The organism is Streptomyces sp. NPDC001832, from assembly GCF_040297265.1.
GTDB lineage: Bacteria > Actinomycetota > Actinomycetes > Streptomycetales > Streptomycetaceae > Streptomyces.
Window position 1 is genome coordinate 1 of the sequence record NZ_JBEOYU010000039.1, and the last position, 55,306, is coordinate 55,306.

At 68.5% G+C, this 55,306-nt stretch carries 57 protein-coding genes, 3 pseudogenes and 1 riboswitch (1 of these 61 cut by a window edge); of the genes and pseudogenes, 31 read left to right on the top strand and 29 right to left on the bottom strand.

Features of this window, described 5'->3' with window-relative positions; all coding sequences use genetic code 11:
- Positions 1-457 precede the first annotated feature (457 nt).
- The gene (locus tag ABT115_RS24530; protein ID WP_351793639.1) at positions 458-634 is read left to right on the top strand and encodes a hypothetical protein; all 177 of its coding nucleotides are present in this window, start codon (positions 458-460) and stop codon (positions 632-634) included.
- Positions 635-778: 144 nt separating this feature from the next.
- Here ABT115_RS24530 and ABT115_RS24535 read toward each other — a convergent pair whose 3' ends face one another.
- The 3 genes from ABT115_RS24535 to ABT115_RS24545 form a co-directional block, all read right to left on the bottom strand.
- A complete protein-coding gene (locus tag ABT115_RS24535; RefSeq protein ID WP_351793642.1) occupies positions 779-1,291 on the bottom strand; it encodes a DUF4232 domain-containing protein in 513 nt (170 codons plus the stop codon).
- Positions 1,292-1,479: 188 nt separating this feature from the next.
- Positions 1,480-2,892 (bottom strand): lipase maturation factor family protein, encoded by a 1,413-nt coding sequence (locus ABT115_RS24540; protein ID WP_351793645.1) that lies wholly within the window; start codon positions 2,890-2,892, stop codon positions 1,480-1,482.
- 220 nt (positions 2,893-3,112) lie between these two features.
- On the bottom strand, positions 3,113-4,480 hold the full coding sequence (locus ABT115_RS24545; RefSeq protein WP_351793648.1) for an FAD-dependent oxidoreductase: 1,368 nt from the start codon (positions 4,478-4,480) through the stop codon (positions 3,113-3,115).
- Between the two features lie 419 nt (positions 4,481-4,899).
- Between ABT115_RS24545 and ABT115_RS24550 the strand changes: the two genes are divergently transcribed.
- The 6 genes from ABT115_RS24550 to ABT115_RS24575 all read left to right on the top strand — a co-directional run bounded on the left by ABT115_RS24550 (position 4,900) and on the right by ABT115_RS24575 (position 12,512).
- Entirely contained in the window at positions 4,900-6,966 is a 2,067-nt protein-coding gene (locus ABT115_RS24550) for a SpoIIE family protein phosphatase (protein WP_351793651.1), read from the top strand.
- A 121-nt stretch (positions 6,967-7,087) separates the two neighbouring features.
- Positions 7,088-8,479 (top strand): wax ester/triacylglycerol synthase family O-acyltransferase, encoded by a 1,392-nt coding sequence (locus ABT115_RS24555; protein WP_351793654.1) that lies wholly within the window; start codon positions 7,088-7,090, stop codon positions 8,477-8,479.
- A 150-nt stretch (positions 8,480-8,629) separates the two neighbouring features.
- Positions 8,630-9,382, top strand: coding sequence for a LytR/AlgR family response regulator transcription factor (locus ABT115_RS24560; protein ID WP_351793657.1), 753 nt, complete (start codon positions 8,630-8,632; stop codon positions 9,380-9,382).
- Between the two features lie 63 nt (positions 9,383-9,445).
- A complete protein-coding gene (locus tag ABT115_RS24565) occupies positions 9,446-9,808 on the top strand; it encodes a hypothetical protein (protein WP_351793660.1) in 363 nt (120 codons plus the stop codon).
- The gene (locus ABT115_RS24570) at positions 9,805-11,286 is read left to right on the top strand and encodes a sodium/solute symporter (RefSeq protein ID WP_351793662.1); all 1,482 of its coding nucleotides are present in this window, start codon (positions 9,805-9,807) and stop codon (positions 11,284-11,286) included. Before ABT115_RS24565 ends, ABT115_RS24570 begins: the two co-directional genes overlap by 4 nt.
- Entirely contained in the window at positions 11,283-12,512 is a 1,230-nt protein-coding gene (locus tag ABT115_RS24575) for a sensor histidine kinase (protein ID WP_351793665.1), read from the top strand. The genes ABT115_RS24570 and ABT115_RS24575 overlap by 4 nt, the downstream gene beginning before the upstream one ends.
- Positions 12,513-12,531: 19 nt before the next feature.
- Here the strand turns inward: ABT115_RS24575 and ABT115_RS24580 are convergent, their stop codons facing one another.
- The 5 genes from ABT115_RS24580 to ABT115_RS24600 all read right to left on the bottom strand — a co-directional run bounded on the left by ABT115_RS24580 (position 12,532) and on the right by ABT115_RS24600 (position 16,195).
- Complete coding sequence (locus ABT115_RS24580) at positions 12,532-13,116, bottom strand: sigma-70 family RNA polymerase sigma factor (RefSeq protein ID WP_351793667.1); 585 nt, start codon at positions 13,114-13,116, stop codon at positions 12,532-12,534.
- A 298-nt stretch (positions 13,117-13,414) separates the two neighbouring features.
- Complete coding sequence (locus tag ABT115_RS24585) at positions 13,415-14,854, bottom strand: amino acid permease (protein WP_351793790.1); 1,440 nt, start codon at positions 14,852-14,854, stop codon at positions 13,415-13,417.
- The gene (locus ABT115_RS24590) at positions 14,854-15,117 is read right to left on the bottom strand and encodes a hypothetical protein (RefSeq protein WP_351793670.1); all 264 of its coding nucleotides are present in this window, start codon (positions 15,115-15,117) and stop codon (positions 14,854-14,856) included. Before ABT115_RS24590 ends, ABT115_RS24585 begins: the two co-directional genes overlap by 1 nt.
- A 163-nt stretch (positions 15,118-15,280) precedes the next feature.
- Positions 15,281-16,048 (bottom strand): bestrophin-like domain, encoded by a 768-nt coding sequence (locus ABT115_RS24595; protein ID WP_351793673.1) that lies wholly within the window; start codon positions 16,046-16,048, stop codon positions 15,281-15,283.
- A gap of 15 nt (positions 16,049-16,063) precedes the next feature.
- A complete protein-coding gene (locus ABT115_RS24600; protein ID WP_351793675.1) occupies positions 16,064-16,195 on the bottom strand; it encodes a hypothetical protein in 132 nt (43 codons plus the stop codon).
- A gap of 845 nt (positions 16,196-17,040) precedes the next feature.
- Between ABT115_RS24600 and ABT115_RS24605 the strand changes: the two genes are divergently transcribed.
- Both ABT115_RS24605 and ABT115_RS24610 read left to right on the top strand, forming a co-directional pair.
- Positions 17,041-17,859 (top strand): SAM-dependent methyltransferase, encoded by an 819-nt coding sequence (locus ABT115_RS24605; RefSeq protein ID WP_351793678.1) that lies wholly within the window; start codon positions 17,041-17,043, stop codon positions 17,857-17,859.
- A complete protein-coding gene (locus tag ABT115_RS24610; protein ID WP_351793681.1) occupies positions 17,856-20,030 on the top strand; it encodes a putative bifunctional diguanylate cyclase/phosphodiesterase in 2,175 nt (724 codons plus the stop codon). Before ABT115_RS24605 ends, ABT115_RS24610 begins: the two co-directional genes overlap by 4 nt.
- Before the next feature lie 48 nt (positions 20,031-20,078).
- Here ABT115_RS24610 and ABT115_RS24615 read toward each other — a convergent pair whose 3' ends face one another.
- Positions 20,079-20,990 (bottom strand): LysR family transcriptional regulator, encoded by a 912-nt coding sequence (locus ABT115_RS24615; RefSeq protein WP_351793684.1) that lies wholly within the window; start codon positions 20,988-20,990, stop codon positions 20,079-20,081.
- A 95-nt stretch (positions 20,991-21,085) separates the two neighbouring features.
- Between ABT115_RS24615 and ABT115_RS24620 the strand changes: the two genes are divergently transcribed.
- From ABT115_RS24620 to ABT115_RS24630, 3 genes are read left to right on the top strand one after another with little or no spacing between them, the layout of a single operon-like run.
- A complete protein-coding gene (locus tag ABT115_RS24620; protein ID WP_351793687.1) occupies positions 21,086-21,793 on the top strand; it encodes a succinate dehydrogenase in 708 nt (235 codons plus the stop codon).
- 1 nt (position 21,794) lies between these two features.
- Positions 21,795-23,744 carry a fumarate reductase/succinate dehydrogenase flavoprotein subunit gene (locus ABT115_RS24625; protein WP_351793690.1) on the top strand — a complete coding sequence of 650 codons (1,950 nt, stop codon included), beginning with the start codon at positions 21,795-21,797 and terminating at the stop codon, positions 23,742-23,744.
- Complete coding sequence (locus ABT115_RS24630; protein WP_351793693.1) at positions 23,741-24,487, top strand: succinate dehydrogenase/fumarate reductase iron-sulfur subunit; 747 nt, start codon at positions 23,741-23,743, stop codon at positions 24,485-24,487. The genes ABT115_RS24625 and ABT115_RS24630 overlap by 4 nt, the downstream gene beginning before the upstream one ends.
- 19 nt (positions 24,488-24,506) lie before the next feature.
- Here the strand turns inward: ABT115_RS24630 and uvrA are convergent, their stop codons facing one another.
- The 7 genes from uvrA to egtA form a co-directional block, all read right to left on the bottom strand.
- A complete protein-coding gene (gene uvrA / locus ABT115_RS24635; RefSeq protein ID WP_351793696.1) occupies positions 24,507-26,930 on the bottom strand; it encodes an excinuclease ABC subunit UvrA in 2,424 nt (807 codons plus the stop codon).
- Between the two features lie 175 nt (positions 26,931-27,105).
- A complete protein-coding gene (locus ABT115_RS24640) occupies positions 27,106-28,497 on the bottom strand; it encodes a polysaccharide pyruvyl transferase family protein (protein WP_351793699.1) in 1,392 nt (463 codons plus the stop codon).
- A 337-nt stretch (positions 28,498-28,834) separates the two neighbouring features.
- Complete coding sequence (locus tag ABT115_RS24645) at positions 28,835-29,050, bottom strand: dodecin (protein WP_351793702.1); 216 nt, start codon at positions 29,048-29,050, stop codon at positions 28,835-28,837.
- A 155-nt stretch (positions 29,051-29,205) separates the two neighbouring features.
- Positions 29,206-30,168 (bottom strand): L-histidine N(alpha)-methyltransferase, encoded by a 963-nt coding sequence (gene egtD / locus ABT115_RS24650; RefSeq protein WP_351793705.1) that lies wholly within the window; start codon positions 30,166-30,168, stop codon positions 29,206-29,208.
- Positions 30,165-30,920, bottom strand: coding sequence for an ergothioneine biosynthesis protein EgtC (gene egtC, locus ABT115_RS24655; RefSeq protein ID WP_351793708.1), 756 nt, complete (start codon positions 30,918-30,920; stop codon positions 30,165-30,167). Before egtC ends, egtD begins: the two co-directional genes overlap by 4 nt.
- Positions 30,920-32,281 (bottom strand): ergothioneine biosynthesis protein EgtB, encoded by a 1,362-nt coding sequence (gene egtB, locus ABT115_RS24660; RefSeq protein ID WP_351793711.1) that lies wholly within the window; start codon positions 32,279-32,281, stop codon positions 30,920-30,922. Before egtB ends, egtC begins: the two co-directional genes overlap by 1 nt.
- Entirely contained in the window at positions 32,278-33,597 is a 1,320-nt protein-coding gene (gene egtA / locus ABT115_RS24665; protein WP_351793714.1) for an ergothioneine biosynthesis glutamate--cysteine ligase EgtA, read from the bottom strand. The genes egtB and egtA overlap by 4 nt, the downstream gene beginning before the upstream one ends.
- A 290-nt stretch (positions 33,598-33,887) precedes the next feature.
- Here egtA and ABT115_RS24670 point away from each other — a divergent pair, with 290 nt between their 5' ends.
- A complete protein-coding gene (locus ABT115_RS24670) occupies positions 33,888-34,181 on the top strand; it encodes a hypothetical protein (RefSeq protein ID WP_351793716.1) in 294 nt (97 codons plus the stop codon).
- Between the two features lie 132 nt (positions 34,182-34,313).
- On the opposite strand, the gene trxA is transcribed toward ABT115_RS24670, so the two are convergent.
- Entirely contained in the window at positions 34,314-34,685 is a 372-nt protein-coding gene (trxA, locus tag ABT115_RS24675) for a thioredoxin (protein ID WP_351793719.1), read from the bottom strand.
- 115 nt (positions 34,686-34,800) lie between these two features.
- On the opposite strand from trxA, the gene ABT115_RS24680 reads away from it, so the two are divergent.
- Positions 34,801-36,243, top strand: coding sequence for a dihydrolipoyl dehydrogenase family protein (locus tag ABT115_RS24680; RefSeq protein ID WP_351793721.1), 1,443 nt, complete (start codon positions 34,801-34,803; stop codon positions 36,241-36,243).
- Between the two features lie 154 nt (positions 36,244-36,397).
- Here the strand turns inward: ABT115_RS24680 and ABT115_RS24685 are convergent, their stop codons facing one another.
- Positions 36,398-37,003, bottom strand: a complete 606-nt coding sequence (locus ABT115_RS24685) for a histidine phosphatase family protein (protein ID WP_351793723.1) — start codon at positions 37,001-37,003, stop codon at positions 36,398-36,400.
- Between the two features lie 109 nt (positions 37,004-37,112).
- A riboswitch (adenosylcobalamin (AdoCbl) riboswitch) is annotated at positions 37,113-37,261 on the top strand.
- A 3-nt stretch (positions 37,262-37,264) separates the two neighbouring features.
- On the opposite strand from ABT115_RS24685, the gene ABT115_RS24690 reads away from it, so the two are divergent.
- Together ABT115_RS24690 and ABT115_RS24695 are read left to right on the top strand one after the other, a co-directional pair.
- Positions 37,265-37,480, top strand: coding sequence for a CbtB domain-containing protein (locus tag ABT115_RS24690; RefSeq protein ID WP_351793726.1), 216 nt, complete (start codon positions 37,265-37,267; stop codon positions 37,478-37,480).
- A 28-nt stretch (positions 37,481-37,508) separates the two neighbouring features.
- Positions 37,509-38,282 carry a CbtA family protein gene (locus ABT115_RS24695; RefSeq protein WP_351793730.1) on the top strand — a complete coding sequence of 258 codons (774 nt, stop codon included), beginning with the start codon at positions 37,509-37,511 and terminating at the stop codon, positions 38,280-38,282.
- A gap of 114 nt (positions 38,283-38,396) precedes the next feature.
- Here the strand turns inward: ABT115_RS24695 and ABT115_RS24700 are convergent, their stop codons facing one another.
- Positions 38,397-38,756 carry a tetratricopeptide repeat protein gene (locus tag ABT115_RS24700; RefSeq protein ID WP_351793733.1) on the bottom strand — a complete coding sequence of 120 codons (360 nt, stop codon included), beginning with the start codon at positions 38,754-38,756 and terminating at the stop codon, positions 38,397-38,399.
- A 179-nt stretch (positions 38,757-38,935) separates the two neighbouring features.
- Between ABT115_RS24700 and ABT115_RS24705 the strand changes: the two genes are divergently transcribed.
- The 7 genes and pseudogenes from ABT115_RS24705 (at position 38,936) to ABT115_RS24735 (ending at position 44,011) form a co-directional block, all read left to right on the top strand.
- Positions 38,936-39,901 (top strand): pirin family protein, encoded by a 966-nt coding sequence (locus ABT115_RS24705; protein ID WP_351793736.1) that lies wholly within the window; start codon positions 38,936-38,938, stop codon positions 39,899-39,901.
- Between the two features lie 449 nt (positions 39,902-40,350).
- Positions 40,351-40,680: an ArsR/SmtB family transcription factor gene (locus ABT115_RS24710; RefSeq protein WP_351793792.1), complete on the top strand. Its 330-nt coding sequence runs from the start codon at positions 40,351-40,353 to the stop codon at positions 40,678-40,680.
- The gene (locus ABT115_RS24715) at positions 40,677-42,368 is read left to right on the top strand and encodes a SulP family inorganic anion transporter (RefSeq protein ID WP_351793739.1); all 1,692 of its coding nucleotides are present in this window, start codon (positions 40,677-40,679) and stop codon (positions 42,366-42,368) included. The genes ABT115_RS24710 and ABT115_RS24715 overlap by 4 nt, the downstream gene beginning before the upstream one ends.
- 130 nt (positions 42,369-42,498) lie before the next feature.
- Positions 42,499-42,603 (top strand): annotated as a pseudogene (locus tag ABT115_RS24720) (ATP-binding protein); the annotation flags it as partial.
- Positions 42,604-42,651: 48 nt separating this feature from the next.
- Complete coding sequence (locus tag ABT115_RS24725; RefSeq protein WP_351793741.1) at positions 42,652-43,035, top strand: STAS domain-containing protein; 384 nt, start codon at positions 42,652-42,654, stop codon at positions 43,033-43,035.
- Positions 43,036-43,092: 57 nt separating this feature from the next.
- Positions 43,093-43,446, top strand: a complete 354-nt coding sequence (locus ABT115_RS24730) for a zinc ribbon domain-containing protein YjdM (RefSeq protein ID WP_351793744.1) — start codon at positions 43,093-43,095, stop codon at positions 43,444-43,446.
- 214 nt (positions 43,447-43,660) lie between these two features.
- The gene (locus ABT115_RS24735; RefSeq protein ID WP_351793747.1) at positions 43,661-44,011 is read left to right on the top strand and encodes an ArsR/SmtB family transcription factor; all 351 of its coding nucleotides are present in this window, start codon (positions 43,661-43,663) and stop codon (positions 44,009-44,011) included.
- 66 nt (positions 44,012-44,077) lie between these two features.
- On the opposite strand, the pseudogene ABT115_RS24740 reads toward ABT115_RS24735, so the two are convergent.
- Positions 44,078-44,419: pseudogene (locus ABT115_RS24740) on the bottom strand (transposase); the annotation flags it as partial.
- A gap of 208 nt (positions 44,420-44,627) precedes the next feature.
- On the opposite strand from ABT115_RS24740, the gene ABT115_RS24745 reads away from it, so the two are divergent.
- The 3 genes from ABT115_RS24745 to ABT115_RS30940 all read left to right on the top strand — a co-directional run bounded on the left by ABT115_RS24745 (position 44,628) and on the right by ABT115_RS30940 (position 46,962).
- Positions 44,628-45,899, top strand: a complete 1,272-nt coding sequence (locus tag ABT115_RS24745) for an MFS transporter (protein WP_351793749.1) — start codon at positions 44,628-44,630, stop codon at positions 45,897-45,899.
- Between the two features lie 221 nt (positions 45,900-46,120).
- A complete protein-coding gene (locus tag ABT115_RS24750; protein ID WP_351793751.1) occupies positions 46,121-46,543 on the top strand; it encodes a hypothetical protein in 423 nt (140 codons plus the stop codon).
- A gap of 257 nt (positions 46,544-46,800) precedes the next feature.
- The gene (locus ABT115_RS30940; RefSeq protein WP_502969158.1) at positions 46,801-46,962 is read left to right on the top strand and encodes a hypothetical protein; all 162 of its coding nucleotides are present in this window, start codon (positions 46,801-46,803) and stop codon (positions 46,960-46,962) included.
- Between the two features lie 64 nt (positions 46,963-47,026).
- On the opposite strand, the gene ABT115_RS24760 is transcribed toward ABT115_RS30940, so the two are convergent.
- From ABT115_RS24760 to ABT115_RS24775, 4 genes are all read right to left on the bottom strand, one after another.
- The gene (locus tag ABT115_RS24760; RefSeq protein WP_351793754.1) at positions 47,027-47,212 is read right to left on the bottom strand and encodes a DUF6126 family protein; all 186 of its coding nucleotides are present in this window, start codon (positions 47,210-47,212) and stop codon (positions 47,027-47,029) included.
- Between the two features lie 519 nt (positions 47,213-47,731).
- Entirely contained in the window at positions 47,732-48,070 is a 339-nt protein-coding gene (locus ABT115_RS24765; protein ID WP_351793758.1) for an ArsR/SmtB family transcription factor, read from the bottom strand.
- A 5-nt stretch (positions 48,071-48,075) separates the two neighbouring features.
- Positions 48,076-48,258: a hypothetical protein gene (locus tag ABT115_RS24770; protein WP_351793761.1), complete on the bottom strand. Its 183-nt coding sequence runs from the start codon at positions 48,256-48,258 to the stop codon at positions 48,076-48,078.
- A gap of 362 nt (positions 48,259-48,620) precedes the next feature.
- Positions 48,621-49,586: a helix-turn-helix transcriptional regulator gene (locus ABT115_RS24775; protein WP_351793764.1), complete on the bottom strand. Its 966-nt coding sequence runs from the start codon at positions 49,584-49,586 to the stop codon at positions 48,621-48,623.
- Between the two features lie 63 nt (positions 49,587-49,649).
- Between ABT115_RS24775 and ABT115_RS24780 the strand changes: the two genes are divergently transcribed.
- The 4 genes and pseudogenes from ABT115_RS24780 (at position 49,650) to ABT115_RS24795 (ending at position 51,586) form a co-directional block, all read left to right on the top strand.
- A complete protein-coding gene (locus tag ABT115_RS24780; protein ID WP_351793767.1) occupies positions 49,650-50,036 on the top strand; it encodes a VOC family protein in 387 nt (128 codons plus the stop codon).
- A 504-nt stretch (positions 50,037-50,540) separates the two neighbouring features.
- Positions 50,541-50,819 (top strand): annotated as a pseudogene (locus tag ABT115_RS24785) (ATP-grasp domain-containing protein); the annotation flags it as partial.
- Positions 50,820-51,030: 211 nt separating this feature from the next.
- Positions 51,031-51,207: a hypothetical protein gene (locus ABT115_RS24790; RefSeq protein WP_351793770.1), complete on the top strand. Its 177-nt coding sequence runs from the start codon at positions 51,031-51,033 to the stop codon at positions 51,205-51,207.
- Positions 51,197-51,586 (top strand): GNAT family N-acetyltransferase, encoded by a 390-nt coding sequence (locus tag ABT115_RS24795; RefSeq protein ID WP_351793773.1) that lies wholly within the window; start codon positions 51,197-51,199, stop codon positions 51,584-51,586. Before ABT115_RS24790 ends, ABT115_RS24795 begins: the two co-directional genes overlap by 11 nt.
- Positions 51,587-51,613: 27 nt before the next feature.
- On the opposite strand, the gene ABT115_RS24800 is transcribed toward ABT115_RS24795, so the two are convergent.
- From ABT115_RS24800 to ABT115_RS24820, 5 genes are all read right to left on the bottom strand, one after another.
- The gene (locus tag ABT115_RS24800; protein ID WP_351793776.1) at positions 51,614-52,183 is read right to left on the bottom strand and encodes a type 1 glutamine amidotransferase domain-containing protein; all 570 of its coding nucleotides are present in this window, start codon (positions 52,181-52,183) and stop codon (positions 51,614-51,616) included.
- Positions 52,165-52,449, bottom strand: a complete 285-nt coding sequence (locus ABT115_RS24805) for a CDGSH iron-sulfur domain-containing protein (protein WP_351793795.1) — start codon at positions 52,447-52,449, stop codon at positions 52,165-52,167. Before ABT115_RS24805 ends, ABT115_RS24800 begins: the two co-directional genes overlap by 19 nt.
- Before the next feature lie 19 nt (positions 52,450-52,468).
- A complete protein-coding gene (locus tag ABT115_RS24810; protein ID WP_351793778.1) occupies positions 52,469-53,152 on the bottom strand; it encodes a HemK2/MTQ2 family protein methyltransferase in 684 nt (227 codons plus the stop codon).
- Between the two features lie 123 nt (positions 53,153-53,275).
- Positions 53,276-54,238, bottom strand: a complete 963-nt coding sequence (locus tag ABT115_RS24815) for an iron-containing redox enzyme family protein (RefSeq protein WP_351793781.1) — start codon at positions 54,236-54,238, stop codon at positions 53,276-53,278.
- Positions 54,239-54,564: 326 nt separating this feature from the next.
- Entirely contained in the window at positions 54,565-54,867 is a 303-nt protein-coding gene (locus ABT115_RS24820; protein WP_351793784.1) for a hypothetical protein, read from the bottom strand.
- A gap of 407 nt (positions 54,868-55,274) precedes the next feature.
- Here ABT115_RS24820 and ABT115_RS24825 point away from each other — a divergent pair, with 407 nt between their 5' ends.
- Positions 55,275-55,306, top strand: partial view of a carbon-nitrogen hydrolase family protein gene (locus tag ABT115_RS24825; protein WP_351793787.1) — the beginning only. The gene runs 1,009 nt beyond the window's last position; only the first 32 of its 1,041 coding nucleotides appear in the window; it begins with the start codon at positions 55,275-55,277; its stop codon lies beyond the right edge, outside the window.

Genomic DNA, 55,306 nt, shown 5'->3' on the forward strand with positions numbered 1-55,306 from the left:
TTGTCGGGACGTCCGCATACATCCAGTATGCGGACGTCCCTCCGCCTTGCGATGCACCGCATCTGACGCCGCGCGCTGATCCACCGGGGATTACGGGACAGCCCTTAGTCAACCAGTGGCGCAGTGTTCGTGCGGCGCCGTGGACCCGGCCCGGGACTCGTTCCTGGCCGGGTCTTTTCCGTACTCGATGGCTGGAAGTGACTCAGTGCACAGCTTCCATCGAGCGCGATCGCGCTCATTTGGTTACTCTGATGCGAACGGACGTCATCGAGGAGTCCACAAAACCTCTTCGACCGTCCTGGGACAGACTTGTCAACCACGTCGCCGTCCCGCCCTGTACCCGGCGCCACCGCGACCGAACTGTTCTTGCCCCTGCCCCTCGCGGGCGGTCGACTCCCGGCAATGAGACCGGGGCGTCGGCGACGCCCCGGGGTTACGCGACACAAAGGAGTGCGCGGTGACGACACCAGAACGGACGAAGAGCGAGAAGCGACCGGCCGAACGGCACGAAGAGCGGACTCGCAAGCCCGAGAAGCTCCAGAACATCGAGGTCTGGGCCAGGTCCGCGCCGATCCGGCTGGCCGGCTACGAGGACGACCTCGCCGAGCCTCACATCCTGCCCAGCATCGACTGACCACTTCACAGCTTCACTCCGGCCCGCACCCCGCGAGGGGTGGGCCGGAGTTCCGCTCTTTCCGGGCACCGCCGATACAAGGCATCCTCGCCGCCGGCACCTCCCGCGTAGCGGGGGAACCCCACACCCGGGTGTGAGAGGAAGTCAGGCGCCGCGTTGGACCGGACCGATGAGGGTACCGGCGGCCACCTTGAGCTTGCCCTGGGCGACGGACGTGCCGGGGATCTCGCCGTCCGGAGCCTGGAGGGTGAACGATGCCTCCGTCGCGGCGGTGTTGCGGCCGCTGCTGGGAACCTGGATGTCGAAGTGCACCGGGTGGCCCGGGCCGAAGGTCACCACGGTTGCCTGGTAGCCGTAGCGGCCAGCGGTGACCCCGGTCTCCGAACCGCGGTTCGAGAACTGCACGTTGGTGGGCGAACCGGCCAGTTTGCACGGCTCGTACCCACGCGGCGCGGTCAGCGTCACGCTGTAGTGGCGGTGCCCTGCGCTGGCGGGCGCTTCGGTGATCTCCGCTGTGTGGTTGGCCGGCCGGCAGGCCGAAGGGGCGACGCTGCCGGCCGTTGCGGGCGAAGCCTGCACAACTCCCGCACCAGCAGCACCCGTCAGCGCAGTGGCGGCGACGGTGACGGTGACGGCGAACTTCCAGTTCGTACGCATCCTGGACACTCCTTGCCTGTGCTCAATGGCCCTGCGGGTGTTCTCCATCAGAACCATGGTCAAGACGATTCCTGCCCCTCAACTCCCGCGGGGAATGTCTCCGGATTGACACGGCCGTGCGGCAGATGTGTGCAATTCATACGTACCGTTGAAGTTCGACCACATGCCTGAAGGACCGCGCAAAGCCCTTAGGAGGGAGCGAGCGAGACGGGGGGCATGAAGTCCCGCACATAGGTGCGGTGCCACCAGCGCCCCGTGGCCCGCAGTTCGCGCCAGGTCGTGTACCGGTAGTGGTACAACCTGGCGCGGACATGGGCGGGCGGGGCCTTTGGGAACGGGTTGTGACGCAGCAGCCGCAGCGTGTCCCGGTCGTTCTCCAGCAGCCGCTCCACGAACGGGCCGAACCAGGGGCCCGCGTACGCGGGGGAGAGCGCCGCGAACCACATCAGCCAGTCGAGCCGCAGATGGTACGGGGCGAACTGGCGGGGCAGCCGGTACGGATCGCCCGGCTTGCCGTGGAATCCGTACTCCTGCCAGACCGTGCCGTCGTGGAGCACCTGCTCGTCGGTGCCCTCTACCACGACCTCCAGCCGGACCCTGCTGATGCTGCCGAACGCACCGTAGGTATTGACCAGATGAAGCGGGTCGAACGAGCGGTTCATCACCTGGCGGCGGGAGATCAGGTTGCGTGCCGGGCGGTAGCTGAGGAACAGGATCAGCACGGTGACCGCGATGACGACGATCTCGTACCAGAGCGGCGGCGCGGACTGTGCGGGCGGCTCGGTGAACAGGGACCAGTCGACGACGGACAGGGCGAGAGTGATCGTCACCCAGTTCAGCCAGGCGAAGTTCCCCGAGACGACCAGCCACAGCTGGGTGACGATCATCAGCCCCGCGGCCGCGCTCGCCACCGGCTGCGGAGTGAAGAGGAGCACCGGCACCAGGAGTTGAGTGATGTGGTTGGCCGCCACCTCGGCCCGGTGGACGGGCTTCGGCAGCCGGTGGAAGAACCAGCTCAGCGGTCCCGGCATCGGCTGGGTCTCATGGTGGAAGTACAGACACGTCAGATTGCGCCAGCACTCATCGCCGCGGATCTTGATCAACCCGGCGCCGAACTCCACCCGGAACAGCACCCAGCGCAGCAGCCACAGCACCAGCACGGGCGGTGCCGTGCCCGCGTTGCCGAGAAAGACGGCGAGGAAGCCGGTCTCCAGCAGCAGGGACTCCCAGCCGAAGCCGTACCAGGTCTGGCCGACCTGGACGATCGACAGATAGAGCGCCCAGGGCAGCGCCCAGAGCACCATCGCCGCCCAGAGCGGAACATACGCGTCCACGCCCGCGATCAGTGCGACGGCGAGTGTGCAGCCGGTCCAGCAGACGAGGGCGAAGAAGCGGTCGGAGTAGTGGAGCCGGAAGAGGCCGGGCGCGCTGCGCCAGTCCGTACGCCGCAGGAAATCGGGTACGGGCAGCATGCCGCGTTCGCCGATCAGCGCCCGGAACTGGAGGGCGGCGGTGAGAAACGCGACCAGATAGATGCCGGCCAGAGCCCGCTGGAAGATCAGCCGGCTGAGCCAGTAGCCGTCTGCTGTGAACCACTCCATCGCTTCCAGTATCGGTCCGGTGACGCGGCTCGGCCTACTCGGCATCGCGTGCGACGTACCGGCACCGCTCGGCGGTGCGTGGGTGGTGGTCAGCCTCGGCTGCTGTCGGCGGACTTGATGGCCTTGTCGATCTGCGGCAGGTAGCGGTCGATCACCCACGGCACGGTGAGCCCTTCCGGTCGGCCGCCGATGGTGGCCGACCGGACATCGGTGCGTACTGTCAGGAGCGGGGCTCGGAAGCGTCCAGCATGGCTTCGCGCTCCACGACCTTGATCCTCTCGCGCCCCTGCTCCGCGCCCAGGGCCTGCTCGTGCGCGTCCAGGCGGTACCAGCCCTCGCGGGTGGTGTAGCGGACGCCGCGCTTCTCCAGGAAGGCGGTGACCGCCTCCGGCTCGGGCTGTTCCGGGCCGGGCAGCCGGCCCGTGACGTGGTCGTCCAGGAGGCAGGCGACCGTCTCATTGGCGTCGCCCTTGGTGTGGCCGATCAGACCGATCGGGCCGCGCTTGATCCACCCTGTGACGTACACCGACGGCATGGGCTCCTCGCCGTCGACGACACGCCCTGCGGCGTGCGGGACCGTGCCGGAGATCACATCGAACGGGAGCTTCGGGAGCTCCTGCGAGTAGTAGCCGACCGCGCGGTAGACGCTCTGTACGTCCCAGTCGGTGAAGCGTCCGGTGCCCTTGACGTTCCCGGTGCCGTCCAGCTCGGTCCGCTCGGTGCGCAGACCGACGACCCGGCCGTCCTCGCCGAGGATCTCGACGGGAGACTCGAAGAAGTGCAGAAACAGCTTGTGCGGCCGGTCGCCCACGTCGCGGATGGCCCAGTTCTCCAGCGTTGAAGCGACCATGTTGGCCTGCTTGTTGCCGCGCCGGGTCTCGATCGAACCCGCGTCGTACTCGATGTCCTCGGGGTTGACGATGACCTCGATGTTCGGAGAGTGGTCCAGCTCCCGCAGTTCCATCGGGCTGAACTTGGCCTGAGCGGGACCGCGACGTCCGAAGACGTGCACTTCCAGGGCCTTGTTGGCCTTGAGGCCCTCGTAAACGTTCGCGGGTATCTCGGTCGGCAGCAGTTCGTCAGCCGTCTTGGCGAGCATGCGCGCCACGTCCAGGGCCACGTTGCCCACCCCGAGCACGGCGACCTTCTCCGCTTCCAGGGGCCAGGTGCGCGCCACATCGGGGTGCCCGTCGTACCAGGAGACGAAGTCGGCCGCGCCGTGGGAGCCGTCCAGGCGGCTGCCGGGGATGTCGAGCGCGCGGTCCGCGTCGGCGCCGGTGGAGAAGATCACCGCGTCGTAGAAGGACCGCAGATCGTCCAGGTCGATGTCGGTGGGGTAGCCGACGTTTCCGAACAGCCGCAACTGCGGCTTGTCGAGCACCTGGTGCAGTGCCTGGACGATGCCCTTGATCCGCGGGTGGTCGGGAGCCACTCCGTAGCGGATCAGGCCGAAGGGGGCGGGCATCCGCTCGAACAGGTCGATCGAAACACCCGGGTCCTGTGCGGCGTCGGATTTCAGCAGCGCGTCCGCTGCGTAGATTCCGGCGGGGCCGGCTCCGACTATGGCGACGCGGACGGGGCGGGTCATGGAGTGCAGGTCCTTAGAACGGGCTGACGCGGGCAGTGTGGCGCAGGGTACAAGTAACGGCCTCACCCACGATTGGCAGCGGCGTCGCAGCGCCTGGGACCTCCGCCTCCCGCGTTGTCGTCAGTCGCGATGGCTCCGCCATCGCTCCCTCCGCCGCCTTGGATTCGAAGGCCCCAGACCCCGCTCCTTCTCCCACTGCCAATCGTGGGTGAGGTCGTAAGGATGGGCTTACCGTGCTCCACGGGACACGGTATCCGTTGCTGACCTGCGATCTCTGGGCGGGCGGCCTTCCGGGCGGTCCGAGAGGCTGTCGGGTGGCCTCTGATCGGGCGGCCACGCCCTGGCATGCGCGACACCGGATTCCCCGCCGGTGCGGGGTTCGCTCGAAATATCGGACAAATAATGGCAGAGTGACCCACATGGATGATCGGGTAGCGGGTGCCCTGTCACTCCCGGACGACTGGCCCGCCCACCCGGATCTCAGCCTCGCCCTGAACCGTATGGGCAGCTTCGACTGGGACCTCGACAGTGGCCTCATGCACATGGACCGGCCCGCACTCGATGTGTTCGACCTGCGGGCCGAGGAATACGACAACCGGCCGGAGTCGCTCGCGCCGCGGGTGCCGCCGGATGAGGGCGCTCGGCTCGATGCCATGGTCGCGCAGGCCCTCAAGAACGGGCAGAGAAATTACGGCGCGTATTTCACGATCCTGAGACGCGACGGCACTCTGCGCTGGACCCACACCCAGGGCTTCATCCAGCGCGACGAGACCGGCCGTCCCCGTCGCATCATCGGCATCGTCCGCGATGCCACCCAGGAGCTGGCCGACTCCACCGCCCGCCACGAACTGGACATGGAGCGGCGGCGCCGTACCAGGGTGGTGGAGAGCACAATGGCCGCACTGGCCCACGCCCGGACGGTCCGGGACGTCATCAACGCGCTGAAGAACTCGCAGGGCCTGGCGCATCTCCGTGCGACCAGCATGGTCGTGGGCCTGGTCGAGGCCGGACGCATCCATCTGGTGGCGGACGGCCCGGAGAGTTCGTACGTGCCCGGCACTCGCTACACCCGGACGGACGACCCGTACCCGATGAGCGACGTGGTAAGTACGCTCTCGCCCCGCTTCATCGAGTCCGCCGCGGAATTCGCCACCGCGTACCCGATTCTGTGGCCTCATATCAGCCACCTCGGCATCACGTCCGCCGCCTATCTTCCGCTGATCGCCCAGGCCCGGCCCATCGGCGCACTCGGACTGCTCTACAGCGACAAGGACGGCTTCACCGGCGACGAACGCGATCTGCTCGTCGCGCTCGGCAGCTCCATAGCCCAGAGTCTGCAGCGGGCCATGCTGTACGAGCAGGAGCACGACCTCGCCGAGGGTCTCCAGCAGGCCATGCTGCCGCGCCGGATCCCGGACGTGCCGGGCGCACAGGTCGCCGTGCGGTACCGGTCGGCCCGGCTGGGCCGGGACATCGGGGGTGACTGGTACGACGTCATCCCGCTGCCCGGCGGCCGGGTCGGGGCCGTCATCGGGGACGTGCAGGGCCATGACACGCATGCCGCGGCCGTCATGGGGCAGCTGCGCATCGTGCTGCGCGCCTACGCGGCGGAGGGGCACAGTCCCGCCACGGTGATGGCCCGGGCCTCCGTGTTCCTCCATGAGCTGGACACCGACCGCTTCGCGACCTGCTCCTACGCCGAGGTCGACCTGACCACCGGCGTGGTGCAGCTGGTCAGGGCAGGCCATATGGATCCGCTGGTGCGAGACACCGACGGCAGCTGCCACAAGCTGCCTGTGGAGGGTGGGCTGCCGCTGGGGCTCTCTGCCGAGTTCGGGCGGCTCGAATACCCGGTCAGCACGGTCGAGCTGGACCCCGGCCAGACGCTGGTGCTGTTCACCGACGGTCTGGTGGAGTTGCCCGGCGCCGATCTCGACGAGGGCATGCGGCGGCTGACGTGCATGCTGCGCAACGGTCCGCAGGACCTCGAGCGACTGGCCGACCTGCTCTGCGAGGAGGTCGACGAGCGCGGCGGCGAGGACGATGTGGCGGTCCTGCTGCTGCGCCGAAAGGCCGCTCACGCACCCCGGCCGGGCGGCAGGCTTCAGCAGCACGTGGCACAGGGCGACCGGGAGGCGCTGAGCTCCGCGCGGCACATGATCCGTGCGGCGGTACGGGCCTGGGGCGCCAAGACGCGGGCCGACGAGGTGGAGCTGGCCGCCGACGAGCTGATCACCAACGCGCTGATGCACACCGACGGTGGGGCGATCGTCACCATCCGGGTGCTCACCGGGCCCGAGCGGCGGCTGCGGGTCGATGTCGAGGACCGTTCCAGCGCGCTGCCCCGGCGCCGAGACGCGGGGGAGGTCGGGGTGTCCGGGCGGGGTCTGATGCTGGTGGACCGGCTGGCGGACCTGTGGGGTGTGGAGTCGCGGGGCAGCGGCAAGTGCGTGTGGTGTGAATTCGCCACTCCGGAACGCGAATGACGGCAATGTTGAGTACTACCCGACAGTAACCGACCGTAACACGTATGTGCTTGACCGTAACCGACCGTGAACGATTGACTACGACTCCGTCAGTCTTTTTCTTCGATGACATGAGGAACCGTTGGGCACTGAGCTACTGGCACCTCTCGATCTGGCCTTCTGGCACCTCGAATCCGATGCCCACCCCATGCACCTCGGCGCGCTCGCCGTCTTCTCCCCTCCTCCCGACCCGGCGCACGGCGTCGACCCGGAGGCCCTGCTGGAACTGCTGGGCACCCGCGCCGCCGCGATTCCCCGGCTGCGGATGCGAGTCAGGGACGTACTGCTGCCGGTCGGCGGCGCGGCGTGGTTCGTGGACAAGGACTTCGATGTGCGCCGGCACATCGAGCGGGTGCAGCTGACCGAGGCGGAGTCGCGGGGCGAGGACGGCGGATTCATGGCAGGCGCCACCCGGCTCGCCGGTGAACTGATGGAGCGGCCGCTCGAACGTGGGCTCCCGCCCTGGCAGATGTATGTGATCGGCGGCGCCGACGGCGGCTCCTTCGCCGTGCTCGTCAAGCTCCACCATGCGCTCGCCGACGGAATGCGCGCGGTCGCCATCGGAGCCGGGATCTTCGACGAGATCGCCTCCGTCGCCGGACGCGCCCGCAGCGGCATGCCCGCCCGCCGGGCGCGCACGGTCCCGCCCCGCTCCTGGATGCCGGGCCCGCGCCAGGTCGCCGGCCTCGCGCTGGGCCGGATCGAGGATCTCGGGCGGGCGTTCGGGGTCGGAGCCTCCATGGTGCGGGCCAGCCGCCTCGATCTGCGCGGCGCACCCGCACTCACCGCGAGCTCCAGCGGCACCCGGCGGCTGGTCACCGCGGATCTGGACCTCGACTCCGTCCAACGGATCCGGCGGGCCGCCGGAGGCACGACCAACGATGTCCTGCTCGCGGTCGTCGCCGGGGCGCTGCGCCGCTGGATGCTGGAGCGCGGCGAACCGCTGCCCGCCGAGGACCCGCGCGCCCTGGTGCCGGTCTCCCGCCGCAGGCCGGGCCAGGCCGCCGCGACCGGGAACAAGCTCTCCGCCTATCTGCTCGGGCTCCCCGTCTCCGAGCCCGATCCCTGGAAGCGGCTCCGCACGGTCCGTACCGCAATGGACCGCAACAAGTCCGCAGGACCCTTCCGCGGCGCAGGCGCGGTAGCCGTGCTCGCCGATCAACTGCCCTCGCTGGCCCACCGCTTCGGCGCCCCGATCGCGGGGAATGCGGCCAGGATGCTCTTCGACGTCCTGGTCACCAGCGTGCCCCTGCCGCGCTCGGCACTCTCGCTCGGCGGCTGCCCGTTGCGCGCCGTCTACCCGATGGCGCCGCTGGCCCGCGGCCAGTCCCTGGCCATCGCCCTGTCCACGTACGGCGGCCGGGTGCAGGTCGGGCTGGTGGCCGACGGCAAGGCGTTGCCCGATCTGGAGCGGCTGGCGGGCTGCGCCCACGACGAGGTGGCGCAACTGCTGGCACTGCTGCCCGCCCGCTGAACGGGCCAGGGGAGACTCCACCCGATTCCTTCCTCCGCCTTGCGGTCGAAGCCGCATGGCGCCGCTCGCTGATCCGCTCCTCATCGTGGGGGAGGTCGTAAGAAGCTGTTGTCCAGCGGGGGTTGGACAACAGCTTCTAAACTCCGGCCCATGCTGCGCGTACTCGCCGTCGACGACGAAGAACCCGCCCTGGAGGAACTCCTCTACTTACTGCGCGCCGATCCCCGCATCCGCAGCGCCGAAGGCGCCACCGGGGCCACCGAGGCGCTGCGCCGCATCGGCAGCACCGTCGAGGCGGGCCCCGACGACCCGTCCGCCATCGACGTCGTCTTCCTCGACATCCACATGGCGGGCCTCACCGGTCTCGACGTCGCCCAGTTGCTGGTCGGATTCGCCGCACCCCCGCTCATCGTCTTCGTCACCGCACACGAGGGCTTCGCCGTCCAGGCCTTCGATCTCAAGGCCGTCGACTACGTCCTCAAGCCGGTCCGCCGTGAACGCCTCGCCGAAGCGGTACGGCGCGTGGCCGAACAGGTCGGCGACCGCTCCGCACCCGTACTCGACACCGCGAACGACCAGATACCGGTGGAGCTCGGCGGAGTGACCCGGTTCATCCCGATCGACGACATCGCCTACGCCGAGGCCCAGGGTGACTACGCCCGGCTGCACACCGACAACGGCAGCCACCTCGTCCGCGTCCCCCTCACCACCCTTGAGGAACGCTGGCGCTCGTGCGGCTTCGTGCGTATCCACCGCCGCCATCTCGTCGCACTGAAGCGGATCGATGAACTCCGCCTCGACGCGGGCAGCATGAGCGTGCGCATCGGCACCGCGGAGCTCGCCGTGAGCCGTCGTCACACCCGCGCGCTGCGCGATCTGCTGATGCGCCGGGCCGGCCGCTGACCAGGCCCTGCCCGGACTCGAACCCTTCCCACGAGGGACCGGTGCTGCGTACACTCCGGGCCCATGTCCGCAGAGCCAGCACCCCGGCGTGAAGTGGTGACGCGGGAGCCCCGGCGGGTGCGCCCGCTGCCGCGCTACCGCACCCAGTCGGAGATCGACGAGCAGACCGCACTCGGCGGCGCCTACGTGCGTTCGCTGATGCGCAGTCAACTGCGCGCCGGACTGACCGCGTTCACCGTTCTTGCCGTGGTCGTCGGCACGCTGCCGCTGGTCTTCGAAGCCCTGCACAGCGCCGCGCTTGTCTGGGCCGTCCTCGGGTTCGCCGCATATCCGCCACTGACCCTGACCGCCTGGTGGTACGTGCGGCGGGCCGAGCGCAACGAACGCGACTTCGCCCGGCTCGTGGAAGGCCGCCCCGCACAGTGAGTCGTTCGTACGCGGTGGCGGCTGTCGCCGTCGTCGTCGTCGCGACCGTCCTCGTCGGCGGTTTCGGACTGCGCATCAGCCGTACCACCTCCGACTTCTACGTCGCCTCACGCACCGTACGACCCCGGCTCAACGCCGCGGCGATCAGCGGCGAGTACCTCTCCGCCGCATCCTTCCTCGGTATCGCCGGCCTGGTGCTCGTGCACGGCCCGGACATGCTCTGGTACCCGGTCGGATACACCGCGGGCTATCTCGTGCTGCTGGTCTTCGTCGCCGCACCGCTGCGCCGCTCGGGCGCGTACACACTGCCCGACTTCGCCGAGGGGCGGCTGGAATCGCGACAGGTGCGCAGGCTGGTGAGCGTCTTCGTCGTCGCGGCGGGCTGGCTCTATCTCGTACCGCAGCTCCAGGGCGCGGGGCTGACACTCAAGATCCTTACCGGGGCGCCCGGCTGGCTCGGCGATGTGCTCGTGGCGTCCGTCGTCGTCATCGCCGTCGCCGCGGGCGGCATGCGGTCCATCACCTTCGTTCAGGTTTTCCAGTACTGGCTGAAACTGACCGCGCTCCTCGTCCCCGCGATCTTCCTGATGCTTGCCTGGCAGGGTGACGGGCAGCCCCGCGTCACCTTCGACGTCCAGCTCTCCGTCTTCCGCGCCGACCATCCGCTGTACGCCACCTACGGGCTGATCGTCGCGACGTTCCTCGGCACCATGGGCCTCCCGCATGTAGTCGTCCGCTTCTACACCAGCCCCAACGGCCGCGACGCCCGCCGCACGACTGTCGCCGTCCTCGCTCTCATCGGCGTCTTCTACCTACTGCCGCCGGTCTACGGTGCACTGGGCAGGCTGTACGCCCCCGAGCTGATCCACGGCGGGGACGCGGACGCCGCCGTGCTGCTGCTGCCCGAGCGGGTCATCGGCGGGCTCGGCGGCGATCTGCTCGGCGCACTCATCGCGGGCGGCGCTTTCGCCGCGTTCCTGTCGACTGCCTCCGGCCTCACGATGGCCGTCGCCGGAGTCATCACCCAGGACGTGATCCCGTCGCGCGGGGTACGGCACTTCCGGCTGGCCACCGCCCTCGCCATGTGCGTACCGCTGACCGGTTCGCTGACGGTCAGTCGGGTGCCGGTGGCCGACTCGGTGGGGATGGCGTTCGCCGTCTCCGCGTCCTCCTTCTGCCCGCTGCTGGTCCTCGGCATCTGGTGGCGGCGGCTCACCCCGCCCGGCGCGGTCGCCGGGCTGCTGCTCGGCGGCGGCTCCGCGTTCCTGTCCGTCGCCATCACCGTCAGCGGCGCGGTACGCCCGCCCGGCTGGCCGCACGCCCTGCTCGCCTGGCCCGCCGTCTGGTCGGTGCCCGTCGGCTTCCTGGCCATGGTCCTGGTGTCCCTCGCCACACCCGGCCGGATACCTGCCGGCACCAACGCCGCCATGACCCGCTTCCACCTGCCGGAAGCGCTGACCTCGGGGAGAAACCGATGACCGGGGCCGGATACGCCGTACTCGTCCTGCTCGTCCTCCTGCTGCTCGGCGCGGGCTTCCTGCTCGGCCGCCGCACCGCCCGCCCGGTCCGTACCAGTGACGTCGGAACCCCCGTCGAGCACGCCACCTTCGAGACCCTGCACACCGCCTCGCTCGCCGCGCCCCCACTGCGCGCCGGACTCACGGAGGAGAGCGCCCGCAAATCCGCCCGTAGGCTTCGCTCCCTGCTCGGCACCGACGCCCTCTGCCTGACCGACCGCGACCGGGTCCTCGTCTGGGACGGCGAGGGCGAACACCACGGCCGGCACGTCATGGACCAGGTGCAGCCCCTTCTCGCCAGCGGCCGCGACACCGCCTTCCACAGCGACTGCGACGACCTCGACTGCCCGCTGGGCTGGGCCGTCGCCGTGCCGCTCACCGTCGACCACCGGGTCCTCGGCACTCTCATCGCCTACGCCCCGCGCGAATCCGCCGTACTGGCCAGAGCGGCCGGTGAAGTGGCCCGCTGGGTTTGCGTGCAACTGGAACTCGCCGAACTCGACCGCTCCCGCACCCAGCTCATCGAGGCCGAGATCCGGGCGCTGCGAGCCCAGATCTCCCCACACTTCATCTTCAACTCACTGGCCGCCATCGCCTCGTTCGTCCGCACCGACCCCGAGCGGGCCCGCGAACTCCTTCTGGAATTCGCCGACTTCACCCGCTACTCGTTCCGCAGTCACGGCGACTTCACCACGCTGGCCGACGAACTCCACTCCATCGACCAGTACTTGGCACTCGTACGGGCACGCTTCGGTGAACGGCTCGCGGTCACTCTCCAGGTCGCCCCCGAAGTACTGCCCGTCGCCCTGCCGTTCCTCTGCCTTCAGCCCCTGGTCGAGAACGCAGTCAAACACGGCCTCGAAGGAGCCGTCACCCTTGCCCGAGCTCTCAACTCCGTTAGAGCAGGGGGGACCCCGACCCGCATCACCATCCGCGCACTCGACGCCGGCTCCGAGGCCGAGGTCGTCATCGAGGACGACGGAACCGGAATGGACCCGGAACGCCTGCGCCACATCCTGCGCGGCGAGGGCGGCCACTCCACCGGAATCGGGCTGCTGAACGTCGACGAACGGCTGCGCCAGGTGTACGGGGACGACTACGGACTCGTCATCGAGACAGGAATCGGCGCCGGGATGAAGATCACGGTACGGCTGCCGAAGTACCGTGCGGGGGTGCACGGTTCCTGACCACCCGGTGGGGCGGCGATCAGTGCAGCGCCGACATTGTGGTGGCCGCGGAAGCCGTGTCACTGCTCGAGCTGCTCAGCGAGGAGGACCTGCTGGAGTAGCCCGGCAGGTTACGGGAGAGCTGACGCAGCGCGTAGTAGGACCGGGACTTGACCGTGCCCGCCGGAATGCCGAGAGCCCGGGCCGTCTCACCCACGCTCAGCCCGCGGAAATATATCTGGACGAGCACCGCGCGGTGCTCCGGGCCGAGGGTGCGTACCGCATCACGTACATCGAGGGCCGAGACCGTGGAATCGGCGGTGTCCTCCTCGCCCGCGGCGGCCTCCAGAACCACGTCACTGACCTCGGTCGGCCGGGCCTGCCTGGAGCGGCGCGCATCGATCGCGAGGCGCCGCGCGACGGTGAAGAGCCAGGGCCGCATCGAGTCGTACGGGGCGTCGAAGGCCTCCGGATGCTGCCAGGCCCGCACCAGCGTCTCCTGGAGCAGATCCTCGGCCCGCTGCCGGTCGCCGAAGGTCAGCCCGAGCAGGAAGTGGAACAGGGCGGGGCCGTGCTCCCGCTGGAGATCCGCCAGGGCCCGCTCATCGGTCGTCGTGGTGGTCATCGTGAACGCCCTTCCCCGCTCAGAGCCTGTCGGGTGACCTCTGATCGGGCGGACGGTCACCCGACAGACTCCAAGGCCCCTGCCGCTTCGCTGCCGACTGGTGTATACGAACGCATCGGGGCACCGAGGAACAGGCGCCGGGCGGCTCCGTGCGACGAGCGGTCGCACAGTGCGGCGAATGGTGCGGTGAACGGTCGGGCGGCGGTCGACGGGGTGTGCGTACGGGCGTTGGGCGGCCGGTGCGCCGCTCCCGGACGATCCCCCTCAGCGGACGGAACCGAGGAGCACCGGGTATGCATCAACCCGTACTCGCCCCCGTACCTGCCTCCGGTGTCTTCGCCATCTCCGACTTCCGATACGAGTAACCGAAATAGATCACCAGACCGATGAGGAACCACACTGCGAACCGCACCCACGTCTGCCACTGCAGGAAGGTAATCAGCCAGAGCGAGAACACCACACCCAGGGCCGGCACGTACGGCATGCCGGGGGTGCGGAACGTACGTGGCAGATCGGGCTGCTTGTAACGCAGCATGATCACCGCGATGCACACCACCACGAACGCCAGGAGAATGCCGATGTTCGTGAGCTCGGCGGCCGCGCCGATGGGCAGGAATCCGGCGATCACGGCCGATGCCGCGCCGACGATCCAGGTCACCCGGGTCGGTACGTGCCGGGTCGGGTGGGTCTTGGCGAACCACTTCGGCAGCAGCCCGTCGCGGCTCATCGAGAACCACACCCGGGTCACTCCGAGCATGAACGTGAACATCACCGTGAGGATGCCGATGATCGCGCCCACCGCGATCACATCGGCGAGTCCGCTGAGCCCCACCGACTTGAAGGCCGTGGAGAATCCGGACTCCGGGTCGATGTCCTGGTAGCTCTGCATTCCCGTCAGCACCAGACAAGCCGCCACATAGAGCACCATGGCGATCCCGAGGGAGTACAGGATCGCCTTCGGCATGTGCTGCTGGGCGTCCTTGGACTCTTCGGCCGCCGTCGACATGGCGTCGTACCCGAACACCGCGAAGAACACCGTGGCCGCACCGGTGAAGACGCCGCTCACCCCGAAGGGGAAGAAGGGGGTGTAGTTGGCGGTGTTGATGTGGAACGCACCGACGCTGATGACCAGCAGGACAACCAGGACCTTCAGGGCGACCACGAGCGTTTCGAAGCGGGCCGCGTTCTTGATGCCGAGGGTCAGGAGGTACGCCATGAGCAGGCAGAGCAGTGCGGCGAACAGGTCCACCCGATGGCCCGACCCGGTGCCGGGCGCGCCCAGCATCCACTTCGGCAGTTCGAACCCCATCTCGCCGAGCAGAAAGCTGAAGTATCCGGAGATGCCGATCGCGACCACGGCCACGATCGCCGTGTACTCCAGCAGCAGGTCCCAGCCGATGAACCAGCCCACCAGCTCGCCGAGTACCGCGTATCCATAGGTGTAGGCGGAGCCGGCCTTCGGGATCAGGCCGGCGAACTCCGCGTAACTGAACGCGGCCGCCGCGCTCGCCACACCCGCGATCAGGAAGGAGAGCAGGACCGCGGGCCCTGCGGTGCCGTTCGCCACAGTGCCGGCGAGGGTGAAGATACCGGCGCCGATGATGCCGCCCACGCCGATTGCGGTCAGCTGCCACAGCCCGAGCGTTCGGGTGAGCTGAGTGGTGACGTCGCCCGCCGGTCCCTTCTCGTCGATCTGCTCGATCGGCTTGCGGCGCAGTACACCCTCGCCCACTCGGATCACGGTGCTGCGGCCCCGTTGAGCGCGCGGCTGCCACGGACGAGCTGCGGCCCCGTCAGGTGCGGCTTCACGGCGACAACCGCCACAGGTACTTTGGGGGCTGCCCGACGGAGGTCGACCGAGGTGGCGGCGACCAGCCGGGGAGGACCCAGGGAGAAGTCCGCGCCGTTCTGCATCCATGCCAGGCCGGTGAGCAGCACCAGGGCGAGGGCTCCCCACGGCGAGTGCCCGGTCCGTTCGACGCGCCAGTTGTCCCGGCCCATGATTTCTCCCTTCGTCGCGACGCTTGGAACGCTAGGCGCGGGAGAGGCGGGCGGCGATCAGAGAAGGGCGAACGGGTGGCGCCCGCCAGTGCCGCGACCGGAGTGCGCCGCCCAGGGCACCGGCTTCCCCCGAGCGGCGCACCGCCGCCATTTCGGCGGCCTGCTATCCGCCCGCCGCGCCGGGGATCAGATCGAGGAACGGTGCCGCGGTGGCTGAGATGCCCCGACCGAAGGGGGAGTCGAAGTCCCAGATCAGGAAGAGCAGAAAGGCGATCAGGACGCTGAAGAGGCCGGCCAGCAGCAGTTCGCGGAAGGTTCTGCGGATCTGCAGCGTGAAGATCAGTCCGACGGTCACCAGCGCCCCGGTGATCAGGCCGAACCAGACCACGCCGGGCATGGTCGCACCGGCACTCTGCCCGCGTGCGCTGCGCGCGTCGTCGGCTGCGGCGACCTGATCGACCAATGGCTGATATGCCTGCCCCTCGTGATCGTTCCTCGGCCGGTAGCCGGTGACATCGGTGCGCACTTTACCGAGAAGCCGGGCCCCCTCGACGGTGAGAGAGCCGTGCTCGGTCATCGTCCGCCACTCGTCGTGGACGACGTGGCGGACGTAGGCGTCCACATCGGCCCGGATGCGCGTACGCACCTCGGCGGGGTAGACGGCAGAGCGGACGTTCACCTCGTGCAGCGCCTGGGCTTCCTGGCGTACGTACTCCTGGGCGGCGCTGCGGCCCTCCCAGACGCCCGCGATGGCCAGGCCCAGCACGATCGCGTAGACCACACCGATCATCATCGTCATGTACTCGATGACGTCAGGGGTCTCGGACGGGTCGTCATCGTCTTTGATCCGGCGGTTGTTGAGTACGGCGATGGTCAGGACGACGGCGCTCGCCGCGACCATGGCGAGGGTGAGAACAAGCCATTCCGACATGGTTTCCTCCGGAGGTCATCGGGAGCGGGGACGCAGCACGGCGACAGCGAACACCGCGGGGGCTGTGATCAGCAGGGTGAGGGTGACCAGGGAGGTGCCTTGCCGCGGGACCTTGCGCGGCGGCTTGCGGTAGGCGGGGAGTGCCACGGGTCGGGGCGCGGGAGGTGTGGGGCGTACCGAGGGCGAGGGTGGAGGGGGCGGTGGCACGGGCTCCGGTTCCGGTCGCGGTGGTGCGGGGGGCGGCGGTGGGGGAGGGAGCGGAGGCGGAGGCGGAGGGGGTGGTGATGGTGGTGGTGCGGGCAGCGGAGTCTGCTTGGGCACCGGGCCCGCGTGACAGCGACCGTTGCCCGACACGGCGACTGCCGAACTCCCGCCGCCCTCCCCGATGGAGGCGTACGCGCAGTTGTCCGCCGCCGCGGGTGCCGGGGCGGTCAGCAGCCAGAGAAGTGCGACGGCTGCCGTGAGCCGCCCTATGAGTGATCCGTACACGACGGGGAGCATGTTCCGGCCGGTCGCAGGGCACGCCGGAGGCGGACCGGATTCCCCTGATGGTGGGGACATGGGGCACCGGGCGTTTGCGGCTCGGGAAGTTCTGTGAGCGCATTGGACAAAGAAGGGTTTTCGACGCCCGTACCCAGGGCCACATGAGCGCCTGACGGAACCGCCTCGCTCGCAGTGACAGCTGCGACCTGATGACGCCGACGACGGCGTGCCGTCAGGAAAAGGGAGGCGAGATCCCCGACGGGCAGAACGTGGGCAACACCAACCCGGGCCGGACAGGATGCGGTAAGCGTTACGGCTACGGCTCCGAAATCGAGGACCGGGGATGTCACACGCAGCGACGGGCCGCTTGCACATGCCACTGGTGTGTGACCAATAACGGACGGCCAATTTCCGTTTCTGCTCGCTCTCCTGGCGGTCGATCAGTAGCCTCTGGTCATCACTGACCATGAACATGGCCGGATCGCCGTGGCGACTTGTTGGAGACATCGATGGAGCGTCCCGCCTGGGCACCGCAAGGCATAGACATTTCGGTGCCGAGCGTGCCTCGCATGTACGACTTCTATCTGGGCGGATCGCACAATTTCGAGGTGGACCGGGAAGCGGCTCGCAAGGCCATGGAGTTCATGCCGGGACTCCCCAAGATCATGCAGGCGAATCGCGCCTTTATGCGCAGGGCCGTGCGTTATGCGGTGAGCGAGGGAATCACCCAGTTTCTGGACATCGGTTCCGGAATACCGACTTTCGGCAATGTGCACGAAGTCGCACAGACGGCCGACCCCGAGGCCCGGGTGGCGTATGTCGATCACGACCCCGTTGCGGTCGCGCACAGTCGGGCCGTACTCGAGGGGAACGATCGGGCGGTGATCGCCGCCGCGGATCTGCGCCGCCCGCAGGAGATCGTGAAAAACCCGGCGATCATTGAACTGCTCGACCTGGACCGACCGGTGGCCCTGCTGCTCGTCGCCGTTCTCCACTTCCTCGAGGACTCAGACGACCCGCACGCCACGGTCGCCGAGTTGCGCGAGGCACTCGCCCCCGGCAGCCTCATCGTCGTCACCCACGCCTCGTACGAGGGGATTCCGCTCACCCAGGAGGAGGCGGGCGGCGCAGTCGGCGTCTACAAGAAAATCCGCAACCCCCTGGTCATGCGGACGCGCGAAGAGGTCGCCCGCTTCTTCGAGGGGTACGAGATGATCGAGCCCGGACTCGTGTCGATGCCGAACTGGCGCCCCGACACGCCCCATGCGGTGGAGGACGAGGACCCATTTGCCTTCTCGGGCTTCGCGGGAGTGGGACGTAAGGCGTGAGCATTCCCGCCCAGTCGTCCGGAGCGCCCGACACGGAGCCCGACGGCCCCGAGGACCGGCTCCGGAGATTCGCCACGATCTGGAGCCGGGCCATCTTCCCCTCGACGGCCACCTCCATGACGCGCACGGAGTTCGAACAGCATCTGCTGCCACTGGCCCGCGCTCTCAGCGACATCCTGCACGCGCGGCCGTTCGACGCGGCGCCCGCGAGCGAGGTGGGCGTCGCCCTCGTCGCCGCGCACTGCACCGACCCGGACGCGCTCAGCAGCACGCTCGGCGTCATCGACTCGTACCTCGTGCTCTACTGCGGCAGCAACGGTGCGACGGCGCTGTCGACAGAGGACAGCAGGGCCCGCTGCGCTCGGATACAACACGCCCTCGCGGGCGGCTTCACCCAGGCGCTGCGTGAGCGGACACTCGCCGAGCAGGAGGCCATCGCCCGCTCGGCGCTCACCGCCCGCTCGGACGCCGAGCAGGCGCTGCACGCCACCGAGGCGCGCTTCCGTGCCGTCTTCAAGGGCGCGGCCATCGGCATCGGGATCGCCGACCTGGACGGCAATGTGCTGGAGGTCAACGACACGCTCACCCAGATGTTCGGTGGACTCGAACACCATGTGCGCAGCCACAAGATCAACGAGTGGGTCCACCCCGAGGACTCGCCGCAGGTCTGGAAGTACTACAACGAGCTGGTACGCGGTGAACGCGAGCACTACCGGGTGGAGAAGCCGTACTACCGCAACGACGGCACCGTGCTGTGGACCAATCTGACGGTGTCACTGCTGCGTGACTCCGAGGGCACACCGGAGTATCAGCTGGCACTGATGGAGGACACCACGGAGCGTCGGCTGCTCAACCTGCGGCTTCGGTACGAGGCAACCCATGACGCGCTCACCGGCCTGCCCAACCGGACGCTGTTCTTCGAACGGCTGGAGAAGGCGCTCTCCGCCGACGACGGCAGCCGCTTCGGCCTGTGCTACCTGGACCTCGACGGCTTCAAGGCGATCAACGACAGCCTCGGCCACGCGTCGGGGGACCGGCTGCTGGTCGAAGTGGCCGACCGGCTGCAAAGCTGTGCGACCGCGCCCGGCGAGATGGTGGCGCGCCTCGGCGGCGACGAGTTCGTGGCCCTGACCACCGGCCCCGACACCCGGACGGAGGTCGACGAGCTGGCCTGCCGCATCCTCGGCGTGCTCGGAACCCCGGTCCGCCTGGAGGGCCGTGAGCTGACCGTACGTGGATCCATCGGGATCGTCGAAGGTCCGGCCGGCGAACGCAGCGCCGCCGAGGTGCTGCGTAGCGCCGACATCACGATGTACCGGGCCAAGTCGGCGGGCGGCAACCGCTTCGAGCTAGCCGATGCCGAGGCGGATGCGCGTGCCATCACCCGGCACGGGCTGACCACCGCGCTGCCCGCCGCCCTGGAGCGCGGTGAGTTCTTCATCGAGTATCAGCCCCTCGTGCATCTCGGCGACGGCACGGTGCACGGTGCGGAGGCGCTGGTGCGCTGGTGTCACCCGCAGCACGGGGTGCTCGGTCCCGACAGGTTCATTCCGCTCGCCGAGCACACCGGGCTGATCGTGCCGCTCGGACGCTGGGTGCTGGAGGAGTCCGTGCGCCAGGCCAACTTCTGGCAGGAGCGGCACAGCGACGGCGGTCCGCTGCGGATCAACGTCAACCTCTCGCCGACCCAGTTGCACCATCCGCGGCTGGTCGCCGATACGGTCGACGTGCTGGAGCGGTCGGGGCTCGAACCCGGGGCCCTGTGCCTGGAGGTCACCGAGTCCGCGCTCATCGGCGCGGACGACGATCTGCTCAAGCCGCTGCGGCAACTGGCGGAAATGGGCGTCGACATAGCGCTCGACGACTTCGGCACCGGGTACTCGAATCTGGCGAACCTGCGCCGGCTTCCGGTGAGCGTGCTCAAGCTGGACCGTTCCTTCACCCAGGGCATGCAGCAGCATCCGGCGGACCCGGTCGATCTGAGGATCGTCGAGGGAATCGTCTCGCTGGCGCACAGCCTGGACCTCGTGGTCACGGTGGAGGGCGTGGAGACCGGGGCCCAGGCGGAGCAGTTGCGGGAGCTGGGATGCGACACGGCCCAGGGGTGGTACTACGCCCGGCCCGGTGCGCCCGACCGGATCCATTCACTGCTGCTGGCCGACGCGGTGTGAGGGGGGCGGGGCGGCAGCCTCTCAGGCCCGCACCCGTGCCGGTCGCTCTCAGTCGCCGGACGGGCTCGACAGGCCCGTCCGGCTGGCGAGCAGCACCTTCTGCAGCTCGCGGGCCGCGCGCGGTGGTGCCACATCGCTGCGGTGCGCGAGTGCGATGGTGCGTCGCAGGCCCGGGCGGGTCAGCGGCGTGGTGCGCAGGTCGCGGCCGCTCCGGACGGCGACCATGCTCGGCACCACCGCGATCCCGAGCCCCGCCCGGACGAAGCCGAGCACCGCGTCCATCTCCCCGCCCTCCACCGTGAACGACGGCTCGAAGCCCTCCGCCCGGCAGGCGGCGACTGTCAGTTCGCGCAGGTCGTAGCCGTGCCGGAACATCACCAGGGATTCCCCCTGCAGGTCGGCGATCCTCACGCTCCCGCCCCGGCCGGGCCGCGGCGCCTGTGCCGACGACACCACGACCAGATCCTCCTGGAGCAGCTCGACCGTGGTGAGCGCGGGGGACGCCGCGTGCAGCGGCAGCACCACCAGGGCCAGATCGAGCGCGCCGCGCGCCAGCTCCCGTACGAGGTCGAGCGAGCCGCCCTCCTCCAGCAGCAGCTGGATCCCCGGGTGCCGGTCGTGGAAGGCGCGCAGTACGTCCGGGAGCAGGCCCGTGCAGAGGCTGGGCGTGGCGCCGAGCCGGACCCGGCCCCTGCGCAGCTGAGCCAGCTCCTGCACCTCGTGGCGTGCGGTGTCGGCGTCCGCGAGGATGCGCCGGGCCAGCGGCAGCAGGGCCTCGCCCGCGTCGGTGAGGGTGATGTTGCCGCGGGCCCGGCTGAACAGCTCCGCCCCCAGCTCGTTCTCCAGCGCCCTGATCTGCTGGGAGAGCGAGGGCTGCGAGACGTGGACCTCCTCGGCGGCACGGGTGAAGTGACGGGTCTCGGCCACGGCCACGAAATAGGTCAGCTGCTGGAATTGCATACACTCACCCTAGCGGCCTCGATAGTCCACGCCTATGAAGATGAGCCGATCGATGTCTTGGACTGATGGGGCCTTTCGGCCCTAGCGTCGTGTTCATGGCATTGGCAACACGGACGGACCGACGGCCGTCCATGACGCGTACGTTCTGGGACTCGTCCGTCGGCAAGAAGACGATCATGGCTGTGAGTGGCCTGATCATGCTCCTTTACTTGGTTGTCCATATGATCGGCAACCTGAAGATCTTCTTCGGATCCGGCGAGTTCAACCACTACGCGCACTGGCTGCGGACCATGGGGGAGCCTTTCCTGCACTACGAGTGGGCCCTGTGGATCGTCCGTGTCGTGCTCGTCGCCGCTGTGGTGCTGCACGCCGTCTCCGCGTACCAGCTGAGCCGCCGCGACATCAGGGCACGCCCCGCCAAGTACGTGCACAAGAAGCCTCGCGCCAGCTATGCCACCCGGACCATGCGCTGGGGCGGGATCATCCTCGCCCTGTTCATCGTCTGGCACATCCTCGACCTGACGACGGGCACCGTGCACTCCGGCGGATTCCAGTCCGGAAATCCGTACCAGAACGTCATCGACACCTTCTCCACCTGGTACGGCAACACCATCTACATCGTTGCCATGCTCGCCCTCGGACTCCACGTCCAGCACGGCTTCTGGAGCGCCGCCCAGACCCTCGGCGCGGGTAGCGCGACCCGTGACCGTGCCCTCAAGACCATCGCCAACGTCCTCGCACTGGTGCTGACGGTGGGCTTCATCTCCGTACCCGTCGCCGTCATGACCGGAGTCGTGAGCTGACATGACCGACTACTCGCACTACGAGACGGGTACGCCCGTCGCCGACACCAAGGCCCCCGAAGGCCCTGTCGCCGATCGCTGGGACACTCGCCGCTTCCAGGCCAAGCTGGTCAACCCGGCCAACCGCCGCAAGCACACCGTCATCGTCGTCGGCACCGGCCTCGCCGGCGGTTCGGCCGGTGCGACCCTTGCCGAACAGGGCTACCACGTCGTCCAGTTCTGCTTCCAGGACTCGCCGCGTCGCGCCCACTCCGTCGCCGCTCAGGGCGGTATCAACGCCGCGAAGAACTACCGCAACGACGGCGACTCGATCCACCGGCTCTTCTACGACACGGTCAAGGGCGGCGACTTCCGGGCCCGCGAGTCCAACGTCCACAGGCTCGCCCAGATCTCCGTGGAGATCATCGACCAGTGTGTCGCCCAGGGCGTCCCGTTCGCCCGTGAGTACGGCGGCCTCCTCGACAACCGCTCCTTCGGCGGCGTCCAGGTCTCCCGCACCTTCTACGCCCGCGGCCAGACCGGACAGCAGCTCCTCCTCGGCGCCTACCAGGCACTGTCCCGGCAGATCGCCGCCGGCAACGTCGAGCTGCACGCCCGTACCGAGATGCTCGACCTGATCATTGTCGACGGCAAGGCCCGCGGCATCGTCACCCGCGACCTCATCACCGGGAAGATCGACACGTACTTCGCCGACGCGGTCGTCCTGGCCAGCGGCGGCTACGGCAACGTCTTCTATCTGTCGACGAACGCCATGAACTCCAACGCCACCGCCATCTGGCGCGCCCACCGCCGCGGCGCCTACTTCGCCAACCCGTGCTTCACCCAGATCCATCCCACCTGCATCCCGCGCACCGGCGACCACCAGTCCAAACTGACGCTGATGAGCGAGTCGCTGCGCAACGACGGCCGAATCTGGGTCCCGAAGGCCAAGGGGGACGACCGTCCCGCGAACGAGATCCCCGAGGACGAGCGCGACTACTACCTGGAGCGCATCTACCCGGCCTTCGGCAACCTCGTGCCCCGCGACATCGCCTCCCGCGCCGCGAAGAGCGTCTGCGACGAGGGCCGCGGCGTCGGCCCCGGCGGACAAGGCGTCTACCTCGACTTCGCGGAGGCCATCCAGCGCATGGGCAGGGCGAAGGTCGAGGAGAAGTACGGCAACCTCTTCGACATGTACGCGCGGATCACCGCGGAGAATCCGTACGAGACCCCGATGCGGATCTACCCGGCCGTGCACTACACGATGGGCGGACTCTGGGTCGACTACGACCTCCAGACCACGGTTCCCGGCCTGTTCGCGATCGGCGAGGCCAACTTCTCCGACCACGGCGCCAACCGGCTCGGCGCCTCCGCGTTGATGCAGGGCCTCGCCGACGGCTACTTCGTCCTGCCGTCGACCATCAACGACTACCTGGCCCGCAACCCGCACCACGACGAGGTCGACGCCTCGCACCCGGCTGTCGAAGAGGTCGTCGCGGACACCGAGGACCGGCTGAACCTGCTGCTCTCCGTTGACGGCGACCGTACCCCCGACTCCTTCCACCGAGAGATCGGTGAACTCATGTGGGAGTACTGCGGCATGGCCCGCACCGAGGAGGGGCTGCGCAAGGCGCTCGACCGGATCCCGCGGATCCGCGAGGAGTTCTGGCGCCGCATCAAGGTGCCCGGTACCGGCGACGAGTTCAACCAGTCGTTGGAGAAGGCCAACCGCATCGTCGACTACCTGGAGCTCGCCGAACTCATGTGCCTCGACGCCCTGCACCGCGCCGAGTCCTGCGGAGGCCACTTCCGTGAGGAGTCACAGACCCCGGACGGCGAAGCCGCCCGCCGGGACGAGGAGTTCTCCTACGCCGCCGCCTGGGAGTTCTCCGGCACCGGCGAGGCCCCGGTCCTGCACAAGGAAGACCTCGTCTTCGAGTACGTCCACCCCACTCAGCGGAGCTACGCATGAAGCTCACCCTGCGCGTCTGGCGCCAGAAGAACGCCGACGCCCCCGGAGCCATGTCCACCTACGAGGTGGACGGCATCTCGCAGGACATGTCGTTCCTGGAAATGCTCGACACCCTCAACGAGGAACTCATCCTCGCCGGCGACGACCCCGTCGCCTTCGACCACGACTGCCGCGAAGGCATCTGCGGCGCCTGCAGCCTCGTCATCAACGGCGACGCCCACGGCCCCGAGCGCACCACCACCTGCCAGCTCCACATGCGGTCCTTCGCGGACGGCGACACGATCGACATCGAACCGTGGCGTGCTTCCGCCTTCCCGGTCGTCAAGGACCTGGTAGTGGACCGCTCGGCCTTCGACCGGATCATTCAGGCGGGCGGCTACATCTCCGCTCCGACCGGCACCGCCCCCGAGGCGCATGCCACACCGGTGCCCAAGCCGGACGCCGACTTCGCCTTCGAACACGCCGAGTGCATCGGCTGCGGCGCCTGCGTCGCAGCCTGCCCCAACGGCTCGGCGATGCTCTTCACCTCGGCGAAGATCAACCACCTCAACGTCCTGCCGCAGGGCGCCCCCGAGCGCGAGACCCGGGTCCTCGACATGGTCGGACAGATGGACAGCGAGGGCTTCGGCGGCTGCACACTCACCGGGGAGTGCGCCACGGCCTGCCCCAAGGGCATTCCGCTGCCGTCGATCTCGGCCATGAACAAGGAGTGGCTGCGGGCGACCCGGAAGGCGCACCGCTGAGCGGGCACCCGACAGGCTCTCAGGCGATACGGAGGGACGCCCTGAGGTACGCCGCCGTACGGCTGCCCTCCGCGCGTGCGACCTCGGCGGGAGATCCCGCCGCCACGATCCGGCCGCCCCGGTCGCCGCCGCCCGGCCCGAGGTCGATCACCCGGTCGGCGGCCGCCACCACCGCCATGTCGTGCTCCACGACCACCACCGTGTTACCCGCGTCGACCAGACCGTGCAGCTGCCGCATCAGCACCTCGACATCAGCGGGGTGCAGCCCGGTCGTCGGCTCGTCGAGCAGATACACCGTGTGGCCCCGACGGGTGCGTTGGAGCTCGGCGGCGAGCTTGATCCGCTGGGCCTCACCGCCCGACAGCTCCGTGGCGGGCTGACCGAGCCGGAGATATCCGAGCCCGACGTCGAGCAGCGTACGCAGACTGCGCTCGACGGCGGGTGTAGCGGCGAAGAAACTGGCCGCCGACTCCACGGTCAGATCCAGCACCTGCGCGATGTCGAGACCGCGCAGGGTGACCTCCAGGGTCTCCGGGTTGTACCGCGCACCGTGACAGTCGGGGCAGGGCGCGTATGTACTGGGCAGGAAGAGCAGTTCAACGGAGACGAACCCCTCGCCCTGGCAGGTCTCGCACCGACCGCCCGCCACGTTGAAGGAGAACCGCCCGGCCTTGTAGCCGCGCTCGCGCGCCATGTCCGTCTCGGCGAACAGCTTGCGCACACCATCGAAAAGCCCCGTGTACGTAGCGAGATTGGACCGAGGGGTGCGACCGATTGGCTTCTGGTCGACCTGCACGAGACGGTCCACCGCCTCCAGCCCCTCCGCCGACGCACACCAGGGTGTGGGAAGCTCCGTGGGCAGACCGGCGGTGGCGGAGGCCTGCCTGTCGGCGAGGACACCGGCCAGCACCTGACCGACCAGGGTCGACTTGCCCGACCCCGAGACGCCCGTGACGGCCGTGAACACACCGAGCGGGAACTCCGCGTCCACGCCCCGCACATTGTGGCGGTCCACCCCGTTCAGCTTCAGCCACCCCGACGGCGAGCGCACCTCCCGCACGGGAGCGGCCTCATTACCGAAGAGGAAACGCCGCGTCGCCGACTCCGTGACCTCCGCGAGTCCGGCCGGGGGACCGCTGTGCAGCACCCGGCCCCCGTGCTCACCTGCCAGCGGCCCCACATCGACCAGCCAGTCCGCCCGGCGTACCACATCCATCTGATGCTCCACGACGAAGACGGAGTTACCGGCCTCCTTCAGCCGGCCGAGCACCCCCAGCAGCGACTCGGTGTCCGCCGGGTGCAGACCGGCCGACGGCTCGTCCAGCACATAGACGACACCGAACAGACCGGAGCGCAACTGGGTGGCGAGCCGAAGCCGTTGCAACTCACCGGAGGAAAGTGTCGGAGCCGTGCGGTCGAGGCTGAGGTAGCCGAGGCCGAGCTCGGTGACCGTCTCGATCCGGGCGAGCAGATCCGCGGTCAGCACCCGAGCCGTGTCACCGCCGCCCGCCACGCGCAGCACTTCCGCGAGCGAGGTGAGCGGAAGCGCGGCGAGTTCGGCGATCGAACGGCCTGCGAAGGTGACGGCCATCGCCTCCGGACGCAGCCGGCTGCCGCCACAGACCGAACAGGGGGCACTGGTCAGGAAGCGCTCGGCCTTAGCCCGGAGAGTGCGGCTCTTGGAGTCGGCGAAGGTGTGCATCACATAGCGGCGGGCACTCATGTACGTACCCTGGTAAGGGCGTTGGATGCGCCCGGCATCACGCACCGGATGGACCGTCACCACCGGCTGCTCATCGGTGAACAGGATCCACTCCCGGTCCCCGGCGTCGATCTCATGCCACGGACGGTCGACGTCGTAGCCCAGCGCGTCCAGCACATCGCGCAGGTTCTTGCCCTGCCACGCCCCTGGCCAGGCGGCGATCGCACCGTCCCGGATCGACAATGAGGGGTCGGGGACGAGCAGTTCCTCGGTGGTGCGGTGGATGCGGCCGAGACCATGGCACTGTGGGCAAGCCCCGGCGGCGGTGTTCGGCGAGAAGGAGTCGGAGTCCAGCCGTTCGGCATCGGCTGGATACTCCCCGGCGCGCGAGAACAGCATGCGCAGGGAGTTCGACAGCGTGGTGACCGTCCCGACGGACGAACGGGCGCCGGGCGCCGAGCGGCGCTGCTCCAGCGAGACGGCGGGCGGCAGGCCGGTGACCTCGCCGACTGCGGGCGCGCCGACCTGATGGATCAGCCGGCGGGCGTACGGGGCGACGGACTCGAAGTAGCGGCGCTGCGCCTCGGCGTAGATCGTCCCGAACGCGAGGGACGACTTTCCGGAGCCCGAGACGCCGGTGAACACGGTGAGTGTGTCGCGCGGGATATCGACCGAGACGTCCTGGAGATTGTGCTCACGGGCGCCACGCACCCGGACATACGGATCGTGGGGGGTGGACATGTGCGCGGGGACTCCGTACGGATCGGGGCAGGCTGAAAGCCTGGGACAAACAATCCGATTCTAGGGCGTGTTTCGAAAAACGCCCTGGGCGTCAGAGGCAGCAGGTAGGCACGGGCCCGGAACGACCGGAAGCCGGCCCTGCGGGGACCGGCCTCGGATCAGGTTCGGACAGGATTCAGCGCGACGGACGCAGAGCGCGCTTGATGGGTCTTCCCACGGCACTGCGGGCCCGCTGGTACGTGGAGCGCTTGACGGGCAGAGCGGTGTTCTTCGCGATCTTCCGCTTGAGCTGGGTGTTCTGGGCGGTGAGGTCCGCCAGCTGGGACTGGAGCCAGTTGAGTCGCGCACCCATCGTGGAGGCGTCGGCGCCGATCCATGGGCGGATGCCCGGAGGGAAGGCCAGGCCGCTCATTCGCGCCTCGAAGGCCGCACCACCGTCACCGTGGGTGAAGGTGTTCTCGAGGCCGTTCTTGTCGAGGAAGTTCATGAACCGGTCGAACCGCTCGTGGTGACCGCGCATCAGCGGTCCGAAGTCCGCCTCGGCATAGAGATCGGCGGGGTCGAGGTCCGAGGAGACCTTGGCGAGCATCCGGTGCGGGATCTCGAAGTAGCGGCACAGTTCCAGCGTCCGGGAGTCGCTGCAGAGCACGGTGGCGGGCGTGCCGGCCAGTAGTGCCGCGATGTTGCCGTGGATCCTGGAGCCGAAGGAGAAGTCGAAGCCCCGCAGGTCCTGAGTCCAGGTGACCGGGTCGATGTAGACGCGGACCTTGTCCTCCGCGTACATGGGGTGGTCGGGGTGGGTGGGGATGTCGGTGACCGCGGCGTTCTGGTGGGACATGTCACGCCAGTGCAGCTGACGTGCTTCGGAGATGTTCTGGCCGATGAACCGGAGGTGGGGGTAGCGCGCATGGGTACGGTTGATGATCTGCCCGAGCTTGTGCTTCCGCACGGCGTCGTGCGATCCGTTGATGGCGATCCGCGACTCGGGCCCGAGTGTCCGGCTGCTCTTGAGGATGTCGAGCCTGCTGCCGTTGAGGAACATCGAGGGACAGCCGATGACGTCTACGTCCCGGAAGCCCATGTCCCGCAGGTACCGCTCGGTGAACTCGCCGCGCACGCCGATGGAGGCGCTGTGGTCGAGCACGGCCGAGACGAATGCGTAGACCGTTGACTGCATGGGCTTCAGCCGGTCCGCGGAGTAGTTGACGCCGGTCTGGGCACCCACACCCGGGACCACGACCGGGATCTTCAGCTTTGAGATGAGCTGGGTCAGACGCTCCAGTTGGCGCTCGAAGGACGGCCGGAAGGCGTTGGCGAGCGGGATGACGAAGGCGTCGTACTCGCTGTTGATCCGGTCGGCGTCGGCGACCCTGGTGGTGATGCCGTTCGACACCACCTTTGAACGTGGCGTCTCCAGGATCTTGTGAGCGGCGTCGCTGAAGATCAGATTGCCCGAGTTGGTGGCGAACACATCCGTATGGAGAGCTTGCTCGACAGGGACGGCGTCGTAGGGGCTCTTCCCTGAACGCAGGAGTATTCGCTTCACATCGTTAACGTTGGATGCCACAAACCTGAATATAGCTTTACAAAAGCTTTTGGTTCCATGTGCATCCCGTACAACTTTTTACGGTCTGCGTGGAACGTAAGGACATAATCACACATCCCGTGCGCGTGTGGGCGCCCGGGTTGCATCGGGATGTGTGACGGACGCCTTGAGGCGGCCTTCGTGAGGCCTCGTGAGGTCAGGCTGCGTCGTCGTGGACAACCGGGTCACCGGCAGCACTGCCTGGAGGGGTGACGGCGCGTCGGCGTTCTCCGCCGCCGTCGACGACCCACCACTTCCGGAAGGCGTACGGCCGGCGCCGAGCAACCGGCCGGACGTGATCCCGATCTGCTAAGGGCTGTCAACTCGTCTCGTCGAGCCGGAAGCCTACTTTCAGGCCCACCTGATAGTGCTCGATTCGGCCATCCGTGATGTCTCCGCGAACCTGTGTGATCTCGAACCAATCGAGATTGTGCAACGTTTCCGAAGCTCTTGCGATGCCTCTACGGATGGCGTCGTCGACGCCTTCATGGGAGGATCCCACAATTTCCGTGACCCGGTAGACGTAATTCGACATCATATGCCTCCTTTCGTTCCTATCCACGGTGCCCTACTCGGGCCAGGGGCGCGAGAGGTCGGTGTGCGTGATGTGTGATGAACAGGTCTCGACCAAAGCAATGGTCCCTACCAAAATCCAGCACGCCTGTGCGAGCGCTGCCCCCCACGCCGGGCTCACACCGCCGTCGCCAACGACAGCGCGAACCGGTTCCCGGAGTCCGTCCACCACTGATGCATCCTCAGGCCGGTCGCGGCGAGTTCGGCCCGGATACCCTCCTTGCGGAACTTGGCCGACACCTCCGTACGCAACTCCTCGCCGGCTTCGAAGGCCACCATCAGATCGAGGTCCGGGATCTTCACCGTGAGCGCCTCGCGGGCCCGCAGCCGCATCTCGATCCACTCCCGATCCGGGTCCCACAGCGCCACATGATCGAAGTCGGCCGGGTCGAAGTCCGCGCCCAGCTCCCGGTTCACGACTCTCAGTACGTTCTTGTTGAACTCCGCCGTCACACCGGCCGCATCGTCGTAAGCGGCGACCAGCACCTTCTCGTCCTTCACCAGATCCGTGCCGAGCAGCAGCGCGTCGCCTGGGGAGAGCAGCGACCGTACCGACTTCAGGAACACCGACCGCTCATCGGGCATCAGATTGCCGACCGTGCCGCCCAGGAACGCGATCAGCCGTGGCCCCGGCGTGCGCGGCAGTGTGAGACCGCCCGTGAAGTCGGCGATCAGGGCGTGCACGGAGAGATCGGGTCGTTGCGCGAGCAGGGCCTCGGCGGCGCCGCGCAGCGCGCTCTCGCTTACATCGACCGGTACGTAACTATGCAGCGCGGGCAGTGCGTCCAGCAGGTGCCGGGTCTTCTCGGACGACCCCGATCCGAGCTCGATCAGGGTCTGCGCGCCGGACGCCGCAGCGATCTCCTCGGCGCGGTCGATCAAAATCTCGCGCTCGGCGCGCGTCGGGTAGTACTCGGGAAGCCGGGTGATCTCCTCGAACAGTTCACTGCCGCGCGCGTCGTAGAACCACTTGGGCGGCAGCGTCTTCGGGTGCCGTGTCAGGCCGTACAGCACATCGGCGCGCAGCGCCGCGTCCGTCGCGTCCGCCGGCAGGGTGCGGGTCAGCAGAAAGGGACTCACTCCGTGTGCTCCTTGAGCGGGGTCAGCAGAACTTCGGCGCGGGTCGCCGTCAGCAGCGTCCGGTCGGGGACCGGGCACCAGCGCGGATCGTCGTCGTACGGCTCCGAGGCCACGACCGTGCGCAGGCCGGGCTCGGCGAGATACCACAGTGTGTCGCCCCAGGTCGTCGCCACGATCGACGTGCCATCGGTGAGCAGCAGATTCAGCCGCGATTCCGGCGCCGCGGCCGCCACGTCGAGCACGGTGTCGGCGACGGCCTGCGGCAGTTCGTCGCCGTCGGCCAGTCGGTGTCTTACGAGGGCCCAGACCAGGGCCGAGTCGCAGCGAGCGGTGAGAGTGAGCAGTTCGGCCGGGGACAGCGCGGCGGCGAGCGGTGCCAGTGACTCCGGCCAGCCCTTCACCGCGCCGTTGTGGCTGAACAGTAGCCGCCCGGCGGCGAACGGCGCGGCCGCCGCCTCGCCGTCGGCGCCTGCCTCGGTGGCGTCACGTACCGCCGCGAGCAGTGCCGGACTGCGCACCACTCTGGCCAGATCGGTGAACGTCTGGTCGCCCCAGATGGGGCCCTGACGCCGGTAGCGTCCGGGCTCCGGATCGCCGTCCGCGTACCAGCCGACGCCGAAGCCGTCGGCGTTGACGTTCCCATGCCGCTGGTGTCTCGGCGCCCACGACTGGCGCACCAGGCTGTGGGACGGTCGTACCAGCAGTTCGCCGAGCGCCACCGCCGGTCCGAGATAGGCGATATGACGACACATCAGATATCCCTCGCGGTGCGGAACCCGGAGAAGATCTGGCGTCGCACCGGCAGGTCCCAGTTACGGAACGTCCCCCGGCACACCACCGGATCCACGGCGAACGAACCGCCGCGCAGCACCTTGTGTGCCGGTCCGAAGAACACTTCGGAATACTCGCGGTACGGGAACGCCGAGAAGCCGGGGTAGGGCAGGAAGTCGCTCGACGTCCACTCCCATACGTCACCGATCAACTGCCGTACACCGAGCGGCGACCGGCCTGCGGCGTACGCCCCCGCCGGTGCGGGCCGCAGATGACGCTGACCCAGGTTGGCCCGCTCGGGGGTCGGGTCCTCGTCGCCCCACGGATAGCGCAGCGAACGGCCCGTCGCCGGGTCGTGGCGCGCCGCCTTCTCCCATTCCGCTTCCGAGGGCAGTCGGCGCCCGGCCCAGCGGGCGTATGCGTCCGCCTCGTACCAGCTGACATGGAGCACGGGTTCGGTCTCCGGGACCGCCTCGGTCACTCCGAAGCGGCGTCGCAGCCACTGACCGGCGTCCCGGTGCCAGAACAGCGGAGCGGTCAGTTCGTGCTCACGGATCATCGCCCACCCCTCGGGGGCCCACCAGCGCCGCTCGGTGTAGCCGCCGTCCTCGATGAACTCCTGGTACGTGCCGCAGGTGACCGGGGTCGTGTCGATGAAGAAGTCCGGTACCTCGCGCACATGGGCGGGACGTTCATTGTCGAGGGCCCACGGTTCGGTGGACGTACCCATGGTGAACGGACCGCCCGGGACGAGTACTTCGGCAGGGAGACCCGCCGTTTCGGTGGGTGCGGGCGGCACCGGCGCGGTCAGAACGGCAGGGCCCGACCTGAGCTGATGGGTGATCAGCATTGTTTCGTCGTGCTGCTGTTCATGCTGGGCGATCATGCCGAAGGCGAATGCGGCCCGCACCAATGGTCGGTCACCGTGCAGTGCCGTGCCGTCGAGCACGTGCAGTGCGCGACCACGTACCTCCGCGGCGTACGAGCGGGCTTCGGCGGGCGGCAGCAGCGGCAGCGACGGACGGGTGGCTCGGGGGTGCTCGAAGGCGTCGTACAGCCCGTCGATCTCCGGGCGCATCGCCTCCCGCCCTGCCACTCCGCGCAGCAGCCACAGCTCCTCCTGATTGCCGATGTGCGCGAGATCCCAGACCAAGGGCGACATCAACGGCGAGTGCTGGGCGGTCAGTTCGTGATCGTCCACACTGTCGGTGAGAAGCGTGGTGCGTTCACGGGCGGTGAGCAGCGCGGTAAGTGCGCGCTGCCGGAGCGCCTCGGTGTCCACCTCGTCCGGCCCAGCCGGACTGTGCGGACCGGATGCGGCCGGCGTGGGGGAGTCGGTCATGAGCGGGGCCCCTCGATGTGGTGGCTCGAATCGCCCGCCGAACCAGGCGCGAGCAGTTCGGGAAATTCGTCGGCCGGGCATCGGCCCCGGGCGACGAAGCGGTCGTTGAAGTCCGCCACCGCCTCCTGCACGGCCGTGGTCGCTCCCATCCGGGGCAGCGCCTCCAGCGCGAGGTCGAAGCAGGTGGTGGCCGCCGACCGCAGTTCGGGATCGGTCAGGCCGTCGCGGGCGGCGCTTACCCAAAGCGGATTGCGCGGCGCGGGCCGTGGCCCGGCCGTCTCGGCCAGTGGTTTGACGGTGCGGTAAACGGTCTCGGCGGCCTCCGGATCGTCGAACAGAGCAGTGGTGACGGCAAGCGGCACCAGCCACCCGTCCGCGCCGGGCTGCGCGTCGATCATGCGCAGCTCAAGATGTCCGCGCGGGCGCACCGGCGGAAAGAGGGTGCTGATGTGGTAGTCGAGGTCGGCGCGGACCGGTGGTCTCGGCATGCTGGTGCGGATCCAGTCGCGGAAGGTCAGACCGTCTGGCACGGCCCATGGCCCCTCGTCGTCCCGGATGCACATCACCGGGGTGTCCAGGACATGCGCGGCCCAGGCCTCGCGCGGCGGCAGATGGCCGGGCGGTGCCAGGGACCGCGACGGATCGAGGTCGGCCCAGAGGGACTGCCGGGTGGATCGCCATGGTGTCGGGCAACCGAACTGGAACGGCGAGTTCGCGAACGCCGCCACCAGCACCGCGCCCAGCAGATGGGACAGCTGCCAGCGTCGCCCGTAGCCGAGCGGACCCGGTTCCTCCTCTCCTGCGTCCAGGCATACCTGGACGGATGCGGTGGTGCACATCATGGCGCGGCCTGCCGGTCCCGACCTGTCGAACGAGACCTCCATGGCGTCGTAGCGGGGCTCGTGCAGCAGACGGCGCGGTGGATGCCACGGATCGACGCCGAGACCCACCGGTGAGAGTTCCACCCGGTCCAGGGCGTCACGTACCGCGGTGAGATCGGCGGCGGTGGCATCGATGCACGCCATCAGGGAGCCGGCGGGGCGCGAGCTGAGCTCCAGTTGGCCGCCGGGTTCGAAGGTGAGCGCCGCACTCAGGGGCAGGGCCCGGAGGATGTCGGCGGCCGCGTCGAGACGGTGGTGGGGGACAGGGACCTGGGGCCGATCCCGGTGGTGGATGAGCCATTCGAGTTCGACGCCGACCTTGCGGGGCGGCCCGGTCTTGAAGCAGATGCAGCGCAATAAGTCCTCCGCCTCGCCCTCGTCGAGGGGCGGGGCCTGGCCGGGCGGACCATGGTCTCCGGGTGCGTCGGATGACATACCGGGGCCTCCTTTTTCTCGGTTCGTCCGTATCACCCAAACCCCTACGGGGGGATCGCACAAGAGTGCCCCTTTGCGTCGGAAATTCGGTTGCATCCATGCCGCTGGAGCGCCGAGCATGCCCCGTATGCACCACACGGGGGAGTGCCGATGAGCGCACGGCTGCGCCGCGTTGTCGGAACGGCCGAATACATTCAGTATGTGGACATCCCTCCGCCTTGCGATGCACCACATCTGACGCCGCGCGCTGATCCACCACGGATTACGGGACAGCCCTTAGCGTCATGCCCATGAGTCATCCGCAGAGTTACGAGATCCTGCTGGTCCCCGGATTCGCCGAGGACACCACCGACGCCGCCGAGCCCGGCGGCGCCATCCGCTCGGCGGTCGTGGCAGCGACGGGCGAGACCGGGGCATCGGGCTACCCCCGGTATTCGGGCGAAGGCATCGTGGCGGACATTGATCCGGCGACGCGCACGGTCGAGGCCCTGCTGGTCGACGGCGCCGAGCTGGACTACGGCCTCTCGGTCCGGATCAAGGAGAAGAACGCCGCAGGCAAGGCCGACAGCAACAACGACCACTGAGGCCGGGCCGCCCGTTCCGGTCACGGAATGTCACGGTATGTCAAGGGAGGTCAAGGGAGGTCAAGGGAGGCCAAGGAAAGAGGCCCGACCGGACCGATCGGGCCCCTCACCCCGCTCATGCGCGCACGGAGCCTACTTCTGCTCCTTCTGCTGGTCCTCGATGGACTTGCGGACTTCGTCCATGTCCAGCTTCCTGGCCTGCCCGATGACGTCCTCAAGCGCCGCCTCCGGCAGCGCCCCGGGCTGGGCGAACACCGCCACATTGTCCCGGACGATCATCAGCGTGGGAATGGAACGGATCTCGAAGGCCGCTGCCAGCTCCTGCTGCGCCTCCGTGTCGACCTTGGCGAAGACCAGGTCGCCGTGGCGCTCAGACGCCGCGTCGTAGACCGGCGCGAACTGCCGGCACGGGCCGCACCAGGAAGCCCAGAAGTCGATCAGGACGAAGTCGTTGTCGCTGACGACCTGATCGAAGTTTTCCTTGGTGAGCTCAAGGGTGCTCATGCTCTGTTACCTCTTCCTGTGCCCGTTCGGACCTGTCCGGCACAACCGTGCCTGTACTTGCGCTATTCCGCTTGCCCATGTGGCCGTCGCGCACACCCACGACCAGACTGTCCCCATGACAGACGCTTCCCTGAACACCGAGTACGACGTCGTGGTGATCGGAGCAGGTCCGGTGGGTGAGAACGTCGCCGACCGGACCCGTGCCGCCGGTCTGAGCACGGCGGTCATCGAGGCGGAACTCATCGGCGGCGAATGCTCCTACTGGGCCTGTATGCCCAGCAAGGCACTGCTGCGCCCGGTTGTCGCCCGCGCCGATGCCCGCCGAGTCCCCGGCCTCAGCGACGCCGTGCGGGGACCTCTGGGCGCCGCAGCGGTCCTCGCCCGCCGTGACGAATACGCCTCGCACTGGAAGGACGACGGCCAAGTCGCCTGGCTCGAGGGGATCGGAGCGGACATCTACCGGGGCCAGGGCCGGCTCACCGGTGAGAAATCGGTCTCCGTCACCGCCCCCGACGGCACGGAACACCGGCTCACCGCCCGGCAGGCCGTCGCCGTCTGCACCGGCAGCCGCGCCGTCGTCCCCGCCCTCCCCGGCGTCGACAGGGCCCGTGCCTGGACCAGCCGGGAGGCGACGAGCGCCAAGAAAGTGCCCGGCCGCCTCGTGATCGTCGGTGGCGGCGTCGTCGGCACGGAGATGGCCACCGTGTGGCAGGCCCTCGGCGCCCGGGTGACGATGCTGATCCGTGGCAAGGGACTGCTGCCGAAGATGGAACCCTTCGCGGGCGAGCTGGTCGCACAGGCACTGGCGGAGGCGGGCGCGGACATTCGTACCGGAACCTCGGCGACCTCCGTACGGCGCACGGCCCCGGACGGGCCGGTCACTGTGGAGCTCGGGAACGGGGAGCGCGTCGAGGCCGACGAAATCCTTTTCGCCACCGGCCGCGCTCCGCGCACCGATGACATCGGGCTGGAAACGGTGGGCCTGAAGCCCGGCTCCTGGCTCAGCGTCGACGACAGCTGCCGCGTCGACGGCACCACCTGGCTCTACGCGGTCGGCGACGTCAACCACCGCGCACTCCTCACCCACCAGGGCAAGTACCAGGCGCGCATCGCGGGAGCGGCGATCGCCGCACGCGCCGCGGGCGCGCCGCTACCGGAGACCGACCGTTGGGGCGCCCACGCGGCCACCGCCGACCACGCGGCCGTCCCGCAGGTCGTCTTCACCGACCCCGAGGCCGCATCGGTCGGCCTCACCCTCGCCCAGGCCGAGCAGACCGGCCACCGCGTCCGCGCCGTCGACCACGACCTTGCCGCGGTGGCGGGCTCCAGCCTGTACGCGGATGGCTACCGCGGCCGCGCCCGCATGATCGTGGACCTCGACCGGGAGATCCTGCTCGGTGTCACCTTCGTCGGACCGGGCATCGGCGAACTGCTGCACTCGGCGACGATCGCGGTCGCGGGCGAGGTCCCCATCGGCCGGCTATGGCACGCGGTCCCGGCGTATCCGACGATCAGCGAGGTCTGGCTGCGCCTGCTGGAGGCGTACCGGGACGCGTAGGGTCCGGCCCGCCCGTCTCCAGCAGCTCCTCGGGCGGGGTGGCATTCGTACCGACCGTTGACGACGGCCGCGAGCGCGCGCAAGACCGTCGCCGCCAGCAGCCCGACGAAGAGCCCGGCCGGCACACCGAGCGCCGCCGCGCCGAGCCCGATCGTCAGTGGGCTGCGGGAGGACGTCGGCCGCCCGCAGCGGGGGACAGCGGCTGCCCACAGCGCAGGTTCCACCGTCCGGACCGGCCGTTGAGCGCGGTCAGTGTCAGCGGCGCGACGTCCAGCCGCCAGAATGCCTCCGTCGGCAGCGCGAGCGCCCGTACGATCAACGCCCGCACCACCGCAGGCTCGACGACCCCCAGTACAGGGCCGCTCTCCTTGACGTGCAGCGACTCCAGCCATTGGCCGGTCCGGGCGCAGAACTTCAACAATGATTCGCCGCCGTGCGGAGCCGCCGAAGAATCGGTCGTCCAGGCCGACACGGCCTCCGGCTCGCGCCCGCTCACCTTCGACAGCCGCTGCCCGCTCCATCGGCCCATGTCCCATCCACGCAGGGCGAGTTCGGGCTCAGTGCGCAGCCCCAGTGCGTCGGCGGTCCCGGTGCACCGCTCGGACGGCCCGCACACATATCTGTCGGCCGCAGGCACCGCTGCCGCAGTGGCCCGGGCCTGCCGGATCCCGGCTGCGTCGAGCGGAGCGTCACCGTCGAAGCGGGCCTCGCGCAGCGCAGCGTTGAGCGCCGGTGAGATCAACATCACCTGTACCGTCATGACCGGGTCAACTCCCTGAACTAATGGCCCCCGAGTGTGCCCACCATGGCATCCGGGCATTCCGGCCCCGCCGACGGCACCATGGCCGCGCCTGCTCCCAGGCGGTATCGTCCGATGAGCATGACGAAGGTGTGACGGAAGTCCGGTGAGAATCCGGCACGGTCGCGCCACTGTGAACCCGTACCCGTACGGGAAGTCAGACCCAGCACCTTCGTCTCAGGCACCACGATCGGGACGCGTGTTCCCTCAGGAGGTTCTGCCATGGCACAGACTGCTGCCCCCGCCACCGCCGTACCAGCAATCACCCCCATCTCCCTGAAGGCCATTGCCCCTTGGGCGGTCTTCTTCGGCATCCTCATGCTCGTACTGCTGTACTTCGTCGGCGCCGAGCAGGGCGCCACTGCGGTCATCTCCGGCGAAGGTGTCCACGAGTGGGTCCACGACGCTCGCCACCTTCTCGGTTTCCCCTGCCACTGACGTACCGTCCGATCCAGGGGAAATCCGTATGAACCACATATCTGTCAGAGCCCTGCTCGTCCGGGGCATGCTGGCCGGCCTTGCCGCGGGCGCGCTCGCTCTGGTCGTCGCCTACTTCCTCGGCGAGTCCCCGGTGGACGCGGCCATCGCTCTCGAGCAGGCGCACAGTCATGACCACGGCGGCGGCGAGGAACTTGTCAGCCGCACCATGCAGTCCACCGCCGGCCTTGCCACCGGCGTGCTCGTCTTCGGTGTGGCGATCGGCGGCATCGCCGCCCTCGCCTTCTGTTACGCCCTCGGCCGGATCGGCAGATTCGGCCCGCGGGCCACGGCCGCCCTGATCGCGGGAGCGGCTCTGCTGGCGGTGTACATTGTGCCGTTCCTCAAGTACCCGGCCAACCCGCCTGCCGTCGGTAACCACGACACGATCGGCCGACGCACTGCCCTGTTCTTCCTGATGGTCGCCCTCAGCGTGCTGCTGGCCGTCACCGCCGTCATCCTCGGCAAGCGGCTGGCTCCTCGCCTGGGCAACTGGAACGCGACGATCGCCGCATCCGTCGGCTATGTACTCGTGATCGGACTCGCGTACGCGTTCCTGCCTTCGTTCGACGAGGTCGGAAAGGACTTCCCGGCCGGCCTGCTATGGGAGTTCCGCCTGGCCACGGTCGCCGTGCAGGCCACTTACTGGATCACCTTCGGCCTTTTCTTCGGCTGGCTGACGGAACGGCTCCTCGTGCCGAGGACCGACTCCGTCAGGACCGGAAACGGTGCAGCGAACCGGCCTGCCACGGCGGCCGGCTGACCGAAGTACCACTGATCACCGGAAGACATCGGAACCCGCCGGGAGCCTCCCGGCGGGTTCCGCGCTACTACTAGGGCGTGTTTCGAAAGTCCCGTCCGGCCGGGGACAGAAGACCTAGCGCCCCGTCCGGTACGCGTCGAAGTCGCCGGAGAACGCCGCCGCCATCCGCAGATGACCGGTCGCCTCCGCGTTCCGCCCCTGGCGCTCAAGCGTGCGGCCGAGCATCAGCCGCGCATAGTGCTCCACCGGGTCGCGCTCCAGAACCGCCCGCAGCTCCGCCTCGGCCCTGCCGAGCCGAGCCGAGTGGTAGTAGGCCCGTGCCAGCAGCAGACGCGGGGAGACCTGCTCCGGCACCTCCTCGACCAGGTCTTCCAGAATCCGGGCCGCGGTCATGTATTGCTTCGCTTCGAAAAACATCTGCGCACGGTCCCAGCGGTCGGCGGCCGTACCGAACTCGAAATAGCTCTCACTCACTTGATCTCCTCGTTCACGGACCGTCCTGGGATCGCTCCGGCCCGTCCAGCCACTCATCACGGCTGCATGCTCAGCTGTGCGTCTCAGTCACCGGAACATGGCACACTGGTTGAATATTCCACTAAATTATCGGCGTGGGTACCGACACCCCGGACCCGCACGGGAATAGGTTGAGCGCCATGAGTAATCTCGATCGCCAGGCCACACTCTCCGTCTGCGGAGGACGGGGCTTCGTCGTCGCCGAGCCCGTTCGTGAACTCCTCACCCCGCGCAATGTCCGGCTGGGCGAGTCCACCGAGGTCCGCAGGCTGCTGCCCAACCTGGGTCGCCGGATGGTCGGCGCGTGGGCCTTTGTCGATCACTACGGCCCCGACGACATCGCCGGCGAACCAGGGATGCAAGTACCGCCCCACCCCCACATGGGCCTGCAGACGGTGAGCTGGCTGCACGACGGCGAAGTCCTGCATCGGGACAGCGTCGGCAGTCTCCGCACGATCCGCCCGCGCGAGCTGGGACTGATGACCTCCGGTCGGGCCATCAGCCACTCCGAGGAGAGTCCGAAGTCGCATGCCAGGTTTCTGCACGGTGCCCAGCTCTGGGTCGCCCTGCCGGACGCGCACCGCTACGTCGAGCCGCATTTCCAGCACCACACCGAACTGCCGGCCATCACCGCCCCTGGCCTCGCCGCCACTCTGATCCTGGGCGAACTCGACGGCGCCACCTCTCCCGGCACCGCATACACCCCGATCGTCGGCGCGGACCTGGCTCTGTCCGGCGGTGCCGAGGTCCGTCTGCCGCTCGAACCGGACTTCGAGTACGCGGTGCTTTCGATGTCCGGCCAGGCCGAGGTCGACGGCGTACCCGTGCTGCCCGGTTCCATGCTCTACCTCGGCTGCGGCCGCACCGAACTCCCCTTGCGCGCAAACACCGACGCGGGCCTCATGCTCCTCGGCGGCGAGCCCTTCGAGGAGGAGATCGTCATGTGGTGGAACTTCATCGGGCGGTCGTCGGAAGAGATCGTACAGGCGCGCCGGGACTGGATGGAAGGCCGACGATTCGGCGAGGTGCAGGGGTACGACGGCGCTCCGCTGCCCGCTCCCGAACTGCCGAAGGTGCCGCTGAAGCCTCGGGGAAACAGGCGCTGACCTGCGAAGATGCCTGCCTGTCCGGTCGCCGGATGGGTAGGCTGTTCGTGAGGCCTTGCCTCCGTCCTGCCGACGCTCGGTGGCGCGGCGGCTGGCCCCCCGGAGGGGTCGACTGAGGCGACCGCCAATCCAAAGTGTGGTCGTCTGTGAGCAGCTGTAGGCGTCCTCTTGCTGACCCAATGCTGACTTTGCTGACGCATTGTCAGGTTTGAGCGCGCGGATGCGGTCCGCCGCCCTGGTGATGTCGATCGCGGACAGACCGGCCTCTGACCCGGGACGAGCTCCCCTCCCGCGAGGTGACCAAGGCTATAGCAGGATGCTGAATTGCGAAATTTTGCAATTAGTTAGATGCTGTATTGGCTGTGCTCGCAGGTAGCCGCGGGCACAGCTTCTGTGGGTCTCACACGGTGGGGCTCTGCGAGGGAAGTTGAGGAGTCGTCACGGTTCCGCTGTATCAGGCGAAGGCGGAGTTCTTCCGGATGCTGGGGCATCCTGTGCGGATCCGGGTGTTGGAGTTGTTGCAGGACGGGCCGACGCCGGTGCGCGAGCTGCTGGCCGCGATCGAGGTGGAGCCCTCCAGCCTGTCGCAGCAGCTGGCGGTGCTGCGCCGCTCGGGGATCGTCACGTCCACCCGCGAGGGCTCGACCGTCGTTTACGGGCTGGCCGGCGGCGATGTCGCCGATCTGATGAAGGCCGCACGCCGGATTCTCACGGAGATGCTCGCCGGTCAGGGCGAGCTGCTGGCCGAGCTGCGGGAAGCCGAGGCCGCCGCCCGATGAGCACGGCGTTCGCCCGGGCGGTGCGTACCCGGATCACCTCGCTGCTGCCCTCCCGAGCCGATCTGGCGCAGATACGGCGTGACCCGCGCCGGGACCTGCTCGCCGGGCTCACCGTGGCCATCGTCGCGCTACCCCTCGCCCTCGGTTTCGGGGTGTCGTCCGGGCTGGGTGCCGAGGCGGGTCTGACGACCGCGGTGGTCGCGGGCGCGCTGGCCGCGGTGTTCGGCGGGTCGAATCTTCAGGTGTCCGGACCGACCGGCGCCATGACCGTCGTCCTCGTACCGATCGTCGCGCAGTACGGGCCCACCGCCGTGCTCACGGTGGGGCTGATGGCCGGTGCGATACTCGTGGTCCTCGCGGTGCTCAGGGCCGGGCGGTACATGCAGTACGTGCCGGCACCCGTGATCGAGGGCTTCACGCTCGGCATCGCAGGAGTGATCGGGCTCCAGCAGGTGCCGAACGCGCTCGGCGTGCCCGAGCCCGAGGGCGACACGGTACTCGTGGTCACCTGGCACGCCGTCGAAGAATTCGTGAAGTCCCCGAACTGGACGGCCGTCGGACTCGCGGTCGCCGTGGTCGTGTTCATGCTGGCCGGGGCGCGGTGGCGGCCGACCGTGCCCTTCTCCATCATCGCCGTGATCGGCGCCACCGTCGTGGTCCAGGCCGCCCACCTGGATGCGAAGCCGATCGGCGATCTGCCCGCGGGGCTGCCTGCGCCTTCCCTGTCCTTCCTCGACCTCGGATCGCTCGGCTCGCTGCTCGCTCCGGCCGTGGCGGTGGCCGCGCTGGCCGCGCTGGAGTCGCTGATGTCTGCGGCCGCCGCCGACGCGATGACCGTGGGACAGCGGCACGATCCGGACCAGGAGCTGCTCGGCCAGGGCCTGGCCAACATCGCCGCCCCGCTGTTCGGCGGTGTCCCGGCCACCGGGGCGATAGCGCGCACCGCCGTCAACGTGCGCACCGGGGCCGGCTCCCGGCTGGCCGCGCTCACCCACGCCGCCGTCCTCGCGGTGATCGTCTTCGCGGCGGCTCCCCTGGTGTCGAAGATCCCGCTGGCCGCTTTGGCGGGCGTACTGCTGGCCACCGCGATCCGCATGGTCGAGGTCGGCTCGCTGAAGGCGATGACGAAGGCGACGCGGTCCGACGCCGTGGTACTCGTCCTCACTGCGGCCGCCACCCTCGCCCTCGACCTCGTCTACGCCGTCATCATCGGTCTGGTCGTCGCCGGCGCCCTGGCGCTGCGGGCGGTGGCCAAGCAGGCCCGCTTCGACCAGGTGCCCCTCGACCACGGCGACCACAGTGCCGAGGAGCACGCGCTGCTGGCCGAGCACATCGTCGCCTACCGCCTCGACGGGCCGCTGTTCTTCGCCGCCGCGCACCGGTTCCTGCTGGAGCTGACCGAGGTGGCCGACGTCCGGGTGGTCGTCCTGCGGATGTCGCGGGTGTCCACGATGGACGCCACCGGTGCCCTGGTCCTGAAGGACGCGGTGGAGAAGCTGCGTCGGCGCGGCATCGTCGTCCTGGCCTCCGGGATACGGCCCGGTCAGCGGCAGGTTCTCGATTCCGTCGGCGCCCTCGGTCTGCTGCGGCACGAGGGCCAGGAGTACGCCACCACGCCTGAGGCGATCCGTGCCGCCCGTGACCACCTGGAGCTGGCCGGAGTCCTGCCCGCCGTCCCCGCCCAGTAGATGAATCCGAAGAACACAGACGTCAGCTAGAAGCCAGCCCGATGAGCATGCCCTTCAGCACCCCGCGCGTGGTCGAGGTCTCCGGCGCGGAGGCGCTGTGGCTGCTGCAAGGGCGGAGCTGTGGCGGCTGGTGGCCACCGTCATGGAGCTCACTCTCGGGCTGGGCAGTACCGCGGTTGTCCGGGGCGACGCCGACGGCAAAGGCAAGAGCATCTGGATCACTCTGCCCCTGTGACCGGACCACAGCCCCTCCACGCCAACGCACCAAGGAAGTTCTCCCCGCATGACCATCGACTGGCGCTACAACATCGAGCAGGACCTCGGCATCCTCTCCGTCGCCGGCTATCTCGGCCCGGACGCGGTACACCGCTTCGGCGGCGCGATCGGCTGGGTCGTCGCCCGCGGCACCGGTCCGGTGGTCCTTGACCTGACCGAGCTGCGCGGCTGGTCCGCCGAGGGCCAGCTGGCCATCACCGAGGCCGCATGCCGCCTCGCCGATGCCGGCCGAAGCTTGGAGCTGGCCGCCATCCCCGCCGACGGCTCACTGGTCCCGGCCGCGGACTGCCCGGACATCCCCGTCCACTGCGATCTGACCGCCGCTCTCACCGCCCATGGCCGAGGCCCGTCCGCTCCCGGCGAGGGGCAGCAGGAGTGGCGTACTGACTGACCCGCCTGACTCCGCCTGACATACGTATCGACCCACAGAGAGATAGACACCGGATCCATGAGTGACAACCTTTCCCCCTGCCCTGAATGCTCCAGCGCGTACACGTACGAGATGGGCGCCCTTCTCGTCTGCCCGGAATGCGGCCACGAGTGGTCACCGTCCGACGAATCGGGCGACGGGAGCGCGACCAAGGTGATCAAGGACGCGGTCGGCAATGTGCTTGCCGACGGCGACACCGTGACCGTGGTCAAGACGCTCAAGGTCAAGGGCAGCCCGACCGGGATCAAGGCCGGCACCAAGGTGCGGGGCATCCGGCTCGTGGAGGACGGCGTGGACGGCCACGACATCGACTGCAAGATCGACGGGTTCGGCGCTATGCAGCTGAAGTCCAGCGTGGTCAAAAAGGTCTGAGCCGACGCCCCGTCCGAGACCTGCGGCACACCGGTCAGTCGCGGCCGGTGTTGGGTCGTCACCGCTGAATATGGGCGGCCTGGCTCCTCGGTGCGGCTTCGGTTCTGCTGCTGCCACACGCGAGGATGGGCCGCATGTTCTTGACGAGTGGGTGGATGCGATGTCGAGTGGACCGGCCGGTCAGGTCGTGCCGTGCTGGGGGGAGGGCGGCACGGTGAGTACGCCGCTGTACCAGCTCAAGGCCGAGTTCTTCAAAACTCTCGGTCACCCGGCACGTATCCGTGTCCTGGAGCTGCTGAGCGAGCGCGAGTACGCGGTCGCGGAGTTGCTGCCCGAGGTGCGCATCGAGCCGGCACATCTGTCCCAGCAGCTGGCCGTGCTGCGTCGCGCGAACCTGGTACGGACGCGCAAGGAAGGGTCGAATGTGTACTACTCCCTGGCCAGCCCCGAGGTCGCGGACCTGTTGCGGGTGGCACGCTCGATCCTGTCCGGCGTGCTGGCAGGGCAGGCGGAACTGCTCGCCGACCTGCGTGCAGTCCAACGGGAGGCGAAACCGCCGTCGTAACGACGGCCCGTGACCGGCGGCCGCTTCCTGCGAGCTGGACAGCACTCGCGGAGGCTGCCCCCGGTAGCGGCAGCGGCGCATGCCGTGTCCGTGAGCGAATTCGTTGACGGTGCCCTCGACTCCGGAGCGGACCGCATGCCGGGCGTGCCAATCGGACGTCTGCTGTTCGGCGCGGACGCGGACTTGCAGGTCACGGAGTTCTCGCGGGGGAAAGCCCACGTTCCGTGCGCTTTCGCGGGAGGTGGTGCACTGGGCGCGGACCGGGCACGGTTGGCACTGGCCCTTGTCACAGAACTCGCGCACGAGCCGACCAGGCTCCGGTACCCTCACAGGACGCAGTCGCCGCCCACGGCCGTCCTCCCGGGAACCAAGTGACGAGATCCGGGATTTCCCCGACCTCACGCCCACGCTGGCTCCAAGATGTACGCAACCGTTTCCAGAGGATGCACGCTACCGGTTCCAGCACTTGGCACCTCCACCGAGGATGGCCGCGGCGCCGACAACGGTTCCCGGAGGGTCGGCCCAATGTTCTGCGCGAAGTACGGACTGGAGGTCCCGGTCGACGGCGGAGGCCCAACACCAATGATCAGCGGAGTCACCAGGGGGAGCCTGCAGCATGACCGGCACCACGGAGGCCCTTGGCGGGTCGGCTGCAGTCGACGATGCAGCACGAAGCGTTACGCGCCCGTTCTACGTATACGCCGTGCTCGCCAACTCGCTGTTCCAGCGCGGCGTATTCGTCCTCTTCCTTCAGCAGCGAGGCTTCTCCGCCGGGCAAGTGGCCCTCCTTCAGACACTGCTCTACCTGGTCAGCGGACTTGCGGAGTTGCCGACGGGAGTCATCGCTGACCGAATCGGCAGGCGTGCCAGCATCGTGATCGGCCAGGTGCTGATAGCTGGATGTCTGCTCGGTCAGGTGACGTCCTCCAACTACTGGGTGTTCCTGACGCTGTTCATCGGCCAGGGCGTGGGCATGGCATGTGTATCCGGTTCGGACACCGCCCTGCTGTACGACCTGCTCGTGAGTCGTGGTGCAACGGCCAGCTACGTCAAGATCAAATCCCGGTTCACCATGCTCGGGACGGTCACCTCGGGAGTCGCCATCGTCCTCGGCGGCCAACTGCAGCAGATTTCCTGGGCAATCGTCTACGTCGGTTCGGCGTCGTGCCTCGTCCTGGCAGTGGTGGTGCTGATGTCACGGGTGCCCGAGATCCGCGGCGCGGATGCGGTGGACGAGCAGGACGGAGCCGAGAAGGAGCACGGCGACGCCACAGCATGGCGGGCGATGCTTCGGGTCGCAACGCCGGCGCTCGTGACGCTTGTCGTGGTGTCCGGATTGATGCATGCGACTTTGACGCCGTACATCATTTTTACGCAGAAGACCCTCTCCGATCAGGGAGCGGGCACCGCATTGGTCAGCGTGGTCATATCGGCGGGATTCTTCGTCGGCGGACTCACTCCCTTGCTGTCGGACCGCGCGGATCGGCGCATCGGGTATCGGGTCATCGTCCCGGTGTCTCTCCTGACGCTCGCCGTGGCGCTCGGCCTGAGCGGCCTCGGCCTTGTCTGGGTCACCATCGCCGCGTTCCTGGTCCTGGTCGGAATTCCCGAGATCACTGCCGTGCTCGTGGACAACGTGTTCAACGAGGCCGTGCCGTCGCGCCACCGGGCGAGCCTGCTGTCGATGATCGCATTCGTGGAGTCGGCGCTCATCGGCATCGGCTATCTCGTCCTCGGCGCGCTCATGGACGGGTTGGGCTCCAGTGTGGGCATGGCCACCTACGCCGCGGTCCCCCTGCTGGCATGTCTCCTGTGGCTCCCGGTGCTCTTCCGAGGGGCACGGGTGACCACCGAGATCGAGAAGCCCGCCGACCAAAAGGCATCCTGAAACAGACCATCTCGCGCAACGCCCTTGCCCGGTGGCAGGGGCGTTGCGCGTTGACATGCCGCTCCCAGTCAGCGACGGAGCTGTCATCGCGACGATCAGCGCCAAACGGGGTGGGAAGAATCGCGCCACTGCGGCAGCTGTTCAGCCTGGATCCACCACGTTAACGGTCGGCCTGTGGACCCCCGATCCGGCTGGCCGAGCGGTGCGGTCTGCCTGCCCTGGTGGCCGAGAAGGTAAAACTCACCGGCGCGAAGAACGGTGCCGGGACGACCGCCGACGCGAAGGCCCTGTCGATCGTGGGCGGGATGGTGGCCGGCGCGGACATCATCGACGATCTGGACGTGCTGCGCCACGGCGGGCTGCCCCGCCTGTTCGGCGGCGTGCGTGCCCCGTCCACTCTCGGCACCTTCCTGCGTGCGTTCACCTGGGGGCATGGGCGTCAACTGGACTCTGCCATGCGGGCGTTCACCTGTCGGCAGGCCGCGCACACCGGCCTGGTCCCCAACGGTGACGAGGTGGTGTTCGTCGACATCGACTCGAAGGTCAAGCCCGTGTACGGGCCTGCCAAGCAGGGCGCCTCCTTCGGCTACACCAAACAGCGCGGCCTGCACTTCCAGATCGTCACCGTCAAGATGTCCACCTGAGCGCCTGTGATCGTGGCAACGAGGCTGCGCAAGGGCTCGGCCAACTCCGGCAAGGGCGCCGCGTCGCTGCTGCGCGAGGCCCTTGCCACGGTCCGCGCGATGGGCACAGATCATCGTCCGCGCCGACTCCGCGCACTTCTCCCACAAGGTCGTCGCTGCCTGCCGCCCGCACGGGGTCGCGGTTCTCCCTCGCGGTCGCGGTCAAGAAGAAGCTCCGCACCTGGTCGGGCTGGGTCTACGTCGCCTTTGTCCTGGACGTGTATTCGCGGACGATCGTCGGATGGCAGCTCGCCAACCACATGCGGACCGATCTCCCCCTGGACGCCCTGGAAATGGCCTCGACGACCCGGGGCACGGGCCCATCGCAGCCGACCGCCCGGACAGCCGATCTTCCCTGGCCGGAAGGAGCCGGGCCATAGACCGCCCGGGTCGGTTTCAGGGCCGGTCGGCCCTTTTCGCGGGTGCGCGCGCCCTCGTACCGGGTCACTTGTGTGCGTGCTGGCCCAGGTAGAAGAGCAGCATCACCCATCCGGCGATGAGGTGCGTGCCGAAGATGTAGAACCCCACCCGTATGGCGACACCGCGCTCGATCCACGACTCCCTGTCCTTCTTCTTGGTCTGCCGATTGCGCTGCTTGCCCGCAGACTCGTCGGACGCTTGTTCAGCCACCGTGCCCTCTCTCTGCTTCCCGTGATGCCACTGATGTCCACGTGCCTACGACGGCATGCTGAACCGCACGAGGACGACCTTGCCGTCATGGTCGACGGCGGGCTCCGCGCTGACGTCGCCGTCGTACTCGGTGGGCGCTCGGCCACCATCCGCAGCCCCGCGCCCATGCCCTCGTCGCTGAGATCCGGCAGCCTCGGCTCGGCGTCCGCGACGCTGACGACCAGCTGCCCGGCCGCGACCGTGATCCCCATGTCCATCACCGGCGAGCCAGGGGCGTGCCGCAGCACGTTGGTGACCAGCTCGCTGGTCACCAACAGCACCGGGTCCGCGAGCGAATGCGGAGCCTGGTGCGACGCCAGCCGCAGGGAGGTGCTCAGCCTCCGCTTCCCGGGCTCGTCTCACCGCCTCAGGCCCCAACGCGAACGAGGCGATGTGCCGGCATCACAGGCGGCACATGCTCGGTGGCCGCAGCCGGCCGCCTGCCGCGCCGCCACGGTACCCGGAACCCGCCATTGCCGGTCAACGCGTCGCCTCCGCCGCGCGCAGCTCGTCCAGCAGGTCCTGCTGACCGATGAGCAAGGTGGCCAGGATCCGCCGCGCGGCGGCGAGCAGCTCGGCCACATCACCCCCGGCCAGCTCGTACACCACCGTCGAACCGGTACGCGTCGCGGTCACGATTCCCGAACGGCGCAGAACGGCCAGCTGCTGGGACAGGCTCGACGGCTCGACCTCGATCGCGGCGAGCAGCTCGCGCACCGGCTTTGGGCCGTCTTGTAGCAGTTCGAGCACGCGGATGCGGACCGGGTGGCCGAGCATCCGGAAGAATTCGGCCTTTGCTTCATACAGCGGAACCGGCATCCCGATCACCCCTCCTCCGCCCCCGTCGCCTCGATGTCCAGCCCGTGCTGCCGCGCCAGCCGCACCGCGTCGTCCAGCTCGTCCTGGGCCACCGCGATGGCATACGCGTCGTCGGCGCTCACGGCGGCCGCCAGACCGGCTCGCGCCGTGTGTACCCGCACAAGCAGCGCCTCGGCGACTTCGTTCATGCGACCTCCGGACGGTGGATCACCTAGGCACCAGAGCAACTAAGCAATTGAAGAACTCTTCAATTATAGGGGTGGGGAGGGCCAAGACAGACCTGTGGGATCTGGCCGTCGGGACCGAAAGGATCATGCATCGGCCAGGAGCTGCGCGCAGAGGCAGAACTTGCGCAGCTCGGCACCATCGGCGCACTGGCGTAGGGAGCCCGTACTGAAGGCGTAGGAAGCCCGTACTGAAAAGGTTGCTGGTGGGGGTGTGAACGGCATGGCGCTGACAAGAGCTGGGCGACGCCCGGCGGCTGAACAAGGGCAGTTCCGGGGAACCCTCCGACACCGGTTGAGGTCGGCGCTCGTGCCCGCGTAACACCCTACGAGAGCCGACTGCCCTCGTTGTCCTCGAACAGTTCTCGGGTACGGCGCAGCAGTGCATGCCGCACGTCGTCCGGGGACAGCACTTGTAGCGGGGTGCCCAGGCTGAGCAGGTACTTGGCGAGCCCGTCCGCGTCGGGGCCGCCGATCTCGACGATGGTGGCCTCGGGGCCGTCCGGGCGGTGGGTACCGACTGTAGGCGGGACCAGCCGCAGTGTCCGGTCCAGGGGCAGCGGGAGGCGGACCGTCACGTAGAGCGGGTACGCGCTGCTGGCGATGCCTCGCGAGACAAGAAGCGCCGGGTCGGGCGGGTCGACGAGTTCCACCACCTGCCCCGTCGGCTGCGCTTGCGTCACCCGGTCGGCCCGGAACGTCCGCCACTCGTCCCGCGCCACATCCCGGGCGACGAAGTACCAGCGGCGCCCGGTGTGCACGAGACGGTACGGGTCGACATTCCGGACGGTGGCCTTCCCTTCCCGGTCCTGGTACGACAGGCGAGTGCGCTCGCCCCGGCGGCATACGGTGGCCAGTTCCAGCAGCATGCCCGGTGCGATCTGCCGCTTGTCAGGCCTGGGTGTGTGCACGAACGCGGCGTCCAACTCGCCCAGCCGGTCCGCGATCCGCGCGGGCAGGCCCTGGCGCAGTTTCAGCAGCGCGGACAGCGAGGCCTGGTCGCTGCCGAGGACGCCGCTGAGCGCGGCCTCGCGCAGGGCGACGGCCACGGCGAGTGCCTCCTCGTCGTCGAGGACCAGCGGCGGCACCCGGGTTCCGCGGCCCAGGCGGTAGCCGCCCCACGGCCCGGGCTCGGACTCCACGCCGTAGCCGAGTTCCCGCAGCCTGGCGATGTCCCGGCGGACGGTGCGTTCGGTGACCTCCATCCGTCCGGCCAGCTCGCGGCAGGTCCACGACGGCCGCGCGGACAGCAGCGAGACCATTCGCAGCAGGCGGGCGGAGGTGCTGATCACATCCCGAAGTCTCTCCCATGACCAGGACCGAATCTGTCCTGGTCCCGCCGTAGCGTCTTCCCCATGAGCACCGGAACCACATCTGCGCCAGCGATCCGCTACTCGGCCGTCACGTTCGACTGCCCGGACCCCGCCGAGCTGGCCCGCTTCTACGGCGACGCCCTTGGCCTGCCCGTCGTCTACTCCAGCGACGACTTCATCCTGCTCGGCCAGGAGGGCTCGGCCGGACTGGGCTTCTGCCGGCTGGCCGACTACCAGCGTCCCACCTGGCCGAACCCATCCCACGAAAAACAGGCCCACATCGAACTGGGTGTCGACGACCTGGACGCCGCCCAGGCCCGGCTACTGGCCCTTGGCGCCGTCGAGCCCGCGGCTCAGCCGCAGCCTGATCGGTGGAGGGTCCTGCTGGACCCTGCCGGCCACCCGTTCTGCATCTCCACCCTGGTCTGAGCATGATCGGCCGACTGATGACCATGACCGCGCACCCGGGCAGAGGTGGTGAACTCTCCGCGTCCGGCACTGAGGCGCGGGAGGCGGAGCGGCGAGGGCGGCCTGTGCGCAAAGCTGAGAGATGGCTGACGACTTTGACCGAGGCCCTTGCTGCGAACCCCGCCGCTGCGGAGTTCTTCGCGGTGGCAGAGGTGGCTGCCCGCTTCGGCCTGCCAGGGCTATCGCCCCAGGCCGCCCGCACCTGCCGGGACAAACTGCTGATGCGGCGCGCCTGTGAGGCGGCCGGTGTCGCGGCGCCCGGCTTCCACCAGGCCACGACCGAGCAGGACGCTCTCGCCGCCGCAGACCGCTTCGGTTACCCATGCGTGGTGAAGCCGATGACCGAGTCGGCCAGCATCGGCGTCGCCCTCTGCCGCTACGCCGGAAGAAGTCCTCGCGGCCTACCGGGACATCAGCTCGGCGCCGACCGATTTCCGGGGCCAGCCCCGGCGCCCCGGCGCGCTCGTGGAGGAGTACCTCCTGGGCTACGAGGTGAGCGTCGAATCCGTGCTGGTGGACGGCGAGCGGCGAGTCCTGGGCGTCACGGACAAGGCTCTCGGCCCCCACCCGCACTTCGTGGAGATGGGCGACACCTTTCCGTCGATGCTGTCAACGCCGGTGCGTGAGCAGTGCACCGACTTGGCCTGCCGGGCGCTGGAGGCGGTCGGCCACGACTTCGGCGCCGCGCACGTCGAGGTGAAGATGACCGCGAAGGGTCCCCGCATCGTCGAGGTCAACGGCCGCATGCCCGGCGCAGAGATCACCCAGCTCATCCGCGAGGCGACGGGCATCGATCTGCAGCGCGAAGTGATCAGGCTGCACGCTGGGCAGCCGGCCGACCTCACGGCTACCCGCGGCCAGGCCGCGGCGTCCCGCTACCTGGCTGCCCGCGAGTCGGGAGCCCTGACCACGATCGGCGGCGCGGACCTGGCGCGGCGCATCCCCGGCGTGGTGGATGTGGACCTGGAAGCCCCACCCGGGCGACCGTGTCCGCCCCGCCGAGAGCAATCTCGACCTGCTGGGCTATGTCGTGGCGGTCGGCGACACGACCGGCGACGCGGTGCGCAGGGCGGAAGCGGCTCTGGGGCAGCTCACCCCGGTGATCGACACAGCGATCAAGGGTGAGCGATGAGTACCACACCCAGGACAAGTCGCCCCGAAGCGGTGGAGGTGGCCGCCTACCGAAGCCTGAAGCCACCGCCTCCCTCGGCGGACACCTGGCAGGCTTCGTCCTCACGTTCACTCACGGTGGGGAGATGTACGCTCGCCAGGCCGGATTCGACTACGAGGCGCAAGGCAAGCTGCCGCTCTACTTCGGCCTGGTCTACTACGAGTTGCTGCGGATCGCGCTTTCCGAGGGCATTTCGCAGATTCACTACTCCACCGGGTCGGACCGGGTAAAGCTCTCTCGCGGTTGCACTCCGCGGCGGCAGATCGCCTACGTCAAGGCCCGCCGCGCGGAGCAGATGGAACAGCTGTCGCGACTCGCACACCGCTGTGCCCTGGAGTAGTGGTTGGCCCGCGAGCCCTCCATCGGTTCACTGGGCGTCGACGGCGAGCGCCGAATCCACTTCACGGAGGAACGGCTCCAGGTCACCGGGACGGCGTGAGGTGATGAGGGTCCAGCCGTGCGAATCGTCCGTGACCACCGGCGCGTCCATCCATTCACCGCCGGCATTGCGGATATCCGTCCGGAGGGAGGGAAACGAGGTCATGGTTTTCCCGTCGACAACGCCGGCTTCGACCAAGGCCCACGGGCCATGGCAGATGGCTGCCACGGGGCGGCCCGACGAAGTGAAGGAGCGGACTATCTCGATGGCGCGTTCCTGAACGCGCAGGGAGTCCGCGTTCACGGTGCCACCGGGCACGAGCAGCAGGTCATAGTCTGCCGGGTCCACGTCCTTCAGGGCGTGGTCAGCCGGCACCGTTTGGCCCGGCTTTTTGTCACCGACGAGAGTCTGAACGTGGTCCGTCGACACGGCCGCGACCTCCACTTCGGCCCCCCAGCCCCGTAGATGCTCCAAGGGCTTCAGGAGTTCGTCCTGCTCGACGCCGTAGTTCGAGACGATCGCCAGCACCTTTCGTATGCTCACATCGTTGTCGGGCATTTTTCGTTCCTTTCGAGCAGAGTGGCGGCGCAGCGAGAGCTCTCCAAACACGCTCCCGGGGCCGAAGCGGGTTCCGGGTCCGAACCGTCCGTGGAAGCCGTGCGCCGTCCGGCACGGCGACGGTGACTGGTGTCGCACCAGGGGAGGATGCCGCTGCGTCGGCACGTACAGATCGCGACGACGCAGCGATCCGAGACATGTGCGGCCCCGTCTGGGCCGGTCACTTCCACCGGCCCCTCCACCAGCAGGGGGCCTCGTTCCGTCATGGTGATGCGCCTGGGGGATTCAGGTTCGTTCGGCACGGATGACCACCAACTCCTCGGTTGCTCCCTCTTCTTTCTTCAATAGTCCTCGCTCCCGCAGCCAGTTCATCCTTGAGAGCAGCACTGGCCCGAAGGGTATGTGCACACGGTTGCTGACGGTCGCATCCAGGCCCACGCGGTTCAGCCGCTTCAGTGTTGTGTCGACGTCGCACAGTCCGGAGTGCACCATCAGGAGTACCCCACGTGGGCGCAACACCGCGGGCGCACTCTCGCAGACGCGGTCGACGACTGCCCGACCGTCGGTCCCGGCGTTCCAGGCGCGAGAGGCGCCGTACCGCGGGGTGTCCGCATCGGGAGCGGGCACGTAGGGCGGATTGCACAACAGGAGGTCGTAGGAGTGTGCGCGTACGGAGGAGGTCAGATCACTGTGGTGCACGGTGATGCGGCGAAGGTGCAGAATCGCATTGAGGCGTGCTGTCGCGACCGCCCGGTGCGTGATGTCGACGGCCGTCACCTTCCCGCCCAGTTGCGCGGCCCGTATGGCCAGGGCGCCACTTCCCGTGCCGATGTCGAGCACGGCTGTCCCGGGCCTGATGTTCTCCCGGTTGAGCGCCGCCATCAGCAGCTGTGTATCGCGTTGCGGTGCGTAAACCCCCGGTAGCCTGACGAGAAAAGGGACCGAGGAGTCCATCAGTACGTCAGCCATGTGCTTGCTCCCGCCGGGGGACCGGACAGTGGTTCCATGTTCCCTTCGGAAAGCGTTGGTCGCCTCTCGGCGCGGCAGGCCGTGTACGGGATCGGATTTGAGGCGAGGCGGTGTTTCACCGTTTCATGCGTCCCAGACGGTGAGAAGCCGTCTCGCGAGGCGGTCCTCCAGGTGTGAGGTCGCGGTGATTCCGAATGTGATGTCCGGCTCCAACTCGGGTTCCTCTGCGAGCAGTCCGCCGATCACGTCCCGTCGAACGATCTGCTCGTGCACAGCATCGGCCTCCACGTGTTCTCTGTAGAAGCGTTCCGCAGACGGCCCGGCACCGGTGCGCTCCATGGCGCGCGCAAGTCGCCGGGAGGTCGGCGACGAGGTGATTTCCACAGCGGCGAAGTGGCCCACCAGGGCTCCGCGCAGGCGCCGGTGCAGCCCGAAGAACGACATGGCGTTCACCAGGGCGAGCATCTCAGTGCAGCCGGTGTCCAGGTAGTGGCCGTAGTCCGTCTCGAGGCCGAGATCCGACATGAGGTCAGCGAAAAGTCGGGCGTGCACACGGTCCGCCCTTCCGCCGCCGAATTCGTCGTACTCGACCGCGGCCATGCCTGCCTTGGCACGACCACTGAGCCGTGGAAGCACCCAGACGTGCGGATCCGCCTCTTTGAGGTGGTAGAGGGAACGCTGCTTCGCGTACTCGCGGAGGTGGTCCAACGTGCCCCGTTTCTCGAGGAATTCCGATACGCCGCCACCATCGACAGACTCGACCAGCAGATTGGCCAGGACGTGTTCCAGCGACTGTCGAACGCCCGCATTACGGCGCAGAGCGGTCAGGAAACGTTCTTCCAACGCGGCACGGACCGCGAGAAGCGAGGGTTCCCACTCCCAATCGGGATCGACCCCGTCGAAACCCCGGTAATGCAATTCGTAGCAGGTGTACAACGCCAGCTGAAGATCATCACCGTATGGGTTGGCCCGGCTCACCGCTGTCGTGTCGGGCAACGCCTGCCTTCCTCGGAGAGATCCGGACATCGCTGCGGAGAGCGGGCCACGGTGCTGGGGGAGCGTCGGCCCTCGATGCTCTTCGGCCATGCCTTCACCTCCCGAGCCGTTCAGTGGTCCGTGTGAGTCCAAAGTACCCACCACTCGATGCTCGCTCCGTGTGCGGGCTGCCGCATCTCCAACACGAGGTGCGCAACCGCAGGCGGCGGTCGGGCAGCAGGAACCAACCGTGACCTGTTCGGAACAGAGCGTATTGCGCTGCGCGAACTCTGATCTCGATGCACTGCGCCGGGCACTCAACGTCGATGACGCCCTCGCGGGACGATCAGCGCGGAAAGCCTGCGCCCGAGCCTGTTCGCCGGACCATGGAGATCGCTCGCAGAGCCACACCTTGGCGCGGCCGAGCCCGAATACAATCAACGCGCCCCAGCCGAACGCGGCCAGCAAAACCGCCGGCGGAACCCCGCACGAACCGCACCCCGCTGTGCAGCAGGAGCAGTACGAAGACCGTGCCGGGCAAGCAGGCCAAGGCCAGCGGAACGTATCTCGATCACGACCGTCAGCGGGATCAGGCCGAACGGCAGTAGCAGACATCCCAGCGTCAGCCAGGTCAACTTGGCCAAGCGGCGGTCGGATTGACGTGTCACGGCCGCGAAGATCTGGATGGCCACACCGGCCACGATTCCCGCCAGTACGGTCCAGAAGACGAAGCGCGGCATGTGTCAGCAGTCGCTCCAGCGAGCCCGAGAACCCGGACTGCTTGCTGAAGCCCTTGGGCAGCTTGTAGAAGATCGACAGCGCCGGTTCGTCGGCCAGCACATGCGGGCGGGTCAGGTTCAGCAGCAACTCGAGCAGACAGCACGATGGCGATCCGGGCGATCAGCAGCGCCCTCGCGCGCCATGGCACATTGTTCACCGGACCGACACAGCTTCCGCGAGGACGTCGTGCAGCCGGTGGACACTGGCCGTGGCAACGGCGGCAGGGCGCATGTACGCGTCGCTGCGAACGATGGCAGGCTGCTCCGTGACCGGCTCACTGATTCATCCGCATCCGAACCGTGCGCCCCGGACACCGCTCGACGGTCTGTTCCTTCCGGTGCGCTCCACTTCTGAGGAGGACTCCAACATGTCATCCCCCACTTCCACGAAACGAACTGT

Excerpts from the sequence above, each read along its gene's own strand:
- ABT115_RS24535 (WP_351793642.1), bottom strand. The coding sequence starts at position 1,291 with ATGCGTACGAACTGGAAGTTCGCCGTCACCGTCACCGTCGCCGCCACT.
- ABT115_RS24540 (WP_351793645.1), bottom strand. The coding sequence starts at position 2,892 with ATGGAGTGGTTCACAGCAGACGGCTACTGGCTCAGCCGGCTGATCTTC.
- ABT115_RS24545 (WP_351793648.1), bottom strand. The coding sequence starts at position 4,480 with ATGACCCGCCCCGTCCGCGTCGCCATAGTCGGAGCCGGCCCCGCCGGA.
- ABT115_RS24550 (WP_351793651.1), top strand. The coding sequence starts at position 4,900 with ATGGATGATCGGGTAGCGGGTGCCCTGTCACTCCCGGACGACTGGCCC.
- ABT115_RS24560 (WP_351793657.1), top strand. The coding sequence starts at position 8,630 with ATGCTGCGCGTACTCGCCGTCGACGACGAAGAACCCGCCCTGGAGGAA.
- ABT115_RS24565 (WP_351793660.1), top strand. The coding sequence starts at position 9,446 with ATGTCCGCAGAGCCAGCACCCCGGCGTGAAGTGGTGACGCGGGAGCCC.
- ABT115_RS24575 (WP_351793665.1), top strand. The coding sequence starts at position 11,283 with ATGACCGGGGCCGGATACGCCGTACTCGTCCTGCTCGTCCTCCTGCTG.
- ABT115_RS24580 (WP_351793667.1), bottom strand. The coding sequence starts at position 13,116 with ATGACCACCACGACGACCGATGAGCGGGCCCTGGCGGATCTCCAGCGG.
- ABT115_RS24590 (WP_351793670.1), bottom strand. The coding sequence starts at position 15,117 with ATGGGCCGGGACAACTGGCGCGTCGAACGGACCGGGCACTCGCCGTGG.
- ABT115_RS24595 (WP_351793673.1), bottom strand. The coding sequence starts at position 16,048 with ATGTCGGAATGGCTTGTTCTCACCCTCGCCATGGTCGCGGCGAGCGCC.
- ABT115_RS24605 (WP_351793678.1), top strand. The coding sequence starts at position 17,041 with ATGGAGCGTCCCGCCTGGGCACCGCAAGGCATAGACATTTCGGTGCCG.
- ABT115_RS24615 (WP_351793684.1), bottom strand. The coding sequence starts at position 20,990 with ATGCAATTCCAGCAGCTGACCTATTTCGTGGCCGTGGCCGAGACCCGT.
- ABT115_RS24620 (WP_351793687.1), top strand. The coding sequence starts at position 21,086 with ATGGCATTGGCAACACGGACGGACCGACGGCCGTCCATGACGCGTACG.
- ABT115_RS24625 (WP_351793690.1), top strand. The coding sequence starts at position 21,795 with ATGACCGACTACTCGCACTACGAGACGGGTACGCCCGTCGCCGACACC.
- ABT115_RS24630 (WP_351793693.1), top strand. The coding sequence starts at position 23,741 with ATGAAGCTCACCCTGCGCGTCTGGCGCCAGAAGAACGCCGACGCCCCC.
- uvrA (WP_351793696.1), bottom strand. The coding sequence starts at position 26,930 with ATGTCCACCCCCCACGATCCGTATGTCCGGGTGCGTGGCGCCCGTGAG.
- ABT115_RS24645 (WP_351793702.1), bottom strand. The coding sequence starts at position 29,050 with ATGTCGAATTACGTCTACCGGGTCACGGAAATTGTGGGATCCTCCCAT.
- egtC (WP_351793708.1), bottom strand. The coding sequence starts at position 30,920 with ATGTGTCGTCATATCGCCTATCTCGGACCGGCGGTGGCGCTCGGCGAA.
- egtB (WP_351793711.1), bottom strand. The coding sequence starts at position 32,281 with ATGACCGACTCCCCCACGCCGGCCGCATCCGGTCCGCACAGTCCGGCT.
- egtA (WP_351793714.1), bottom strand. The coding sequence starts at position 33,597 with ATGTCATCCGACGCACCCGGAGACCATGGTCCGCCCGGCCAGGCCCCG.
- ABT115_RS24670 (WP_351793716.1), top strand. The coding sequence starts at position 33,888 with ATGAGTCATCCGCAGAGTTACGAGATCCTGCTGGTCCCCGGATTCGCC.
- trxA (WP_351793719.1), bottom strand. The coding sequence starts at position 34,685 with ATGAGCACCCTTGAGCTCACCAAGGAAAACTTCGATCAGGTCGTCAGC.
- ABT115_RS24680 (WP_351793721.1), top strand. The coding sequence starts at position 34,801 with ATGACAGACGCTTCCCTGAACACCGAGTACGACGTCGTGGTGATCGGA.
- ABT115_RS24685 (WP_351793723.1), bottom strand. The coding sequence starts at position 37,003 with ATGACGGTACAGGTGATGTTGATCTCACCGGCGCTCAACGCTGCGCTG.
- ABT115_RS24690 (WP_351793726.1), top strand. The coding sequence starts at position 37,265 with ATGGCACAGACTGCTGCCCCCGCCACCGCCGTACCAGCAATCACCCCC.
- ABT115_RS24695 (WP_351793730.1), top strand. The coding sequence starts at position 37,509 with ATGAACCACATATCTGTCAGAGCCCTGCTCGTCCGGGGCATGCTGGCC.
- ABT115_RS24705 (WP_351793736.1), top strand. The coding sequence starts at position 38,936 with ATGAGTAATCTCGATCGCCAGGCCACACTCTCCGTCTGCGGAGGACGG.
- ABT115_RS24715 (WP_351793739.1), top strand. The coding sequence starts at position 40,677 with ATGAGCACGGCGTTCGCCCGGGCGGTGCGTACCCGGATCACCTCGCTG.
- ABT115_RS24725 (WP_351793741.1), top strand. The coding sequence starts at position 42,652 with ATGACCATCGACTGGCGCTACAACATCGAGCAGGACCTCGGCATCCTC.
- ABT115_RS24730 (WP_351793744.1), top strand. The coding sequence starts at position 43,093 with ATGAGTGACAACCTTTCCCCCTGCCCTGAATGCTCCAGCGCGTACACG.
- ABT115_RS24745 (WP_351793749.1), top strand. The coding sequence starts at position 44,628 with ATGACCGGCACCACGGAGGCCCTTGGCGGGTCGGCTGCAGTCGACGAT.
- ABT115_RS24765 (WP_351793758.1), bottom strand. The coding sequence starts at position 48,070 with ATGCCGGTTCCGCTGTATGAAGCAAAGGCCGAATTCTTCCGGATGCTC.
- ABT115_RS24770 (WP_351793761.1), bottom strand. The coding sequence starts at position 48,258 with ATGAACGAAGTCGCCGAGGCGCTGCTTGTGCGGGTACACACGGCGCGA.
- ABT115_RS24780 (WP_351793767.1), top strand. The coding sequence starts at position 49,650 with ATGAGCACCGGAACCACATCTGCGCCAGCGATCCGCTACTCGGCCGTC.
- ABT115_RS24790 (WP_351793770.1), top strand. The coding sequence starts at position 51,031 with ATGTGGACCTGGAAGCCCCACCCGGGCGACCGTGTCCGCCCCGCCGAG.
- ABT115_RS24800 (WP_351793776.1), bottom strand. The coding sequence starts at position 52,183 with ATGCCCGACAACGATGTGAGCATACGAAAGGTGCTGGCGATCGTCTCG.
- ABT115_RS24805 (WP_351793795.1), bottom strand. The coding sequence starts at position 52,449 with ATGACGGAACGAGGCCCCCTGCTGGTGGAGGGGCCGGTGGAAGTGACC.
- ABT115_RS24810 (WP_351793778.1), bottom strand. The coding sequence starts at position 53,152 with ATGGCTGACGTACTGATGGACTCCTCGGTCCCTTTTCTCGTCAGGCTA.
- ABT115_RS24815 (WP_351793781.1), bottom strand. The coding sequence starts at position 54,238 with ATGGCCGAAGAGCATCGAGGGCCGACGCTCCCCCAGCACCGTGGCCCG.
- ABT115_RS24820 (WP_351793784.1), bottom strand. The coding sequence starts at position 54,867 with ATGCCGCGCTTCGTCTTCTGGACCGTACTGGCGGGAATCGTGGCCGGT.